Raw genomic sequence first — 55,082 nt, 5'->3', positions numbered from 1 at the left:
GGGGCATCGCGAAGCGCAGGAGATTGTCTCCGAAGCAGAGCAGCGGGTGTTCTCGGTGGGGCAGGATGCTCGCGACGTCGACCGTGAAGCAACGACGGCTTCCTCGACCCTGAAGAAGGTATTCGAGACGCTGCGTGTCCAGTCGGAGCGTGGCGGCGGTATCACCGGCCTGCCGACCGGCTACGTCGATTTGGACGAGCTCACTGCCGGCCTTCACCCTACGGATCTCATCATCCTGGCAGCGCGCCCTGCCATGGGTAAGACAACCCTGGCCGTCAACATCGCCGAGTACACCGCCATCACGTCCAAGAAGGCGGTGGCAGTGTTCAGCATGGAAATGTCCTCGGAGCAGTTGACCCAGCGCATGGTGTCCTCGCAAGGCCGTGTCCATGCCACCCGGCTGCGACGGGCCCAGCTGGAAGATCAGGACTGGGCACATGTCACCGCGGCAATTCGCATCATTCAGAACGCCTCGCCCATTCTGATCGACGATACGCCGGGCCTCTCACCTGAGCGCTTGCGCTCCAAGGCCCGCCGGCTGAAGCGTGAGCATCCAGATCTTTCACTGATCGTGATCGACTACCTGCAGCTGATGGCTGTACCCGGCAACAGCGAGAACCGTGCAACCGAGGTCTCCGCAATCACACGCGCCCTGAAGGGTCTGGCGAAAGAGCTCAATGTGCCGATCATCGCACTCTCGCAGCTCAATCGCAGCCTGGAGACGCGTTCGGACAAGCGCCCCGTGATGGCGGATCTGCGCGAGTCTGGCGCCATCGAGCAGGATGCAGACATGATCGTCTTCATCTACCGCGATGACTACTACAACAAGGAAAACTCGCCAGACAAAGGCCTGGCGGAGATCATCATCGGCAAGCAACGACACGGTCCTACGGACACGTGCAAACTGCGCTTCCTTGGCGAGTACAACCGGTTCGAGAATTTGAAGCCGGCGGCCTTGGACGATGACTTCATGCCTCAGGGGCGCTGATCATGGCGCTCCATACTGACGCCGCACTGCCCCATTCGGGACGACACGTACGCCGCACAGGCGTACGATGCGGCGGTGGCCACGCTCCCTCCCGACTTTGAGTTCCGTCACTTCATAGACGGCCCCGCACTCTACTTTGGGGACGAAGCGGTCGCGTACGCGAGTCCTGCTCGCGATGAACCCGGCGCACCTTGGCGCCTCTGCAAGACAGCCAGGCGGCCGCCCCGCTACGCATTCCTGCCTGATGAGCAGGCCTGTAGGGAGTATCTGACCCTCTGGGCCATCCAGTGGGAGGCGCAGATCCGCGAAGCCTGCGCGCCTGCGCACCAGCCATTCCAGCACCTGGCCAGCACTGGCCAGCCACACGAACCCTCCAGGCACCCTCGTCCGCGCTCCAGGCGCCGCACACGGCTGCTCTAACGCACGGGCTTGGCACCGGCGACCGCTGCGGAGGCCAACGCCGCCAGGGCGCGCACAGCGGCGTCCTGAGCTCGCCGGCCTCCGATGTATGCACGCGCAGCTGCAGGGTCACAGAGGATGCCTGCGGCGCCGTCGTGGGCCACGGCATCGAGTCCTCGCGCTTCGGCAGGACTGAGGATCAGGATCACATCCCCCTTGGGGGTCTTCACGTACTGGGCCATGGGCACCTCCTACGTGAATAGACGCGCCCGGTAGCCGGTCTGATAAGCGCCCCAGAATGTGGGGCGCATCGATCGCTAGAACAGGCGGGCCTGTGGCGAGAGATCTTCCTCGCATTCGTCCGCCGGCGGCGCCGGCAGCTCGATGCCCAGCTCCCTCTCAAGCTGGGCACGATGCTCCGGCAAGTCGAGGTTGTAAGCGGGGATGCCGAACTTGTGCGCCACACGCACAGCCTGTCCTGTTCCCCCGGCAACGTTACTCAATCGGCCGTCGTCGCCGAACTCCGACTTCAGCGCCCAGAGCACCACGCGTTCGGAAGGATCGTCCAGACCCTCTCCTTTGACCTGGTTGCTATTGCGGGCGTGGAGTTGTTTAACGAACGGCTTGAGCCATTTCGCTGGATGCAGCTCATCCACCAGATCGAAGGCTTGACGCTGGATCTGATGGGGCAGGCTGGTGAAGCAAACCGTGTCTGGACACGCTTGCTTCGAGACTGCGAATACTCGAAGTGGAGCTCCCGCGGCTTTCGCCGCCTCACGCGTTGCCTGGTCGGCGGCGGCGGCGTCGCCGGTGCGAATGCCGTAGCCGCGGGCGGCGTAGGCAGCAATCACAAGCCGAAGGCCCTCGGCTGCCCACTCCGGGGTCTCACGACTGCCTACGCCGGTAATCCATCCACAGACTGGGCCGTATCTCAAGGTCATAAAGCTACGCGGAGTGACGTGCGATCTTCTCTTTGCACGCTTCGATGAATATCGTATTGACGCTAACACGCTTACCCCCGCGCCTAACTGACTCAAGCGCTGCCAAGCGGTCCATCTCATCTTTCAAGCTCGCCGGCAGTCGAGCACAAACCGGCTTCGTTCCCTCACGTGCGTCCTTTGACTCAGACATCTGCGCGTTCTCCCCACATGGATTCCAAGCTGCCCTAGATTGTTTCCGGATCAATACTCACGCCTGCTTCCGGGCCGCAAGTCGCGCCCTGATGGCCTGACAGATGATGTCGTTGATGCTCACGCGCGTACCGCCGTGACGCTCGGTCTCTTCCTCCGCCAACTGCTTGAGGCCTTCCTTGAACGCCTTCGGCATCCGCAGCGAATAGGCGGTGATTTCGTTCTCGATGGCGGGGTTGGCGACGTTCACGACAGTTCTCCGGTTTGACGTCAGTTGCTGAGCTTGTCCGACCGGCTCCACTTGAGCCGGCCACGGTTGGTGCTGAAGCTGTTGGACTCCAGCCAGGCGATCGCATCCTCATCCAGGAGAGACGCCTGCGCCTTGGGTACGGCGATCTCCCATCCCATGACCAGGGGCGATTCGTCCGTGCCCTTCCCCTCGAAGGGCTTACGCTGCGCGATCGTCCGCAATGCCTGCGGAAGCGCTTCGCGCATCAACGTCTGATCGGGACGGAAGACGACGCGGCCGTACATCAGGCCGCCTTCGCCAACGCACGACGGCCATTTTCGGTAGCGGGATTGGGCACCACCACGTTCACGAACGGCGGATCGGGTTGACCTTCCTTGTGGAGCTTCACGGCCATCACTTCCTTGGGCTTGATCCACTTCAGCCCATCTTCGGTGATGCGCATCTTCTGCTGAGCCGACTTCCAGTACGAAGCATCGATACCGAGAAGGAACTTCGCCCCACAGTTGGTGATGAATGACTCTGGGAAGTTCGGCTGCTGCGCTGCACACCACAGGCCAATACCGAACTTGCGCGCCTCGCGTGCGATGACGTTGATGATGTCGTCGGACTCGTCCGAGAAATACTTCGGCGCTTCGTCCAGCATGAAGATCATGCGCAGCTCGGTGCCCGATGCTGTCGGCCCAAGTTGCTTTGCTCGCTCGAACATGGCACGCAGGCGCAGCTTGACGAACAGCACTTGCTGCTCGTCGGTCAGCGATTTGATCTGGTGCACACGCACTTTGGCGTCGCCGAACGGCGGGGCGGTCGCATTGAAGATGCCTGACGCGCTCAACAACTGCAGACGCTGCACGACCCCCGTCAAGACCTCGCGCGAGTCGTAGCGCAAAATTTCCCTCGCTTCGCGCGTGGGTTTCGCCATGATCGCCTCCGAGTACGCGTCGATTGCGCGCTTCTGCGCAGCCTCGACCTGCGCCTCCAGCTTGGCCTTTTCCTCGGCCGAAATACCGGCCTTGTTGAACTTGGATGCGACCTGCTGGAGCTTCGTATTGGCCTTGCAGGCCGCGTCCAGGGCGTTCATCGCTTTGTTGTCGCCGCCGAACACGATCGAAAGGACCTTCTTCTCAGCGAAGTCGAGCAGGTCCGTGAGCGTGGGGTAATACTCCCGCAACTGGTCCCACTGCCGGTCTTTGATCAGCTGAGCTCGCTGGCTCTCCGTGATCTGTTTGCGGACCCAGCTGCGCGGATTGTCGGCCCAGATGCCGCGGGAGGCGTAGCAGTCGATGATGAGGTTTCGCAGCGCGGCCTCTTGCTTGGAGCCGAACTGCGTCGTCACCTGCTTGATCAGGCCCACGATGAAGTCGGCCTGGCGATTGACGCCGCCGCTGTGTGGATCGAGATCCAGCACAAGCGGGTTATAGCCATATCCCGTAGCCTGGCTATACTTGGCTGCGACTGCACCCGGGATGCCGGCCAGGAGCTCTTCGTGGACGTCGGCAACCTCGATGTCGATGCCGGCCAACGCCGCTGATCGAAGCAGTTGCCTGATTTGATGCGTCTTCCCCGAACCACTCATGCCACAGAGGGCCAGGTGGCCATTGAGGCAGGTCGAAGGGTCGTAGACCACCGGCACTTCCTTGCTGTCTTTGCGCAGCAGGTAGTCGTTCAAGCCCATCACGTGGCGCATAGCTTTTCCTCTTACTGGTTCGATGAGGCCGCCTTGGACGCAGCAGCACGCTGACGGTCCATGCGGACTTCCATTTCGCGGTTGACGTTGCGCGCCAGGTGCTGCGCCATCAGCAGCTCCACACGCGCTTTCTGGTCGTTGCGGCGCTGGTCGATGTAGATCTTCAGCGCACGCATGTGCAGCGCTTCCACGCGCAGCGGCGCAGCGCTGCGCTCGGCCTCTTCGGCCAACCATGCGGTGTTCTGGTAGCGCTTGCCGACTTCGGCTTCGATGATCTCGCGCACGGACATGTCGTCCCACGCTTCCATGTTCGGCACTTCCGGCATCTTGCCGGCGTAGGCCTCCATGGGCTCGCCATCGGGCTGATCGCCGTAGCCCGCCTCGCCGGCGTAGCCGCCAGGCGTCGGAGATCCACCGCAGTACAGGCCCTTGGGGTCCTTGCTGAATTCCTTGCCCTTCCAGATCTCGAAGTGCAGGTGAGGGCCGGTGCCGACACCGGTGTTGCCCACCAGCGCGATCGGCTGGCCGACCCGCACGGTGTCGCCGTTCTTGACCAGGTACTTGGACAGGTGGAAGTAGACGGTGGTGTAGCCCCCGGCGCCGCCGGTCAGTCGGATGCTCTGCCCGCCACCACCGCTGGCCCACTTGGCGGTGATTACGCCGTCGTTGGCCGCATAGACGGGCGTTCCGATGCCGATGGCCAGATCCACGCCCTTGTGCCAGCGCACCACGCCGGTGACCGGGTTCCGGCGCGCCGGATTGACCGAGCTGGTGACCCGCGCACGACCGGAGTTCTCGCGCAGCGGGTCCTGCACGCACGCACTGAAGCCAGGTTGGATGTTCGCCCGCGCCTGCGGCGCCAGCGCACAGCCGGCCGCACAGGCCGCCAGCAGCGTCAGGGAGCGCAGCAGCGACATCTCAGCGCCCCTCCGCCTCGTGGAAGGCTGCAATGCGCGCCAGCGCGTTGTCGCGGGCCTTCAGATCCTCCACCGTGGCCGGCTTCAGGCCCGGCCTCGAACCGGCACGCATGGCCAGCTCATCGCGGTAGAGCTCGCCCTTCAGGCGCAGCAGCGTCAACGACTTGTTCTCCGGGGTGATCCCCGCAACGTCCTTCTGCACCAGCTCCCAGACCTGCCAGTAACGCTGCAGGTCCGCATCGAAGGCGGCATCAGCACCATCGGTGGCCTCGCCCTTGGCCGGGGCGTACATGTCGATGAAGGCGCTGGTCAGCGCCCGGGCAGGAATGCTGGCGTCATCGCCGGCCTTGGCCACGGCCTGGACGGCCAGCGCCTCAGAAGCAACGGCGTAGCCGGCTTCCTGCAGGCGCGCCGCATCCAGGAGCAGCGCACGCACCTCTTCGTCCTTCTCGCGATCGCACCAGCCCGCCTCGTGCGGGATCGGCAGCCACTTGTCGCACAGCTCGATGGCGTCACCGCGCTGGCGCACCTGACCGGACACACCGCTGATGGACTCGATGATGCGCGTCACCACGATCTTGTCGAACGCGCCGGGCTTCACTGCCGCGGCGCTTGCGGGAACAGCCTTATCCGCCTGGCCTGCGGCCTCTTCTTTTCCGCCACAGGCGGCCAGGGCGACGGCGAGGAACATGACGGTTGCGATGCGACGCATGGGTTGATCCTTTTGGCTATTCGGTTTCAAGCCGGCGCGTGCGCTCGGCCATGATGCTGTTGAGGGAATACGCGGCTGCCGACAGCGCCGCCTGATCGGCGATCGTCAGTGCGTCAGCGGCGCGAGCCTGGGGCGTATCGGTTCCCGCCTGGGCACGCAGGTGCTCGTTGCCGACCACGTTCTGCACGTAGTCCAGGGCGGCCTGTCGGCCTTCATCGGAGTAGGTCTTGCCCGCGATCGGGTTCAGCACGCTGGCAACGTTGACGTCGGCGTACTCCATGCCCGGTGCTGCGGCCTGGGCACAGACGCCAGCGTCGACCTGGCGCTGCGAGCACCACTTCTGGTGGCGCGCCACCGTGGCAGCGCTGGTGGACTCGAAGCGGTCGGACACCAGGGAGTCGGCGTGGATGCGCCCGTACTCGCGCACGGCCTTGCGCACCGTGACATCCTGGTCACCCAGCATCAGCGCGCTGGTGATCGTCTCGTCGAACGAGGCGGCCTCCACGGTGGCCATCACCGCATCGCCGGTCTTCTCCTGGATGTAGAGCTGGCTCTCAGCCGCGATCTTGCCTTCGGTGAGCACCCGCGTGCTCGCGGTCTGCTTGCCCAGCTCCTGGAGCCACTGCCCCATGCCCTGGTCCCAGTTGTACATCGGACCGGTCTGCAGATCCGTCACAATCGTGGTGACAGAAGAGGTGATCGCTCCGACGACAGCATTGCCGGCCGCTACGAAGGCGTTGTAGCCCACCTGCGCCCACGGATCACAACAGGTGAAGGCAGCATCAGCATCCAGCGCAGCGGTCAGGCCTGCGCTGAGAATGACGCCACCACCGGCACCTACGAGGATCGCGCGAATCCGGCTCATTACTGCGACTTCGCTGCCGCAGCGCGAGCCTTGGCCAGGCGCTGTTCGGAATCACGCTTGATGTCGGTGGCGATCTGGGCGGCCAGCATGGTCTCCATGCGCTCTCCCTGCTCGTACATCATCATCTGCAGGTACAGGTCGAAGGCCATCATCTTGTTGGCCTCGCGCAGCTGGTTCACTTCGCCAAAGCCCGGCCCGACGATCATCTTGTACCAGTTCGGGTCCATGAAGCGCCCATTGGTCTGCGCCTTCATGAGCTGCATCTGGGACACGTCGGCCACGTTGAGGTTGGCCTGAGATCCCAGTCCCGGCACCTTGCGGCGCATCGCAATCGAGTTGGACAGCGACAGCGAGGCGGCCGAGAGCTTGCTCTGCTCCATCAGCTGGCCGGCGACGAAGGCACGGCCCTGCGGCGTCTTCTCCCAGCCCTTGGGCACGTTCTGCGTCGGCACCGCATTGACGACGTTGTTGAGGTACGCCACGGCGCCTTCGTACTGGTCATTGGACAGCACGTCGCGACCGAGGATGTTGTCGGCGCGAACGTCGGCATTCTGCAGATCCGCCGTCGCTGCGGTCTTGCAGCGGCCCAGCGCGACATCGCGCTCGGAGCAGAACTTGTCGGCGTGCGTGCGGAACACCTTGTCCACGGCGCCGGCCGTGTTGCTCGTATAGAGCGTGCGCTCCTGCAGGCCCTGCATCAGGCCACGGGTGGTCTGCACGGTGCTCTGGGCACCGTCACCCACCGCCGATGCGGCATTGGCCTCGAAACAGGCGCGGGGCGACAGTGCGAAGTCCATGGCGGCCTGCCCGCGCTTGTCCTCCATGTACAGCGCAGCACTGGCTTGGACAGCCCCCTGCTCGAAAGTCTTCTGCGAAGCCGTCTGCTTGCCGAGCTCCTGCACCACCTGGCCCAGGCCGCTACTGATGTTCTGGTTGATCTGGTTCAGGATCAGGGTGATCGATGAGGTCGACGAGGCGATGGCCGACACCACGGAGGCACCGGCTGCCTGTGCGCCGGTGGCTGCGGCAATACCGTCACCGCAGCACGCGGTCGACGGCGAGGTGGCGAAGTAGGTGCCGACGCCCAGCATCGTCACCAGCCCGAGAGCGATCGAGGTGCGCTTCATTTGCAATCCTTCCCCGTGCAGGTGCCGCCATTGCCGCCCCAGTTGACCAGGCCGCCGGTGTTGCTGGAGCCGACGCTGCCGGTGCCGTTGCCATTGACGTTCCCGGTGACGTTGCCCAGGTAGCCGTTGTTGCCGTTGACGTTCACCGACCCGCCGCCGGCGGTGCTGGCGCCGATCTGGACGCCGTCAATGGTGCCGCTGTAGCTCAGATTGCCGCCGCTGTAGGACAGGCCGCGCTCTGCCAGCGCTTCGTTGAGCGTGCGGTTGAAGCGATCGGCGGCTGCCGAGCATTCCCGCATCAGCAGGTCTTCGCCCAGCTTCTGCAGGATGGGCTGCAGGGCGCCCATGTTCAGCATGCCCATCGGGATCTTGTTGTACTGCACGATCAGCTGCAGACACGCCTTGGTCGCATCGTCGAAGGTGCGCGACGGGTTGCGCTTGGGCACGTACACCTTGATCGCCGTTTCCAGTGCGCCAGCGGCGCTCTGCTGGATCTCGTTGCACACGGCCTGCTTGGTGGCCGGGTCCAGCGCCAGGGCGGGGGCTGCGCTGAATACGCAGATCAGGAAGGCCGCAAGGCCGGGGAGCATCCTACGCATGCTGGGTTTCCTCACGATGTTGTCTGATGACGGCGGCGAGCTTGCTCATCGCCTGGGGGTCGAAAACGTTCTTCAGGAACGGCTGGTTCTGGAGCATCCGCAAGCGCTGGAGCAGCGTGGCCACAAGTGCCTTTTCGGAGATGCCGGCGCGTACGGCGCGGCCGTCGCGCTGCAGCAGCGCCTCCACCAGGTGGGTGCCGGCGCCCGGCTGGACGTTGTCCATCCACTGCAGCAGGCGCACGGCCTTGGACGAGCTGATGTAGACCAACAGGAACAACAAGCGCCCCTGGTCCATGCGCTCCAGCGCGTGCGCGCCGCCGGGCTGGCTGAGCGCCCGCCCCAGCTTGACCAGACCCATGGCAACGGCAGGAGACCCATCAAGGGTCCAGTCCTCCGTTGCCTGCATGTCGTCGAACAGCTGGGCCAGGCCGGGATCGGCCTTCTGCCAGTGCTCCCGGACCTGCTGGTGATCCAGATCAAGAATCATTGCTTAACTTTGATTGGAGTATGTTTGTAAAGTATCATCCGGGTAACCGGACGGGTCAATACCCAATCACACACATGCTCAAGATGATCCGCAGCTTCCAGCCTGCAGTTCCACCCGCCAACGCGGGTGCGACGGTCGCTGTCCGGACGCCTGCTGTGACCCCCGCCCCGGCCCCCGCTCAAGCGCCCGAGCCGGCGCGCCGGCCGGGCAGCTGGAACGACATGACGACCAAGCTGCTCAACCGCCTGTCCGAAGTTGAACAGGCTCCCACCCTGAACAGCCTGCCTCCGCCCTCGCAGGCGCCCGACGCGCCAAGGAATTGACCATGCGGCCCACCCGCCTGATGACCCTGTTTACCCTGGTCGCGGCCAGCGCCACGGCCAGCGCCCAGCAGCAACAGCAGGACCCGCGCTTCTGGAGCCCGCCGGCGGACGATTCCTCGCTCAGCATCCTGCGAGAGGTCTTCGGCAACGTCGTGGACTTCGTGGTGGGCAACGGAGCGGCAGACCTCGGCTCCAACGGTACCGTCATCGGCGCAGGCTTCGAGGTGTTCAACACCGCGGTGCTGTTCCTGGGCATGATCTTCGTGGCCTACAGCACGATCATGGCCGTGGTGAACACCGCCCACGATGGCGAGTTTCTGGGCAGGAAGATGAGCTCGATCTGGGTGCCGCTGCGCACCGTGGGCGGTAGTGCCCTGCTGCTGCCCCTTGCCGGTGGCTTCAGTCTGATCCAGATCCTGGTGATGTGGCTTGCTGTGCAAGGCGTGGGCATCGGTGACCGCGCGTGGACAGCCATGCTGGACCGCGTCGACCAGACCGGCATGATCAATCACGCCAACATCCCGAACGCGCGGCCGCTGGTGGCCAACATCCTGCGGTTCGAGGTCTGCCGCCAGGCGATGAACAAGCAGTATGCCGAGGCTGAACGCAGCGATCGCATCGTCGTCAAGGAAACCCGCGGCGCCATCACCTCCATGGTCCCCACCGATCGCATCGACTCGGGCATGGGCAGCACGACGCCGGCGGCGTTCGGTATCAACTACGCCCCGATGTCGATCCCCACGGTGACCTACTCCTGGTCGGCCACCGATGGCAGTTACATGCGACCGGACGTCTGCGGCAGCATTACCTGGGAAGAGAGCCCGGAGTCGCAGAAGGGCAATGCGCGCTACCTGGACGTCAAGAGCATCCATAGCGCACACAGCGCCGCGGTGAAGGAAGTCATCGCCGCCATGTCGCCGATCGCCAAGCAGATCGTGGACGGCAACAAGCCCAATAGCGACGCCATCATGCAGGCGGCCTACCAGTACGAGAATCGCATCCGTGCCGCCTCGCGCACGGCGGTGACCAATGCCAATACCGCCAGCAAGAACGCGTTCGTCGAGTACGCCAAGACCGGCGGCTGGGTGAACGCCGGCGCGTACTACAACCACATCATCTCGCTCAATGACGCCGTGCAGCTGTCGGTCAACTCGCTGCCTACCTCCAAGGCCTCCGACATCAGCGAGAAGGAATCGGCCGACACGCTGGTGGGCTACGCCGATGCCATGGCGGTGACCGAAGAGTTCCTGAAGGAACGCTCGCACGCCACGCATGCGGCCTACAAGGATGAACTGCGTTTGGACGTCAACGCATGCTCCGACCCGCTGCCGTCGACGTGGGAGGACATCCGCAAGTGCCTGTCCCAGCCCTCGCTGATCGGCATCGAGATGATCACCCAGAACATGGCGGGCAGTAACACCTCGCACGTCAGCCAGGTCAAGGCGATTGGCGATGTCATCATGGCCGTGGCCTGGACCAACGTTGGCGCGTTGGCCGTCGCTGGCGGCCTGGCCGACGCGAAGGGCATCGACTGGACCGTGGGTGTGGTCTTCAGCCTGAAGGGCGCCCTGAGCCAGGTCGGCTTCATGATCAACGCCGCTTCGCTGGCGCTGCTCGCCGCTGGTGCCATGATGGCCTTCTACATCCCGATGATCCCGTTCATCGCGTGGATCTCCGGCATCATCAAGTGGGTCGTCTCCGTCGCCGAGGCAATGGTTGCCGCGCCCATCTTCGCTGCGGCGCACATCCATCCCGATGGTGATGACGCAGTCGGCCGTGCGGGTCCGGGCTACATGCTCATTCTGTCGGTGGTGACCCGACCGATCCTGATGCTGTTCGGTCTGATCCTCTCGATCGGCGTGGCCCAGCCGATCTCCCACCTGGTCAACGGCGGCTTCATGCTGGCGACCAAGGGCGCCATGCACGACAGTGCAAATGGCATTGGCGCGCTGGTCGCTTTCGCCATCATCTACGGCATCATCCAGACCACCGTGCTGCACGCGGTCTTCTCGCTGATCAACTACATCCCGGATGCCACCTTCCGCTGGATGGGCAGCGCGGTCGGCATGCACGGCATCGCCGATGGCGAAGCTCGCGAGTCCCAGAGCGTGTTCGCCGGCGCCGCAAGCCACAGCCGTACCGTCATGCCGCACGGCGGCGGTGGCGGCGGCAAGGGCGGCCCCTCACCTGGCGGCGGCGGCGGTGGAAGCGGCGGTGGCGGCCAAGACGGCGGACCGACCACCAGCCACAACGACCATGCACAAACGGCGCCGGCCAACGCTCCTACACGGGACGGCAGCAACTGAAGAAGCCTGCCTGCAAAGGATGACCCCCGACCGCCCCCAGAAATGGGGGCGAGTCGTTTGCGGGGTTCATTCCACCGGCTGCCTGGAATCATCCTCCTGACCCGCATGCTCCAGGGACTCCATCCATTCGGCGAGCACACGCGCTGATGCGAACCGGCCTCGACGAAGAGGATGCAGGTAGGTGCGGACTGGAATCTTCCCCCGCTGCACGGCCTTCCTGAAGGATTCGGCCGTCTTGTAGCCCAACAAGGTTCGGAGATCCGCACCACCGATCTCGGCACCGAACCTGCTGGTCAGCTTGTCTTCCAGCTGCTCGATCCGGGATTGTCTGGCATTGGCCATCGCAGTCACCCTCTTGTGGGGACCGAATCCTACTGCCCGCACGCTGGCACGTAACAGCCAACCGATTTTTCAAAACCGGTACCAGGGACTGAGCGTGACAACAACGGACTGATCGACCACCTCAGGGCGGCTCACTGCGCACCCGTGCGCAGCACAACGCCCTCATGCGCGGATGCCAGAAACGACTCGCCCCCATTTCTGGGGGCGGTCAGCAAGTCTTGGGATCGCAGATCAGCCGCGATGGATGAGATCTTCGGTCTCGGTATGCTCGATCCACAACCCGGTACCGCGCAGCCGGCGATCGACCTCGTCTCTGTTCGCTTCACGTACGACTTCAACGTCGCCAAGTTTGGTCTTGGCGTCGTGCTTCCTCAGCTCAGCCTGCAGCGTCTGCAGCGCTTCACGATTGACATCGTTCTGGAGGGTGCGCACCGTCAACCGATCCTTGGTGCGCTGCAGCTGGTCCTCTGCCTGCGCCAGGCGGCGCTCCAGGTTCTGCGCGTGCACCATCCACTGGTCCGCCCGCACATTGGCATCGTTCGCATTGCGCGTAGCGCGCCGTGCAGCGATGTCGTTGCTGAAGCGCTCCTGCTGCTGACCTTGCTGGAACTCGTAGTAGCTCATAAAGACCCCTGTCCTTGACAACCACACTACGGCATGCTTGCCGCCGGCGTCAAATCAGCCTTCAGGCTGCCGCCGCAGCGGGACGCAGGTCACTGAAATGAACGCCTCGGGTCGGCTCCGGCCGCGGGAGCTTGCACCCCGTGCGCGTCATGTCGGCGACCGCCGCGGCACGGGTGGCCAGCGGCAGGCCCTTGAACAGCTGGCCGCTCAGGCCCGCGTCGATCTGCTCCTGCGAGCGTTTGGTATGCCTGAACTCGATCGCATCGAGCTTCAGGCCGAACAGCACGTCGAACAGGTCCCGATCGCACTTGTAATCGTAGGACCGGCCATCGGTCATCATGCGCAGCTTGTTCGGCTTCAGCTGGCCATCGTGCACGTTCACCGCGGTGTCCAGGCTGACGTACACGTAATCGTTGGGCCGCATGCAGCGCACCAGCGCGTCCAGGCGCAGCTTGCGACGTCGATGGGCCTTGGCATGCATGTAGATACCCGGCATGACCCGGTGAACGATGCCGGCGCTGACGTGCCGATGCATCATGACCTTCATGCCCGCCGAGTAGTCGTCGAAATAGTCGCGAAGCTCACCGATGCTGACCATCCAGGCGTCTCTCTCTGCGAACAGGTCCATTGCCTGGGCGAGCTGCTGCTGATCCATTCCGTGAGGTCTCCTGGTACGTGGTCACACTTTGGGGTCTTCCCGTTAACCACTTACGTACTAGTGTAGAGGTTAACTTTCGTTAGTGTATAAATCCGCGATGCTTGCCGCAACCCACACCAGGATGCGGCGCAATGCGCAACACCTCCCTGCTCACTGCAGCACTGCTTGCCTGGGGCATCAGCCCCGCCCCGACACACGCTGTTGAACACGCCAGCGAGCTCACCGCCGCCAACGCCTTCCAGGTGCGCGTGCCGACACCGCGTGGCCCGTCCGGCCCGATCGACTCCTGGGTCGTGGAGACCATGCTCTCCCAGCCGGGCCAGACCAAAGCCGAGTTCATCCACGATGTCTCGCGCTTCCTGGATGGCTGGACGATGCGAACCAACGTCGAGGCCTGCGCCCAGATCTCCGTCTCGCCGCAAGGCGATCAGTTCGGCGTCCGCATCCTGACCCAGAAGTCGCAGGTCAACTGCATGACCGGCAAGGACATGGTGCCGTTCGACTTCATCAGCACCGGCGAGAGCATCCACTCGCACCCCAACGTCGAAGGCGGCCGTGTCGTGCTCAACGAGTATTCGGCCAAGCTGCTCTCGCTGCTGACCGGCGAGCGCTACCGCAAGGGCGCATCGCTGACGATCCCCTCGCCTGAGAACTTCAGCTCCACCGACTACGAAGGTGGCCGCGGCTTCCTGGTGGCCGAGGGCCGGCTCAAGCATCAGCACGGCGTGGGAACCGAAGAGGACCTGGGCGAGATCCGCGCCAGCTTCGCTGGCCCCTGATCACAGCAGACAACCCAACAAGAAAGGGCGCCCCAGGGCGCCCTTTTCTATTGCCTCGATCGGACGAAGAGAAAGGGCGCCGCGAGGCGCCCTTTCCTGGTCAGCTGCAGGTGACGTGCACGTAGCTGCGATAGTTGTTTGCCTGGCACCAGTTCACGTCGCCATAGCGCGCAGGATTGCCTGAGCAGAATGACCCTATAGCCGCGTCTCTGGCCACGTTACCCTTCGGATTCGCGTTGGCACACGTCGCGTCGTAATTCGTGCGAATGGCATTGGGATCGTAGTAGGGCTGTCCCGTTGGCGAGCAGATGGCCTCGCAGCTGGCGAAGGCTTCGTACGCGTTCTCGAAGTAGTAGTCACAGGCATGGCTACCCTGCCCCATCACGCAGTCCATGTTGAAACTGGAATTGATCATGACCCGTCCGATGTCGGACGCGGTCTGGCAGCTGTTGGGATCACCATAGCCGGTCGTGTAGCCATACGACTGGTTCTGGTTGACCTGGCCGCCGTACTGCGGGTCGTAGTTGCTGTAGCTGGTGTAGACCTGGTGATCCAGCGCGTACTGGAACGCGGAGATCTGCGAGGCGGACATGCCGCCGGACCACGGCGTGGTGTCCGACGAGCTGGAAAAGCCGTTGTTGGTCCACATCGTCCGCCACGCGACACCGCGCATGGTGTTCCCCGCGCTGCAATGCTGCACCACTGCCTGGCAGGTGTTGCTTTCGCCCTGCTTTGCGCCGGTGTCGCTCCATCCGCTCCACCCGGTGTCGGAAATCGCCGGCGCCGTCTGCGTGCCTGCCGGACAGTTCTGCGAGGTGGTGCGGGACTGCACTTGCTGCTTCTGCCACGTCCAGCTGCCGGTCTGGCCAGACGGGCACGATTGCGAGGCGCCCACCCACTGGTAGTTCTGCTGGGTAGACGTGGCCTGGCACGCCGTGCAGCTGCCAGCCTGGTTGCGGGTGGTGCCGGTGTCCGACCAGCCCGTCCAGGCCCCATAGATGGGGGCCGGCGGCGAGGTGCCTCCAGCCGGGCAGCTGTAGCTCACGCTGCGGGACCGCACCTGCTGGCGCTCCCAGGTGCGCAGCCCATACTGGCCTGCCGAGCAGGACTGCTGCGTGCCCACCCACTGGTACTCGTACTGCGTGGTGGGCGCAGGACACGTCGTACAGGCAGCAGTGCTCAGATTGCGCGTAGCGCCTGTGTCAGCCCAGCCGCTGAACGCCCCATACGTGGGGGCGGGCAGCGTCGCTGTACCCGCCGGACAGCTGTAGGAGACGGTGCGGTTGCGCGTCTGCTGCTTCTCCCACGAGGTGGTGCCGTAGGTGCCGGCCGGGCAGCCCGCCCCGCTGGCGCCAACCCACTGCGTCTGCGCCTCATTCGTAGGCGAGGGGCAGCTTGTGCACGAACCGGTGTTGTTGCGTGTCGAGCCGTTGTCTGTCCAACCACTCCACGCGCCATAGGTCGGCGGCGGCACGGTGGCCGTGCCTGCCGGGCAGTTGTAGCTCACCGATCGCGTGCGCGACTGCTGCTTTTCCCAGCTCAGGCCGCCGTACTGGCCGGCGGCGCAGGTCGCCGAGGCTCCCACCCATTGCGTGCCGGTCTCCGTGGAGCCGGCCGGACAGTTCACGCAGGTGCTGCTGGCCACTGTCCAGGCAGGTGCGGACCAGCCGGAGTAAGACCACTGCAACGCGCCATTCGGCGTAGGGCACGAAGCCACTGCGGTTCGCTCGCGCGTGCGCGTCAACGTCTGCGAGCCCGCCTGCCCGGCGGGGCAGTTGCCCGTGGTGGTCTCCGGCGAGGTCTCGATCGTGGACTCGCGATCGGGGACCACACAGTTCGGATCGCCCGCATCCAGGCGCATCACGAACGAGCCCACCGGCGCGGCGGCAGGCGCCGGCAAAGCGTCATCGCCTGTCCCAGGCTGGACGATGCGGTTGGAGGCGTTCTTCACGCCGCAGACGATCGAGTCCCCGCACTTGCGGGCAATCTCGTTGCCATCGGCCAGGCTCTTGGGGGTGAAGTAGACGTAAGCCACGCCGCCGGTGACGTAGTTCGTCACGGTCGGCTCCAGCTGCAGGAACGCCGGCACGTTGGCCTGCGCTCGCGTCAGCGTGCCGGTGAGGCTTGGATCGTTCCGGGCGGCCGTGCTGACGTAGTTGGCGTAGGTTTTGACGTGGTCGGACAGGAACACGACCTCATCGTTGTGCGCCTTGCGCTCAGTCGCGACGTAGGCCGCGGTGCTGCCGCCGGCCAGCGCCACCATCAGGATGACGATCAGGAGATTGCCGTTCATTGTTGCTCCCGCAACAGGGGAATCATGTGGACGAAGTGACTTGGGATCGCACCCCCACCCCGGGGGCTATGCAACTTCCGTCAACCTTTTGACGCCGAGTGTTAACCCACTGCTCACCTGAGTATGGGTATCGACTTTCATTATGGTATCTGTCCAGTAGGGGGCGCGCAACGGAAACGGGCCCCTTTCGGGGCCCTCCGTCCAACCAGGTTTAGCCGCCCGCCAGCTCAGCTGCAGGTGACGTGCACGTAACTGCGATAGTTGTTGACGTGGCACCAGTTCACATCGCCATAGCGCGCCGGGTTACCGGCACAGAACGCGCCAATGGCGGAGTCTCGGGCGGCACTGCCCTTGGGCGATGCCGCCGTGCACGTCGCGTCGTGCAGTGTCCTGATCGCATTCGGGTCGTAATAGGGCTGTCCCGTAGGCGAGCAGATGGCTTCGCAGCTGGAGAAGGCCTCGTAGGCCTGCTCGAAGTAGTAGTCACAGGCGTGGCTACCCTGCCCCATGACGCAGTCCATGTTGAAGCTCTGGCTGATCATGACGCGCCCGATGTCGGACGCGGTCTGGCAGGCGTTGGGGTCACCGTAGCCGGTGGAGTAGCCGTAGCTCTGGTTCTGGTTGATCTGGCCGCCGTACTGCGGATCGTAGTTGTTGTAGCTCGTGTAGGTCTGGTGATCCAGCGCGTACTGGAACGCGGAGATCTGCGAGGCGGACATGCCACCGGACCACGGCGTGGTGTCCGACGAGCTGGAGAAGCCGTTGTTGGTCCACATCGTCCGCCACGCGACACCGCGCATGGTGTTGCCTGCCGTGCAGTGCTGAGGCGCCGAGGTGCAGGTGTTGCTCTCGCTCTGGCGTGCACCTGTGTTGCTCCACCCGCTCCAGCCCGTGTCGTTCACCGGCGGAGCCGTAAGCGTTCCGGCCGGACAGTTCTGCGAGGTGGTGCGACTCTGGACCTGCTGCGCCTGCCAAGTCCAGCTACCCGTCTGGCCCGCAGGGCACGACTGCGAAGCGTTCACCCACTGGAAGTTCTGACTGGTTTGCGTGGCCTGGCACGCCGTGCAGGCCCCCGCCTGGTTGCGCGTAGCGCCCGTATCGGTCCAGTCGCCCCAGTCCTCGACAGGGCGCGGCTGACCGTTGCCGCCGGTCGGGCGACCTTCGCTGCTCGTGGCACTGGCCATCGCCTTGGCGCCCGCGGACGACTTCACTTGGGCGGCGGCGGCCGCCGGGCACGTGTTGTACCCCAGGCTGCGCGATCGCACCTGCTGGCGCTCCCACGTCCGCTGGCCGTACTGACCCGCGCTGCAGGTCTGGGAAGACGCCACCCAGCGGTACTCGTACTCCATGGCAGGCGGCCCATTACATGGGGCGCACGTGCTTTCGTTGTTGCGCATTGCGCCGGATTCGGCCCAAGGACCAGACGGACCGTAGGTCGCCTCCGGCATCGCAGATCCACCGGAACACGTGAACGACACCGGCCGCGTGGCGATCATCTCCTTTTCGTACGAGATGGTGCCGGTCTGGCCGATCGGGCACGAACCGGTCACCTTCACCCACTCGCGCTGCGTGTCCACGCCTGGCGGCGGACACGTCGTGCAGTTTCCTGCCTCGTTACGCCGCGTTCCCGTTTTGGCCCATGCCGACCAACCCGTCGTCGTGGGCGAAGGCATCGTCGTGGTGCCTGCAGGGCAGCTGAAGGCCGTCGTCCGGGTCTGAGTCTCTTCGGCCTCGTAGAACAGAGCGCCGAACTGGCCTGCAGGGCAACCTTCCTCCACGCCCACCCACTGCGTGTTCGTCTCAGTCGACGGCGACGGGCACGTGGTGCAGGAACCGCTGTCAACGTTCCAATCCGATACCGACCAGCCGGTGTAGGACCACTGCAGCGGCCCGTTGGGATCTGGGCAGCTGGCCAGCGCGTTGCGCTCGCGTGTCCGCGACAGCGATAGCTGGCCGACCTGGCCCGCAGGACAGTTCTGCGTGTCCGTTTCGGTGGTGCTCTCCACCGTGGACTCACGGTCGGGCACCACGCAGTTCGGGTCGCCCGATTCGAGCTTCATGACGAACGCACCGACCGGCACGGCCGCCGGCGCCGTCTGCGAGGCATCGCCCGAACCTGGCTGCACGATTCTGCGGCTGCCATCGGCCACGCCGCACAGGATCGAATCGCCGCACTTGCGCGCAATCTCGTTGCCATCGGCAAGCGAGGAAGGGGTGAAGAAGACGTAGGCCACGCCTCGATCCACATAGTTGCCGATCGAGGGATCGAGCTCCAGGAACGCCGGTACGTTGGCCTGCTCACGCGTCAGCGAACCCACCAGGCTGCGGTTGTTCCGCGCCGCGGTGGACACGTAGTTGGCGTAGGTCTTGACGTGATCCGACAGGAACAGGATCTCGTCATGGTGCGCCTTGCGCTCTGTCACCACGTAGGTGGTCGTGCCGGCGCCAAAGAGGATCGTAAGCAGCAGCACGATGAGGATATTACCGTTCATTCACGACCCCCGGACGCTCAATAACTTTCGTTATTGTATGTTGTCGGAGATTATGTTTAAACATGCAAAAAAGGAGCGGATGTCCGCTCCTTTTTATTCTCCCTAGCGCGCTTGGGAGGGGTCAGGTACCAGCCAGGCGCCACACACCGCTCACGCACGAGAGCAGGTTGCCCGCCGAGTTGCGCGCCAGCAGCCCATTGGGCGAGCACGCCGCCCCCGCCGTGGCGAAGGCCTGCAGCTCGATGTACTCGCCGGCGGAAATGCGGCCGGTGCTGTACACGCGGGCTGCGTTGCGCAGCTCGTTGCCACCCATGTCCAGGTTCACGCCCATGCGGTTGAGCTCCGGACGTCCCGCCACGCTGGTGCGGTGGACGTAGCTGCCGCTGGCCGCCTGGTCGGCCGTTTCCTTCAGGAACAGCGCCAGCACCGGGTGCCCGGCGCCCGGCACGGTCGCAGAACCGCCGCAGGCGCTCATCGTCTTGGTCCAGCTGCCGAATGCGCCCTGCGCCACGCCCGTTGCGTCATTGACGTAACCACCGGCGATGCCGAGGCTGTTGGCGATCGCCAGCAGGCTCTTGCCAGCGATGACCTGACCGTTGCGGTAGTACAGCGTGCCATCGAGCACACCGGCCGTGGGCTCGCAGACGACGATGACTGGCGTCTGGCCGTAAGGATTGAGCACCGGCACGTTCGCATCGATATAGCCGCCCGCCAGCAGCGTAGCGTGCGTGATGGTCACCGGCGATGTCGGGCCGGCACTGGCGATGATCGAAGCGCGATTGTCCGCCACGTAGTTCAGCGCGCCGTCCATCAGGCGGCTGGCATGGCCGATCGTGGCGTTCTGCAGAATGCTCTCTGCGTACTCCACATAGCCGCGGATGGCGCCCACCGTGAGCACGGCGGCTACGAGCAGCGTCACCGCCATCTCGATGATGGTGAAGCCGCCTTGCTGGCTGCGGGATGCGCGCTGTTGCTTCGAGCTGCGATTCATCAGGGGTTCCTCGCTCCGTGGATCTGGGCGTGCTTCTGGTTGTGGATATCTTGGGTCAGGCTGCCAACCCGATCAGGGTCGGAGATCTTCTGCCTGATACTCGCCTCTTCATTGCCTCCGACCACCAGGCACTCGAAGGTCATGAGCATCTTCCTGTTGTCGGCACCCATGCGCGTCACGCGCTGATGGATCACTGCCGCCAAGCCTTGCGAGATGAGCTGCTGTGGGTTGCGCATGCCGCCCAGCGCGGCGAAGGTGGACAGCTGGGTGATCGCGTCCACCGGGGTCTTGGCATGAATCGTCGATATGACCGTCGTTCCGACGTTCGTCTGATTCACCGCAACCGCGCCCGTTTCACCGCAGCGGATTTCGCCGATCAGAAGCTCGCTGGTGGAGGTTCGCTTGGCCAACTGCAGCTGCTCCCGGAACCCGCCATTTCGGCGCGTAACAGGCACCTGGATGCAGCGTCCGTGGCCATGCACGCCATTGAGGTCGTACTCCGGAGGCTGCTCCAGCGCCAGGCCGAAGCTGCCATGCACCTTCAGGCGCTCAATGAGCAGCGCCGTCGCCGTGGTGGTCTTGCCGCTTCCCATGTCACCGCTAATCAGGATCAGCCCTTTGGTGGTGGCCGCCAGCACGTGCTCAAGCACATGCTTAGGCAGCGCCACCTTCTCCAGCGGCCACACCGCCGGCTCCACCTTTCGCAGGAACAACACGGGATCGTCCTGCAGGTCATGCATACGAGTGACGCGGTAGATCACGCTGTCATGCGTGTGCGCACATTCGTCGTCGCCGGCAGCGTTGAGCTTGTCCTGCACGGCGACACGAAGCGCGTTCACCTCTTCGTGATACTCATCGGGCACGGGTACCCGGGGCGCATGCGCCCCGGCACCGGCCTTCACATCTGCGAAGTCGCGACCGATGTACAGGTCCACGAACTTCAGCTCACGAAGCAATGCCATGATCTTGGATCAGCTCAGGCTGGAGAAGACCAGGACGTTGGTGGCGGCGTTGCAGCCCGCGGTCGCAACCGTGGCGGTGACTTCGCCCGTCACCACGGCGCCGCCGCCCGGCTTGGTCGTCATGGCACCACCCTTGGAGACCTTCTGCGCCAGCTCGATGCACGCGGACTGCGGCACGTTGTTGTAGGTCAGCGAGTAGCCGGCGCCGGTGCTGGCGATGGTCACCGTGCCGCCCCAGCTGTTGGTCAGCACGCCGCCGCTGTAGGCCATGTTCTTCGGCAGCGCATCCATCGCGGCCAGCGTCGGCAGCAGGCTGGTGCCCGTGGTGCCGTAGCCGGCCGTGCCCTTCAGGTTCTTGGTCTGGTTGTACAGCGAGGTGATGTTCTGCATCTCGGTGGTGTTCTGGCTGTCGCCCCAGAGCTTGGAGCCCTGGGTGGCGGCCAGGGCGATCACCACGGCTGCCACCAGCAGCACGATCGCCAGTTCCAGGGCGGTGAAGCCGAACTGCTTCTTCTTCAGGTTCGGGTTGGTGCGGGAGATGTTGGTACGGGTCGACATTGCTCTGCTCCTAGCAGTTGTTGCGTTTCGGTTGACTATCGGTAGCTGGCTTCGACGGCATCTTTGATGCCCTGGGTACCGCCTACGATGCAGAGCATCGTCCCTCCCACGGCAATGAGGGCCACCGTCAAGAACACCCTCATGGTTTTCTGCACTTTGCTCACGGACTTCTCGATCCATTCGTTGGCGTAAGTCGCAAGCGATTCCTCGAACCCCTGGCGGTTGCCAAGCGCCTTGACCAGGCGAATGGCTTCCTTGTCCGGGAAGTCGTATCCGGCGTACTCCAGCGCGGCGCCCAGGTTCTTGCCGTCGTTGGTACCGGCAATGGCGCCACTGATGCGCTCGTACATGTAGGGCGTGGCCACCTCTGCCATACCCGTCAGAGCATCGTGCAACTTGATCTTGTGCCGGATCTGGCCGGCGATCGTCAGCAGGAAGATGGCCCCGCTCATCGCGCGGTACGTATCGAATCCCGGCAGCTTGTCCAGGTAGTACCGCAGCGTGCCGGTCAGGCGCGGCAGCGCATACACGAAGGCGAACAGACCGACCACGGTCAGGATGACGACTGGAATGCCGAACAGGCTGACGAACTTGGCCATGTAGTACAGGACCGTCGCCGGGCCGGACCAGTGCTGGGGATCGGCAGCGCTCACCAGCGCCGGCACCAGCTTGGCCTGTACCACCCACAGCAGGAAGCCCAGGTTGAGGAACAGCACGATCGGGTACGAAGCACCCATCAGCACGGCCGAGAGCATCTTGCCCTTGGCTTCGGCCACCTTCGTGGCTTCGGCGAAGGCCTTGAGCAGATCGCCCGACTGTTCACCCGCGTTGAGGATCGCGTACTCATCGAAACTGACGTACATGCGAATGGCGTCGCTGAAGCGCGAGCCGTTGGAAACCTGGCCGCTCACGTGCGACAGGATCGCGGCGATGGCGCGCTTTGGCTTCTTGCCGGCGTCGCTGTGGACGTTGTAGAGCTCGTCCAGCGCCTCGCGAAGCAGCTGGCCCGACTTGAGCAGGATGCCGAGCGTACGGTAGAGCTCTTTGCGCTTGTCGGTGCTGAAATCGAACTTGCGCAGCGCAATGTCCACGCGCTCGACGAACGACGCGCTGGAAGCGTCCATGACAGCGGCCATCAGGCAGCCCTCGCGTTGAGTTGAGGCTCATCATCGAGAAGACCGATCATCTTCTCGCCGATATCCGGGTCAACCAGGCCAGCCTCGATCTTCATCGCCAGGTGGTCCAGCTTGGTGATGCCATGCATTTCCTTGCGCCAGTAGTCACGCGCGAAGGCGGCACCCTGCTCGTTGTAGATCCGCATGAACTCCAGCGTCGGTGCGATGACTTCCGCCACCACCGTGCGACCCTTGCAGCCGGTGCCATGGCAGTTCTCGCAGCCCTGGCCCCGCACGAACACGCCCTTGACGTCGCAGCGCGCTTCCACGCGCTCCACAAGCGCCTTCGGCAGGTTCGGCCTGGCGCTGGCCCAAGGCACTTTGCAGTCCTTGCAGAGCAGGCGCACCAGCCCCTGGTTGATCAGTCCGGTCAGCACGCGCGGATCGGTGAAGATGTCTCGCTCCAGATCCCACGTGCCCAGGCGCTGCAGGATCGCCACCGCATCGTTGGCGTGCAGCGTCGTCCAAACGCCGTGGCCGGTCAGTGCTGCCTGCAGCACTACCTGGGCGGAGGACTGGTCGCGCATTTCGCCGACCATGACGACGTCGGGGTCGACGCGGAGAATGCCCTTCAGGCGCTTTTCCCAGCCATCGCTGTGCACCGGCACTTGGCTCACGCCACGCATGCGCTGTTCCGGCGGGTTCTCCAACGAGAACACCTTCAGCTCGCCGGCGAAGTTCTTGACGATGCTCTCCATCATCACGGCCAGACCCGTGGTCTTACCGCTACCGGTCGGACCACTGAAGATGTTCACGCCCGTCTTCTTCTGGGTCAGGCGCTCGAAGACCTGGATCTGCTCCGGATGGAAGCCCAGGTCCTCCAGCGTCACCGTGCCAGTCGTGCGCGGCATCAGGCGCAACACCATGTCGAAGCCGCGATCGGTAGGGATGGTGCCGACACGGCAGCCGTTGAGCTCGGCACGGCTCAGGAATTCGGTCTTGATACGAGCATCCTGGACCTGCGTGGGCTCGAACACGGGCTCGGCGACGTCGGTCATCGACTGATAGACCGTACGGGCGAGCGTGTAAGCGTCTTCCCGCTTGGAAATGCGACGGATAAACGTCAGCGCGCCGTCGATGCGGTAGCGCACGTCGGCGCCATCGCCCACGACTTCGATGTGGATGTCGCTCACGCGCCGGCGAACGCCTTCAGCGAGCATGGACAGCACTTCGTCCTGACGGACGCTGGTTTCCTCGACCGTGATCGCCGAGGACACCTGCTCGCCTTCCAGGCGCACGATGACCTGCTGCAGGAAGCCACCATCGACGGACCTGACCTTCAGGTGCACGCCCTTGCGCTGCACCGAGTCCATGTACTCCAGGACTACCGTATCGATGCGCTTGGAGCTCTCCACCAGCAGTTCGCCGTCCTCGAACAGGATCAGCTGCCCCTGCAACGCGGCAGGAGCGGGGTGAGTCCCGCCCTGGCGGCTGAGCACGGACAGATCGCGCCAGCGCTCCTGCCAACCGGGCATGCTTTGCGCCGCGGCAGGCGCCGCATGCTTGGCGGGCAGTTCGATCACATTGCTGTCAGCGTTCACGTGCTCTCCGATGCGCTTCAGCGCAGGGCTGCAGGTGCGGCGGCGGGTGCCGGCGGCGGCAGAGGCGACGGCAGCGGAGCAGCCGGCAACACGGCCGGAGCTGCTACAGGCGCGGAGTCCTGGCCGCCCGGCATGCGGATCTGCCAGCGGCGACCGTGCTTGGTCAGCACGATGTCGTTGGCCGTCAGCTTGGCCACACGGTATCCACCGATGATCGGGTCGCCCTCGCGTACTTCGACGACAGCGCCGCCATCCAGAGCAAAACGGGCATAGAGCGTGCGCTCACCGCCGAAGATGCCCAGGAACACGGGCTCTGCGTCTGCAGAGGCCGATGCGGAGGGAGCTCCCTTGGCTTCGAGCAGCGAGGCTCGCGCCTTCTCCTGCTCGGCCTTGGCCTTGATCATGATCGTCTCGGATTGCAGGTCCGAGAGCGCGCCCACGGTCTGCGCGGACACCAGCGGCGACGCACAGAGCAGCGCCAGCATCAGCAGGGTCTTACTTGCCATAGATCTCTCCGGTAATGGTCCAGGTCAGCTCGGCTTGCTCGGCCAGCCGGGTTTCGATGCTGGTGACGTACAGGCCCGTGGTATCCAAGTCCGCAAGCAACGTGCGCGGCGGCAGCTTGGTCGTGATGGTGTATTGGCTGGTGCGCCAATCAGGCGATGCTGTGGGCGCATCGGAATTCGGGTCGGGGGTGAACAGCTTCTCGGTGTAGGTGAAGGCCACGTCCCCAGCACTGCCCAGGCCCTGCATGCGCGCCGTCAGCGCGACCAGCAATGCGTTGGCCTCGTTCAACTGCGCCGGCACGTTGACAGGAGCCTCGACCGGGAAACTGACTGTGCCAGCCTCACCCGCGTCGATGATCGTGGCGGCACTGCCCATGCGCGCATTCACCGCCTCGGCGAACTGGGCCACCGTCGTGGGCGCCACCGCGGATCGACGGTAGGTCGCCACCAGGCCAGCGTTACTGCACGTGGACTGGGTGAAGATCCAGCCTCCCAAAGACAGGGGCACGAGCTGTTCCGCGGACGCGCAGCCGCGTACGACCTCGATACCGGTCGGCGCCGTCAGCCATGGCTTGGTCAGCTGCTGCGCGTTGGCCTTGCGAACGCGCTCTTGCTCCGCCGCTTCCTTGGCCTTGAGCGCCAGCTCTTCCTGCTTGGCCAGCTCGGCCGCCGCCGCAAGGGCCAGCTGCACTTCTTCGCGATGCTTCATGTACGCGTACGCACCACCGCCGCCAGCGATCACCAGCAGCAGCGCAGCCACGCCGAGCGCGCCCTTGAGGCCGAAGCCGAAGTTGATCGGACGCAGGCGGTGTTCGGCCTTCATCCCCTTCGGCTTGACCAGATCCGTCAGCTTGATTTCCTTCTCGGCGTCGAAGCTGTCAGGCCCGTAGACCTTCTTCGCCTTGGAAAACTGGACGTCGTCGCCCAACAGCGCGAACGTCTCGCGCAGCTTGTTCTGCGCTTCCTCGCGGCCGAACACGTTGTCCAGGCCCGGCATGATGCTGCCATCGGGCAGAACGCAGACGACCGCGAACGAGTCCTCATCGATCTCGAACGCACCTAGCCAGGCGTTGCCCAGGTGGCCCGCCAGGAAGGCAGCGAGCGAGTAGCTGCCCTTCAGGTGATTCAGCCCCTTGGGTGCATAGCCGGCCTGCGAGACATTGCCGCGCCGGCGGATGGCGACCATGTCGAAGTTGTGCTTGCGGCCGTACTCGAAGGCTTCCTTCTTGTAGTTGCGCGCACGCTCCAGCTTTCGCCACACAAGACCGCTGGCGAACTTCACGCCATGGATGGTGAAGGTCTTGATGTTGGAGTTGGACATGGGGCCAGACATGACGGGATCAGACCTCCTGCACGATCGGCGTGATCATCACGACCAGCACTTCACGTGCCTTGCGGCCTGTAGCGCCACCGCCGAACAGCCAGAACTTCGAGTTGCCCACCCCGGAACGGCTGGCACTGTCCGTGCTCTGCTCGAAGCCGGAAAGCACCAGGGTTTCGCCCGAACGGATGCGAACCTTCTGGCTGAAGATGCGGCCGTCCACGTCCGGCATTTCGATCGCAGAGTTGCCCGACTCATAGCGGCGGATGTCGTTGAGCGAACTCAGGTTGAGCGCGAACTGCATCAGGATCGTGCGCTTGTCGGGCAGGATGTACGGCAACACGTTCATGTTGAAGCCCGTGGTGACCGTGCCGGGCGAGAGCGAGGTCGTCGAGCCGACGTCGTTGGTCAACGTCGTCTCCGAGCGCTCGATGAAGCCGCGCTGGTTGCCGATCTGGACCGGCACCGGCTCCATGTTCAGCGTGGTCACGCTCGGCTGCGTCAGCACTGACACGTTCCCCTGCTTCTCCAGGGCGCGCATGATGAGCTGGCTGCCCGCGAACGGGCTTCCCTGCAGGATGTTGACGGTGCCGGAAATGGCCTCGCTGTTGCTGGAATAGCCACTGGCAAGCTCGACACCAAACTGGTTGGAGATCGACTCCCACACCAGCTTCCAGTTGACGCCAAACTCACTGTCGTTGTTCAGCGTGACCGAAACAACTTTGAAGTTCAGCAACACCTGCAGGGTCGAGAACTCATTGTGAGTGCCGATGATCTCGGCGATGTTGTCCAGCACCTCGGGGCGGTCGGTGACGACGTAACCACCCATGCCTGGCGCCATGCGACCCACGTTTGGGGTCAGCATCGAGGTGATGACCTTGGCCATGTCGCCACCGGCGTCGGTCTTCAGAGAGACCGTCGTGGACTGGTTGCTGGTGGAGTTGCCAGATACGCCACCACTACCGCCACCCATGCCGCCGCCGCTACCAGCGCCGCCGCTCGACGCGCCAAAGGACGTGGAGCTTCCCGAGGAAACGGTCGAATCCATGCCCGTGACGGTGGGGATGGAGTAGGCCTGCATGAAGCGCGTTTCAACGAAGAAGATCGAAACGACCCCCTCCCTATAGCGCCACGAAAGGCCCAGCTTGGATGTGACGATATCCAGCAACGAGGTGACGTCACCCTTGAACTGTTCCTGGATCATCGTCGGCGACGCATTGCCGAACGATGCCGCACGCATCGAACCACCGGCGGACGGCAGGCCCGGCAGTGCGGGCAGTGCGGGAATCCCACCGGTCGCAGGCTGCGCAGCCGCTTGGGCCTGCGGCGGATTGATGTTGTATCCGTCCTTCAGCGCGACCAGGGCATCCTGGGTAACGCGCACCTGCAGCTTGCAATCCGGATTGCGCGAAAGCACCTGGGCGAAGCCCAGTACGTCCAGCGGGACGGTCGGGTTGAAGACGATGTTGCATGTCATCGGCAAGGTGCGGTCGCGGTTGAGGACCTTCGGCGCACCCACGCCGAAATAGCCGTCCTCGACGACACGCACGACGGCGCCGTTGTCGACGTTCGCGGTGCCCTGCCGCACATGGTTCAGCGTGGCACTTGCCGCTTCCAGATCACGCCGGACGAGCTGATCCGAATCCTTGATGTTCTGTGTGGTCTGGCAGCCAGCCAGCAATGTGGCCATCAGGCCGACGAAGAAGATGGAACGCATGGACTTACTCCGTGACGTGAATGACTTGCTGGCGGACGTACAGCACTGCCTTGGCAGGCCGCTTGGAATTTGCGTAGACCTGGAACACCTTCGTGATGGCGTTGGTCAGATCGCCATCGAAACTCATCAGGGCCGGGATCTCGTAGTCGACGCCGGCATCCCACACCACGGTCCACTGCTCGGTCGCGGCCCATTCCTCGACCACCGAACGCAGCGATCGGCCGCCGCGGGCGACCCACTTCTTGACCGGCGCTGCCGGTGCAGCAACCACCGTGGCCTGTGCAGTAGCAACGCCCGGAACGCTGGCCGTAGCCGGCGTGACGGTCACTGTCGCCAAAGTGGCTTTGGGAGCCGCAGCCGGGGCGGTGACGCTCACCTTCCGGCGCTCCCAGTCCACATCCGCGTACACGCGGGCATCGGTGGCCACTTCGACAAGCACATCGGTCCAGGGCTTGCCGCCCTGCCAGGAAATCAGGCGCGAAGCCTGAGCACCCTCGGCAACGTCCACCGACCACCCTTGCGGGGCTACCTGCTGGAAGACCAGCGAGAGCGGCAGGTCCTTGCCGAAGCCATGGCGCAGCTCCCGTCCCGGGCTGGCGCCGTATTCGCGTACCGCCGGACGGCCGCGCTGGAATCCGAAGTCATCGGTCGGCGTGTTGGTGGCCTGGGCGCCAACCTGGCCGGCCGGCTTCTTGGCTTCCTCCACGACACGGAAGCCCGCGTGTGCCGCCATGGGCGCCGCGGCGATAAGCGCCGTCAGACTGAACTTGAGAATGCGATTGATCATTGCGCCATTGGCCCTGTCGCTGTGCCCCGTACCCCGAGAAGTCCGCTCATTACCCTCTGACCCTGGGCCTTTGCGTCTCCTGCCGTGTTTGTGCCGTCCGCCTCGACGATCGCTGAACTGGATTCGTCTAAACTTTCGTTAGCGGATAATACTTCACTTCCGTTTGTTTGTGTATTGTCGGCGATGGTCTCTTCTGCATCCGTCGCCGGCACGGGCTGTGCAGCGACTGGGCGATCCTGAGGATCGATGTTGCCCCCTCCGTCCGCGCCCAGCTGTTGCAGCAGCGCTTTGATCTCCGGATCAGCGCCGGTCATGACGGCCGATCCGACCAGCAGACACCGCCTCAGGTACTCTCCTGCAACGCGACTGCCTGCCAGGCCCATCACTTCGTCGTAGGCATGCAGGAAGCGGCTCTCATCCGGGCCATTGGAATTCATCGTGAACTGCAACCGACGCGCGACCTTGGCGCGATTGCGCTCTGCAAAGGTCTGCACCGGCCTCGCCTGCACGTCCTCGGCTGCCACCGCGTGGTCATCTGTCATAGATCACCCGCCATGGCCAACAGCCCGAACTTGTGCATGCCCCGCGCATTGCTGTGCTCGGGCTCTTGCGGCACGGTTACCGCATCACCCCAGCTGCTCCGCAGCAGCTGCCCGAGCGGCGTGGCGCCGGGGCCGCACACCAACAGCATCGGCTTCTGCAGTACGTGCGCCTGGATCATCTGCTCGATGGCTTCGCCAGAGCTGCGTGCCAGGGCGGCGAATGCCGCTTCCAGTGATCCCACGCATGACCACACCGATCCTCGACGGTGGTACTGACCTTTCAGCAGCGCGTTGATCGCCCCGCGTACCGGCAGGTCATCGAGTGCATGCTTCTGCAGCAATGACTGGCCAAGCGCCATCAACGCCTCGCTCCAGCCGTGAGGCAGCTCGATGCGGCTGCCCGGCACCATCTCCTGCGTGGCGGCGTCGAAGGCAGCGAGCGTGGTGCCCCGGTGTGCGATGTCGACCACGACCACAGAGCTCACGTCCTGCGGTGGATCAAGCAGCTGGCCGGTGGGACTGAACGCCCAGTCCATGAAAGCCGCAACGGTTCGGGGTAGTACACGAACCTTCAGCGAAGGCAGAAGCGTCGTGTCGTCTGCCGACGTGGTCGGCTTCTCGAACGAACGCTGCACCTGGTCGACCAACGTGCTCGCCGCGTTGGCGTCGGTGAAGTAGTCCTTCATGGGCAGGGATGCCATCAGATGAACCGATTCACCTGCCCGAGCGCCAAGACTGCGGGCCGCAGCTGCGTGGACGCGGACCCGACGCGCCGGCGAGGTGATTTCCTCGCTGGGCACGACCCGCCTGGCGGCGCGCACGTGGTAGAGACCACCATCGGCAGTGAATACACCTGCGGTGAAACTGCCCTGCCCGTCTCCGTCGATCACTTCGTCGATGCCGGTTGCGCCGGACTGACCACTCAACATGGTCAGCGTCAGCGCCGCATCCACGTCGACGGCGATGCAGTGTGCGCCAGCGTCCATTACTGGCGCTCCTGCTTGTCGCTCCACCAGGGCTGCCCGACGCGAACGCGGCCGGCGGCCCAGCTGCGAAGGCGCCGGAGTCCGACCTTCAGGCTGTAGCCCTTGCGCTCCAGGAAGGCGAGCAGGAAGAACACGAAGATCGCCAGGATGAAGGTCCACATGCGCAGGTGGAACAGCATGAAGATCAGCGGCACGCCCGCCACGGCATCGAAGAACCACAGGCGTGTCGTTTCGGCGCTCATCCGCCAGTGATTAGGCCGCGACATGAAGTTCCCTCTCGACAGCTTGCAGGCGCACGCGTTCGCCCTCCGAATCTTTCCGCATGAATTCCGCTTGCATCTCATCGATCCTGCCGGCCTCGGCCAGCCTGATCGCATGCCTCCACATCGGAACGCCGTGGGTGTCGACGATGTCGTTGGCCACGGCAGGAAGGGTGCTGACATCGCGCGAAGCGGCATCAAGCAACTTGCGCCGAATGGTTTTGTCCAGGATCAAGGTCTCCCGGACCGCCACACGCTTACCGTCCAGAGATGGAAGTAGCTTCTGGCAAACGATCAGGCGACACGCCTCGATCAGGCTGCCCAGCTCGGAGGCCATTTCGTTGGACGGTAGCGACTGCATCATTCGCAGGAACGTGCCGCCTACCGTGTTGGCGTGCACGGTGGTGTACAGCGCATGGCCCGTCTGCGCGGCCAGGTTCGAGGCCTTGATCGTCGCCGCATCGCGCGACTCACCGATGATGATGCGGTCGGGGTCGCAGCGCAGGAAGTTGGTGACCGCCACGGCGAAGGACGGAAGGTTCTGCGGCACGTTCGACTGCGTGATCGTTGAGGTGCAGTTCGGGTTTGCCAGCACCTTGTTGTAGATGAACTCCACCGGCGCAGACGCTTCCATGATGTTCTCGTGCGCGTCAGGGTCTTCCAGCTTGTTGCGGATGACACCTGCCATCAGCGTGCTCTTGCCGGAGCCGGTGGCACCGCACACCAGCACCATGCCCTCATCCGGGTATAGCGCATCGACGATGTCCGACCCGAGCTCTTCGGCCGGCAGTTGCGGCGGCATGTCGGGCAACTCGCGAAGCGTGATCTTGATGCCTTGGGCCCCACGCACTTCGCAGCCGGTTGCGTTCCAGCGGAAGCGCAGGTTGCTGTCGCGATCTATCTTCAGGGTGTAGGCGTTGTCCAGCGGCTTGCCGGAGCGGATCTCCATCTCACCGTTGTCGCCACCGTAGAGCACGCGGACCATGTCGGCGAGCTCAGCGTCATCGAGCTTGCGGCGGCTGCCGTACTGGACAGACCCATGGATGCGGAATTGCACCCGCGCATGGGACTGTAGATGGATGTCCGACGCGCCTACCGTCTTGGCATGGACGAGAAGCGCATTGAACTCATCCCGCCCGAACCGCACGGGCTCGTAAGCCAGCAGGAATGGGTTCTCGCTCACGGCAGCGCCTCGGGACTCGACGCTTCTTCCGCCGGCGGCGGGATTGGACGATCGCTCTGCCCCGTGGGCAGGATCGGCGCCGTCCACCGCTCGTAGCGGGTCTCCAGCTGCGGCTTGGCCGTGATGCGCAAGACGCGATCGTTGATCGCGATCTTGTTCCCATCGCCCGTCACGCCCAGGCGCGACTCGGCGACGAAGGGCTTGCTGACCATGTTGCGGTAGAGCAGGTGCCGGTACAGCACCATGCCCTTGTAGTCCCGGTCCAGCCGGGAGAGCTCGGCGGCGAACACCATGTCCGCCTGCTGCTGGCCAACTCCCCAACCGACTTTGACCTGGGCATCCCAGAACTTGCGCTCGGCGTCGTTGCGCGGCTGCATGACCGGGTCCGGCTTGAAGGTCACCGTCGCCTTGGCCGTGCCTCGCATCAGGTATTCACGCCAGCTCGGCGCGGTGGTGCTGAAGCGTGCTTGCGTGATGATCTCGTAGGTCGTGTCGGCCAGGCGGAGCGTGTCCCCACCCTCGGCATAGACCGTATCGCGTGCCTCGACCAGGACCGGCGGGACGACGTTCCGGTCCAACAGCAGGCCAGTGAAGTTGTAGACCTGGTCCAGGCGGCCGGCCTGGTTCTTCAAGGTGGCTTCGATCTCGAAGGTCCGACGCTGGTAGCCAGCCTGGGTCCCCACCTGCAGGGCGACGGTCTTCAGTGCGCTGAGGCGGATGTCGGTCACCTGCCCCTCCACCCGCTGCTCGATGACCACGCTGTCCCGACCGGAGAGCACCTGCTCCAGGGTCGGGGGAACGTCAGAGGCCCACATCGTTGTAGCTCAGCTCGACGACCTTCTTGGCCGGGTAGACCACCACGTCCGCTCGGCTTCCTGCCTGGTAGCCGACGTTGCGCAGATGGTCCGAAACGCTGGCCGGCTCGGTGCCGATCCGGACCAGCACCGGAATGACCGGTGCGCGACCAAGGATCTTCGGGGTGTACCCCGCCTCCTTGGCCAGCTTCCGGACCGCGGCCTCGATCGGGCCATCCCACGGGATGGACACCATCTGCAGCATGTCGGGCACCTGGGTGTACGCCTTCGGCTGGTCGGGCATCTGGCGCAGTCGGTCGTACTGCTCCACTTCGGCCAGCCTTACCAGCGACTGGCTGATGTCGGTGGCCGAGCGTTCGATCGCCTGGGTCGTGCTGTCCACCGGTGCAGGGCCGGTCGGCTTGGTCGTGGCGCAGCCGGCCATCAGGCCGATCAGTCCGCAGAGTAGGAGTGCTTTCATCGCCGTCTCGTTCAGGATGCAGGTTAACGACACGATCCGCTGACCGTGGCCTGTGCATATCCTATAACGAAAGTTGGTAAAGATTCTATGACTAGCTATTGTCAGCCAACCAGACCAAACCCGCTCTCAGGCGTGGACATCGCTTGCGCGACCTGGGCACAGGCTGATGGACAACGCCGTGGACTGGCACGCAGCCCACCGGTTGCCCACGAACCTGCACCCGCTTGCCCACCCCACGCGGGTTCGCCGCACTCGCCCTATATATATAAGGTGTCTCCAAATCCGGAGCTCAGGGTCACCGAAGGGCGGAATCCACGCCCTGCCCTACTTCGCACAGCGTGCTGATTCACGCTCCCCACAACCGCAACACATCAGGGCCGCGGCCCCACGCGGCTGCGCTCACCCACCACCCCATGCGGCAACTATGCAGAACGCACTGCTGCGACTTTGCTGATCGGGCCACCCGAGGCCTGGCATCCACACGCGATCGCTCGCAGTCGCTTCGCCCTCACGTCCCAATTTTTGGGGCATTACGATTCGCCAGGGCAGCCGCGTCCGTTGCAGCGCATCCGCTCCCCTCGCACTTCGATCCCAAATACTGGGGCGCTACTTCACAGTAAGTAACAGCATCCAACAGCATTTCATTTGGTGTCACCTGCTGTTGGCGACCTCGCCGCGTTTTCCAAACACCCCCGTTCGGTGGCCAAACACTGTTAACCGCCAGAGCACCCCCGACGATTGTGATATCCAACCACTCCAAAAAGCATTAGTGATGCAGATAAGATCTGTATCACTAATGTACAGATGGCCAAACACCCAGCATGTCTGCCACCCAGCGCACCCGAACTGCGAAAACCGAACACTTCTACGCCATCACGTACACGGCACTTCGTGCACAAGCAGCAGCAGACCTCGGCGCACAATCACCCGAATTCGTTGCCCCAACACGACTTGTTGAGCACCTGATAGGGCGTAAGAGCCAACTAGCCAAGAAAACCTGGCAAACATACAAAGCAGCCATCCGCGCCCAGTTCGAGCGCTTACTGGCCGAGGGAGGTACGACCGAGGCGCCGATCACCCTGCAGGACAGCCAGGAGATCCACTATGCGCTCCAGCTACTCGCTGATGAGGGCCAGAAAGAGGCCCTGCGTCGAACAAACAACACCTCTGCCCTCAAGGCCAAGCACATCGCTGTCGACGACTTCCAGGCGATCTGCGCTCACCTGGAGGACCTGATCGAGGGCAAGACGGTCCGCCGCGGCCCGAAGTCCAACCTGGCCCGTGCCCTGCTCGTGTGGTGCAAGGCATCGGATCTGACCGGCGTGCGCCCCTCAGAGTGGATCAGCGCCGATCTGGTGGAGGTCAACGGCATCCAGGCGCTGAAGGTGCGCAACGCCAAGAACAGCCAAGGACGCGCCAACGGCGAGTTCCGCCACCTGGACCTGTCCAAGCTCAAGGCGGACGAGATGGAAGCCATCGAGCAGCAGCTGGAGCTCATCGACGGCCACCGGGACCCCGAGTCCTTCACGGCGCTGCAGCTGAACATGCGGCTGTTCTTCCACCGGGTGACCCGGCGCGTACTGGGCAAGCGCGATCGGTACCCCTCCCTGTACACGTTCCGGCACCAGTTCAGCGCCGATGCCAAGAGCTCGGGCAAGGGCCGGCGCGAGGTCGCGGCCTTGATGGGGCACGGCTCGGACGCCACTGCCGGCAGGAGCTACGCAAAGTCCAAGTACGGCCGCGGCAAGGTACGTGTAGAGCCCGTAGCCGCTGAAGTTGCCACGGTACGGCTCAAGGCCAAGCAAGCGCCGCTTCGCAATCCAGATTGAAGCAACAGCACATGCTGTTACCTAACAGCATCTAACACCAGCCGCCAAGCGCAGCGCCCCAGAAATTGGGACCGAAGGGCTGGCCGACCCACACGCCCCGATCCGGACGGATGGGGGTTGCTGGATACGATGGCCATGGGTTCAACGGCCACTGGTCGTAGCGCCAGGCCCGCGACACTGCGCCGACCCTTCCCTTCGTGAACCCCGCTGTCGCGTAGGTCCTGGCGCTCTCCAGGTCGGCTAGAACCAGTTCAACAGCACATAACAGCATGTAACAGCAGCCTGCGGGGATAATGCCCCCGTTTATGGGATCGAAGGGCGCCGCCGCAGGCATTTCATGGCGGGACGGTCTCTGCCCGTGGCAGAGCGGTTCAACGGCCTTCCGATTCCTGGTGATCGCCGATCGCTGCTTGCAACCGACCAGCCATCGTTCTCGACCGGCCGCGCGATGCCATATCGGCATCTCTCTGCAGGCGCGGAATGCTGTAACAGCATGTAACAGCATTTCTTGATGGTAACGCCCCAACTTATGGGACCGGAGGGCCATTCTGCATCGTCGCGTTCCGGGGGGGCCTTGGACACGTGCACGTCCCTACGGGGCAGGAGGTTGGCGCCGAGTGCTCGCGGTCTATGACCCCTAGCTCAGGTCGCTGGCAGCCGGTGAGTGGGCTGCAGATCGGACTTGAGCAACAGCATGTAACAGCATGTGCTGTTGTTAGACCACCCTTGGTGCCCCACTTTATGGGACGTAAGGGCCTACAAGCAACGATTTCACGAGCGAAACGCCCCCTCGGGACTCTCTTTTCTTGCCACGTGGCAAGAGGTTGTAGCGCCACGGTCGGCCTGGTGGTACTCTCCTTGCCACGTGGCAAGGAATGGACATGGCAAAAATCCGCAAACCCAGCCCCCTACCCGTCGAGCTCATCCAGCTCCCGGCCGGCGCTTCGGACGCGCCCGGTTATCCTGGCAACAGCGCCCAGGTAGTGGTCCGGCAGGTTGGCGAGGATGCCTGGGAGCTCGTATGGGGCCGTGCGGGCCTCCTGCGCCCCTCGGGCGGCAAGGTGAGCGCCTGGGTCGTCCAGTGCGCGCCAGAGGCCGCCAGCGAGCTCCTGAGCAGCGACGTCGCCCTTCCCCACCCCTGGCATGCCCTGGTAGGCCTGTGCGCGGCTCTGAGAGCCCTGCAGCTGCCCAACCATGCCGTCGCTGCCCTGCTCGATGTGACGCCCGCGGAGGTCAGCCGTCTCACCAAGATGCGAGACGCCTGCTCTACCCTGCAGGACGCGGTGGCGGCCGGCTCGATCTCTCCTGGCCATGCCCGCCTGCTGGCGATGCTCCCGATCGCCGATCAACCGCATTGGACGCGCAAGGCTGTCGCTCACGGCTGGTCAGTGCGGCAGCTGGAGGGCGCACTGAGCGACGAACGGGCCGGCGTGGTCCGGCGGGAGGCGCCCGACACAGCGAGCTTCCTGACGCGACTGGGCGAGGTCCTGGGGACCCGGGCGGTGCTGGAGGGTGGTCAGCTGAGGCTGGCGTGCTTCAGCGTTGAGGAAGCCAAGGGCCTGATGGAGCGCCTGGCGCAGGGTCCCGAAGTGCAGGAGACAGCGGCGAAGGCGCCCATGTGGCTATGCGTGCCGGCGACCAACAACGACCAGCTCTACGCGCTCACCGGCCATCTGATTTCCGAGTAACAGCATGTAACAGCATTTGATGCTGAATGCTGTTACGCGTGGCACCCCAAGCCCATGGCTACGCTTAGCTCCGGGGTCTCTTCCACGCGGATGCTTCGCGACTTCTGGATCAGCTCAGCGATCGAGGCACCCAGCAGCACCTCAACCAGCTCAGCCGGCACGGCCTTCTGCTGGACCACACGTCCGTCCCTGACCTTCTTGGCTACGAAGGCCGACGTCCCTGCCCCGACCCCGCTAAGGGCCTCGAACTCGACGTCCATCCGGACCAGGTCCTGGAAGCCCCGCATTCCCAGGCCGAGCTCACGACGTCCCACCTGGTCGTCAAAGGCCAGGGAGATGAAGCCGGGGAAGGAAAGCGTCTCGTGGTTCATTGATACGCGCGTCGGGCTGGATCGTTCGTCGTTCATTCTACCCTACCTGCATTTACCATCAAGCAACAGCATGTAACAGCATTTGATGTGACGTAACAGCAGTTGATTGTAGGGAAATGCCCCACCGTATGGGATACCCAAGCGGTTAACACCGGCATTCAGGGTTCAACTTCCGGCTTTTCCGGCCGTTACTGGACCCACGAGATGCCTGGATGGCTGATCGCCCCCAATTTTGGGGGCAATTCACGCCACGAGCTAGTGTTATCTGCTGTGACATGCTGTTACATGCTGTTACATGCTGTTAGGCAAGGACCCTTCGCATCCTGCTCTCTCCGAGCCTCGCCCGCCAGGGGCACTCTACAGTCCCAAATTTTGGGGCATTACAGCGCATCACCAACAGCACATGCTGTTACATGCTGTTAGCTTGCGACGCGGCGTGCGGGAATTCGCCGGAACGACGGCGCCGGTGATCGCGGGCATGCCTCTGCCCCTCGCTCCAGATCCCACCCACTGGGGCGCTGCGCCGTTGGCTTAACACTAAATGCTGTTAGATGCTGTTGCATGCTGTTAGTGGCCTCCAGGTCCGCGGCGGCAACGGCTCCACGGAGGCCCTACGGCTGGACCAACAGCAAATGCTGTCACTTGCTGTGACTCGACAGCATTTGAAATGCAATGCTGTTACATGCTGTTAACCGCGCCAGTTGTCGCCAACGCGGATCGCTCACGATCACACCCGCAGCCAGCGGCGTGCCTGACCTGGCCAGAACCTCAACACGGCCCAACCACCAACAGCATCTACTGTTACATGCTGTTGCACCCAACGGTGGCCATCTGATCACCAGGCGCAGGCATACTACGAGGGAAGCGAAAGCAACTAACAGCATTCGATATTAAATGCTGTCACATGCTGTCACATGCTGTTAGTTGCTGTTGCTTGGAGCGGTCTGGCATGAAAAAGGGCGCCCGGATGAACTGACCCCCGGAAGTTGGAAATCCCGTAAGGGCAATTGCCTGGACAACGCCGCCATGGAGAGCTTCTTCGCAACCCTCAAGACCGAGCTGTTCCACTTGAAGCAGTTCACCAGCGTGGAGCAACTGCGCAAGGAGGTGGCTGAATACATTCACTACTACAACAACGACCGTATCATGCTGAAACTCAACGGCTTGAGCCCTGTGCAGTATCGGCTCCGCCCATTGGCGGCCTAAAGATCGGAGGTAACAATGTGGCCTAAAGATGTTCGGGCTGAACGTCGCATGCTCACGGGTGGCGGAGTGGCTTACACCCTGTATCACGCGACCGTTGGCGAACTGGGCCAGATCCTACTGCAGCCGCTCTCGACAGGGGGCTGTCAGATGACCTGCGAGGTCCTTAACCTGCCCGATGGCCTAAACGAAGAAAGGACGAAGCTGCTGAAGCCACTGGAAGAACAGCTGCTGTCGGCTTTGTCTCCGCCATTGTCGGCAAAACGTTCAAAATAAGAAAGCCGAGCCCAGCTAGTACCGGGCCCGGCCTAGGTGACGCAAGCGGTAAACCGAGCCGTCCAATATTTGGGGGTCAGTTCACGGAGGCGCCCTCTATCAACCGCACTCAAAAAACCTTTATATATAGGTCACGCTTGGGACTGCGATCGCGGGACGGCGTGGGGCAGGGTGAAGACAGGCTTCTCACCCAGCATCGGAGTGAGGTCGCGCTCCAGCTTCTCGTGCAGTGCCTGCAGGATGTACTGGTGGATCGAGCGAGCGCCCGGCACGTTGTCGACAGCCCAACGCGTGGTGACCTGCTCCATTTCCGTGAGGCGGAGCTGGTGCTGCGAACTGCGGATCTTGTTGTCCTTGCCCTCCCAAGGGAGGCGCACGTCATCGACGCTTGCTTCTTCCACGGGCGGGGCAGGGGAGGCAGATGGCGCGTCGGAGATCGTGCTGCGAGCAGCGCCCTTGATGAAGGACTCCGCGCCAGGCGGCAGATCGTCGGGCGCACCGCGCAGGGCAGGTGAGGGCTTAGCCATTGGGGAATACCTCCGCGTACAGTTGGAACATTTCTTCCTTGGCCTTCGGGTCGTCCCATTCGATAATCCCCTTGCCGGCAGTGGCAGCGGACTTGAACGAACGACGCTCCTTGAGTTCGGTGTTCATGATGTTGGACAGGTTCGGATAGCTCCTGGCCAGCTCGACCGCTTCTTCGCTATCTCGCGAGCGGTGGTTCGTTGGGGCTCGATTGATCAAGGTCCGCACATCCAACGGTCGCTTGCCCCCCCCCACCCGGATGTCGTTCACATCTTTGATCAGCTTGTCGACTTTCTTCAGCGTCCACATGTCGAAGGATGAGGGCTGGACAGGCACGATCATGATGTCAGCCACGATCATTGCCGACCGCAGCTCGCCCGAGTCGCGGCCACCCGCATCGACTACCAGGTAGTCGTATCGCTTTCGCAAGCTCTGCAGCTCGCCCGCCACTCCATCGCCTTGCTTTTGCATCGAGTCGATACGCGGCTCGACCTGGCTCACTTCGCGGAAGTATAGAAACGTGGTTGAGGTGGGCTGGATATCCGTATCGACCAGCAGCACGTCCTTCCCAGCACGCTTGAGGCAGATCGCGAGGTTCACTGCCAACGTGGTCTTACCGGTGCCACCTTTTTCGCCGCCCACCAGAATGATGCGTGGCTCCACGTATTCCGTGGCCTCGATAGGCGAGGGCTCCTGGTGCTCCATAGATTGCTCCTTTAAGTAACAGCACATGGTGTTGGGTAACATCACATCATTCGATGTCACATGCTGTCAAGTGCTGTTACTTGCTGTTACTTCGTAGCCGTAATGCCCCAGCTTATGGGAGCGCATCGGCCTAAGCCCCTGTTTCGGTGGCGAAATAAGGGCGCATACTCGGTTGGTAGAGGCTAGAACCCCTTCATGTAGTGGTCGGAACTGGGCTTGGCCCCAATTTTTGGGGCAGTTAGCGGATTCTCATCCCAAATTTGGGGGCATTACGCCCCATTTATGGGGGCATTAGAGGCCGATCCCGTCCCACAAATTGGGGCAGGTCATCCCAAATTCTGGGGCAAGTGATGCGTGTTTCCCCTTTTGTAACAAGGACTTGCGGGGCCCGTAACGCTTTTAAACTCTTGTATCTATAACTAAACAGCAAACAGGCTCCCTCGACGCGAAAGGTCTACCGAGTTGCCAAGCCCTCTGTTTGTCTGTTTTCATTTCTTTCACTTTCGTTAGAGCAAAACCCCGAGACCGACATGACTCAGCAGATGCGGCGAGGACTCGCAAAGCTCAGGGATCACGATCGGTACTCGCGTCGCCAGGCCGTGGCCAACGACGCGCAGCAGGGTGAATTGCTCGGCTTCGGCGGCTCTGAGCTATCGCCGATGTCCTCGCGCTTGCCGAGCGTTACGCTCAAGAAGCCAGGGCAGGGCGTCAGCATCAGCAACGTCCTGAGCGCCCAGCAACGCAAGGTCTGGAATGTCCTGCTGCTCAACGCATACGAGGAACTTCCCGACAAAGACGTGAAGATCCATCGCATGCCGCTGGCGGATCTGCAGCTGCTGATCGGCTTCAACTCCAACAACAGCAAGCAGCTGAAGGACGCCATTCGCGCCCTGATGATGATCACGCTCGAATGGAACATCATCGAAGAGCGTGGGTTGGAGGCGTGGGAAGCGACAACGGCACTGTCGAGCGTCCAGTTCCGCGATGGCATCTGCTTTTACGAGTTCTCGCACCTGTTGCGCGATCGGCTCTACCATCCCGAGCGATTCGCCAACCTGGACCTGATGGAGATGCGCGAGCTCTCCCTCACCTCCGCGGTGGCCCTGTACGAGAACGCTGCCCGGTATCGCACTCTGGGTGCTACGCCCTGGTTCTCCGTAGAGACGTGGCGAAACCTACTTGGCGCGCACTCCCCGACGTACTCAGACTTCCGCCGCTTCCGCGAGAAGTTCATCGAACCAGCCACCGCGCAGCTGGCAGAGCTGACGAGCTTGAATCCCAAGCTGGAAGTTCGCACGCAGCAACGCAAGACAGTGGCAATGCGGTTCCTGATGGATGAGTCGGCGACCGCCGGCAACTCCACCGAAAAGGCCGATGGCCAGATCGGTGTCGAGGCAGGGCAGGGCGAGCGCCAGCCGGCAGACCTTTCCGCGGTCGAGCAGCGAATGATCGACGAGATGCTGCTCACACCGGAGCAGGCCTCGGCATGCCTGGCCAAGCACGGTTTCAATCATGTCGAAGCTGTCCTGGACTACGTCGCCAAGCGGTTCAAGGCTGGCCAAGTGGACCCCAACCGCGTAGCAGGCTATTTCCTGAAGACAGTGCGCACGTACACCGCGCCCAAGACCTCGACGCTGGTCAACCAGTCGGCGCAGCCGGCAGGCAAAGCGAAGGCCGACCCAGACCAGGTACTTGCCGATCGAATCGCGGCATTCAGCCCGGTGGTGCGCAACATTTCCCAGCGCTACTTCGATGCGCTGGACGCAGACGAGCAGGCTCGCGTCAAAGCGGCTTTCTCCGAACACCTGAAGCGCGAATCCAACCCGATGCTCCGTACCTGGCAGGTCACCCCTCAGCACGTTGCTTGCCAAGCGCTGTTCAGGAACTTCATCGTCGATTTCCAGCTACCGGTCTCCCGGGCTGACCTTCAGGATCAGTACCTGATGGCGACGGTCTCCGACGAGCAGTTCATCGAGGCGATCCTGGCAGAGCTTCAGGAAGCCGCAGCACCGGCGCCAACGCCGTAAGGTTTTCCCCTACCGTTCGGGTATCTCGCCGAACTTTCGTTTGCGTATCCTGACAGAGCTGCGGCATACTGCCCTCCAACCCTCTGGAGGTTCAGGTCATGCAAGCCCAGTCGCTGCCGCTGTTTCCCGTCAAGCAGACCCGAGCCGGCGTGCAAATCGGCGCCATGGCCGTGGCTGCAGCTGCCGGTGCCAAGGCCCCCCGCCTGGAGCTGGCGGATCTTCCCTCGCCCCCGGCCTCGGCGCCGCGTCCGCGCTAACCCATTCGATAGGGCAGGGTGACCGCCATGGACATGCAGGTCGGCAGCGAATTCCAGGTGTTCTCGTTCACCGGCGTGGTGGACGGGCAAGACGCTTTCAGTGTGAAGGCCGGTTACGCGCGTGCGCAAACGCATGAGCAGGTTATCGATGCGATGGCCTCTTACGGCTTTTCCGTCCAGGCCATCAGTGGTCTGGACGAGATCCAGGAGACGTTGGAAGTCCTGGAGCTGATCGCGGTGCGTAGCAGTGAAGTGCCCGAGACGGACTTCATCAATCTGCTGCCAGGTCGCGATCGCCACTTCGTTGGGGAAGAGGTATACGCCATCAGCGGTGTATACGCCGACCAGCAGGGTGGGCCTGTCTCGGGCTTTGCCGTCGCCGGCACGGAAAAAGAGCTGTATGCCTCGCTGGAGGCGCTTGGCCTTCGCATTACCTCCCATCTCTCGCTCGCTCAGGCGCGATCGAAGGTGGCCGAGATGGTCGCCCTGAACTGTGGCGATGAAGATCTGATCGATCTGGAAGGCGAGCTGGCGCACTGACGCCAGAGCTCCGCCTCAACCCGCTGTAACCCTTTCACTACCGCTTCTCGGGCGCCGTTGCGTCCGAGTATGTGGTCGTGTATTGTTCGCCTAGCAACTTACTACAACGAAAGTTAGCGGGGAAACTCAAATGTCAGTTAGCACCAGCAACACCCAAGGTGAGATCGATCCGAGGGTGCTGGAGAAGATGCGCATGGCGGGCATCGCCTTGAGCGCGGCGGAGATCGCCAAAGCCGCCTTCTACAAGAAGAACTTCGGCCGATTGATCACTGTCGTGTTGGTGCTGCTGCTGATCATGGCTGCCTTGGCTGGCGTGATCGCGTACCAAGGTGTGCTGCTGGCGCAGGGCAAGCGCGAATATTTCACCATCGACACTAACGGCCGAATCGCTCCGATTCTCGCCGTGTCCGATCCGGTGGTAACGCAAGGCCAGCTGCTTGAGCGCTTCAAGGTCTGCGTCAGCCAAGCCAACGACTACAACTTCGTCGACTACCAGAAGCGCCTTGCCGAGGCGCAGGAGTGCTTCACCGACGCAGGCTGGGAGCAGTTCGCAGAAGCGCTGACCCGATCTGGTGCTCTGACGCAGGTCCGTGAGCGCCGCCTGATCGTGAGCTCAGTTGCCACGGGCCCTGCCATCGTCATTCGCCAGGGCAAGCGCAACGGCGTGTACACGTGGGAAGTGCAGATGCCCATCCAGCTCACCTATCAGGGTGGTCCGGACGGCAAGAGCAATACCGCCCAGCGTCACCTCGTGACCGCCCTGTTGCAGCGAACCAACGAGAACAGGTTCTCCGTGGGCATCGCGCAGTACGTGGTCAAGGAGGAATAAGTCATGCGTCCGAGCCTGCTCGCGATCGTTTCCCTCGCACTCGCCCTGCCTTCGGTGGCTGCGGCGCAGGCGATCCCCACCCCTGGCAGTGCAGCGCCCGCGCCACAGGCGGCCGTTGCTGCACAAGCCTCAGTCCCCCCGGCCCCGGTACCGGCTGCAGAAATTCCCCCTCTGCCGCCGTTGCCGGAGGTCGGTCAAGAATCCTTCAAGCGTCTGTCCAACGAGTCCGCACCGCTCACGCCGCAGCAGATTCGTGAAATGGCGCGGATGATGGAGCAGGCCGAGCGTGCAGCGGCGGAACAACCGCGATACACGCCCAAGGCCGTGTCGTCCTCCGTGGTCGCCAACCTGGCGCCGGGTGCGACGCCGCCGGTTGTGCGCTTGTTCGCCAACCATGTGACCACCGTGGTGTTCATGGACCAGCTCGGCAACCCGCTGAGCATCCGAGCGGTTGATCTGGGCGCGCCGGAAGGATTCAGCCTCACGCACTCGGCACAGGAAGACGGGACCACCAGTTTCGTTTCGCTATCGCCCAAGTCGCTTTATGCCAGCGGGAACATCGTGGTGGCGCTCGAAGGCGTCAGCGCTCCCGTCGCCCTGACTCTCATCTCGGGTCAGCGAGAAGTGGACTACCGCGTCGATGTCCGCGTTCGCGGTGTGACTGCCAAGGGCGTGGTGCAGGCGTCAGGCCTGCCGGGCAACGTCGGCAACGAAACAATGTCGATGCTCGGCGGCTTCACGCCCGAAGGTTCCAAGGCGCTTCGCACCAGCAGTGATGCGGTGCAGGCCTGGTCCATGGGCGATCGGTTTTACGTCCGCACGCCGGCATCTTCCACGCTGCTCTCCCCGGCGCACCTGGAAATGGTCAAGGCGCCCGATGGATCTGCCGTCTACGTCATCCCACCCACGCCCGTACTGATGCTGCTTGCCGGCAATGACACGGCCAGCGTCACGATCACCGGCTACTGAGGCATCTGCATGAGCACGTCGAAAGCCTCCAATGTGAAGTCTGCGATGTCCAATCCGCGGACTCGCACGATATTCCTGGGCACCATCATCGGCGTCATCGTGATGGTGGTCGTCCTGGGCATGATTCTTTCAGGCTCCGGTGAAAGTAAGGACCCCGCACTGGCAAGCGAGGTGTCGGCTGCGCCCGAAGTGCAGGGTTCGTTCGAGACTGCTGGCGAGTCGACGGCCGAGTACGACGCGCTGCTCGCTGCTAGCAACAAAGAGAGCGCCGAGAACGCGCTGGCTGATGGAACCAGCTCGATCCCCGTGCCGCGAGGCACTGTTGAGCAGTCGCTGATCGATCCGGCAGTAGAGCCGACCACCCCCGGTATGGCAGCAGCGCCGGCTGCGGCCGTACAGCCGGTCGTCGTGCCCCCGCCGATGAATCCCGCCGATGACCCGGCCTACCAAGCGAGCCTGGCGGCGAACGAACAGGCGATTCTGGCCCGCCAAACCGCAATGAAGGCGCAAGCCACGAGGCTGGAGAGCTATTGGAGGTTCCAGTCGCATCAGCAGACGCTCATTGCGCGTGAGCGCGTTGCTACGCAGGGCGATGGTAGTTCGGCTGCCAATGATCCTGCCCAGTACCAGGCCGCCCTGGCAGCCGCTGACACGAGTGCTGCTGACGTCCGGGCAGGGGATCAGCTGTACGCCACCCTGGACACAGCCATCAATTCTGACGAGGCAGGCCCGGTCATCGCGACCGTCCGCCAGCCTGGTCCGTTCCAAGGTGCTCGCCTGATCGGGCAGATGAGCATGGGGCAGGACGCAAAAGCAGTCGGCGTCCAGTTCACGGCGATGGCGGTGCCTGGCGAGAAGGCCACACGCTCCATCAACGCGTGGGCCGTCGATCCGAACAAGGACAATCGGGCGGCGCTGGCCACCGACGTGGACAACCACTATCTGTCCAACGGCGCGAAGATCTTCATCGGTTCGTTCCTCGCTGGCTACTCCGATGGTCTTCTCCGCGGCGGCCAGAATGAGAGCGTCGTCTCCAACGGCACTACCACGGTCGTCCAAAAGGACGCCTACACCGACCGCCAACTGATCGAGATCGGTGTGGGCAACGTAGGCCGCACCGTAAGCCAGAACCTATCCCAAGGCAGCACGCGCCGACGCACGGTCAAGGTCGCGGCTGGCATCGACATTGGTGTTCTTTTCCTTCAAGACGCGGCCCCGCAGCGCTGAGGCCCAGGAGATCTATTGCATGTCCACGCTCGACCAAGACGATGTCTTCGCTGATGGCCCCGGTGACGAAACCGACACCGCGTCTGCCTTCAACCATGTGAACACTGCGTCTGCCGCCCCAAGCAAGCCCAAGGGCAAGACCATCGCCGGCATGAGCATCGGCATGTGGGCAATGATGCTGGGCGTGACGCTGTTCATGGGCTACTTCGTGATGCGCACGTTCACCGGTGGTGGCGGCGGCGATGAAGCGCAGATGGAAGGCATGGCCGATTCTTCGATGTCGCTCGAAGCGGTGGAACCCACGCCTGAGCAGGCCGCCGAGACCGAGGCACCGGAGCAAGCTGGCGCCGAAACGGCCCCGCCGGCATTCGTTGCCCCGCCTGCTATCGATCCGACCATGCAAGCGGTCACCAACCCCGACGCCGCGCAGCTTGCGGTACAGCCCGCGGCAGTCCCCGCCATCGCTGCACCTGTGGCCACGCCGGCCCAAGATCCCCTGGCTGCCGCTCGCCAGGCGCGTTTGCCTCAAGAGGCTGTCACGCCGCAGCCTGCGGTGCAGATGAGCGCTCCCGTAGCGCCGGCGATCGCCGTGCCCGCGCAAGCAGCATCGCCCACGGTTGCACCTGTCGCGGCCGCGAACGCGGCGTCACAGGCGGAGCTGGCCCAGCTGCGCGCCCAGGTCCAGTCGCTGCAGGCCGAGGTGGCCAGCTTGAAGTCGCAGAAGCCGGCGACTGTGGCAAGTGCGCCGCGTGCAGCGCGTGCCGCCTCAGCGAAGCCGCGCACCAGCACTGCCGCATCGTCGAAGCCAACGCGTCAGACGCCGCCTTCGACGGCATCTGCGAAGCCTGCTGCGCCGGTCGCCGGCGTCAGCCTGCGTGCGGTGGTGGGTGATACCGCGTGGGTGCAGACGACCGCCGGCGAGAGCATCCAGGTGCGCAACGGCGACGTGATCCCGGGTGTTGGCACGGTGAAAGGCATCAATGCCGAGAGCGCGCAAGTGCAGCTCGATGACGGCCGCGTCTTGAAGTAACGGAGCAGATCATGTCCGCAGCGACCACCATGACGCAGAACCTTGTCGAGTTGGTGCCGATCGGCATCGACGCGCTCAATGTCTTCGCCTCCGTCGTAGCCGTCGCACTGGTGATCCACTCCGGCTCTCGACTGGTGTTCAACGCCAAGTATGGTGAGAAAGACGGTAGTAGTGAGCTCCGTAAGCCGCTCATGTACTTCGTCGCCGGAATTCTCCTTTGGAACCTGGGCGCATCAGCGACAACGCTTCTACAGACAATCTACGGTGATTCGACCACAACGCAGAACCTGATTGGCTACACGCCCTCAAGCAACATGACATCTGAGGGCACAGCCATGATCAAAGCCATGGTCATGGGCCTTCGACTGATCGGCTACTTCTTCCTGGTATCGGGCTTGGCGGCGCTCCGGCACGCCGGCTCCCCTTCGCAAGGTGGCAACAGCCCCTTCCAGACCTCTCTCTGGCGAATCCTCGGTGGAGTCGCCGCCATCAACATCGTCGCAACGGTGAACCTCATTTCGAGCTTCATCGGCTTCGGCAATGTGCTGTAACCCTCGCAATCCAACCACCCTTTAGGGAGCTAAGAGCAGTATGAGCAGCATCAAAAAAGTCGCCCGGAAGGGCAGCAAGCGTGTTTCGGCCCTGATGACGGGCCTGATCCTGATCGCCATCAGCGCCAGTGCAAGCGCCGAAGGCTTGCCCGCCATCCTCAAGCGCCTTACCGGCCTGGGCCAGGACAGTGTGAACCTAATCCAGATGGGCGGTGTCGTGCTCGGCATGGCGTTGGTTGTCGGTGGCCTGTTCGGCTTCTACAGCGACGCGAAGAAGGAAGGCAACGGCCCGATCAATAAGAAGGTCGCGACCATCATGGTCCTGGTCGGCTGCACCCTCACCGCGCTGTCCTCGGTCCTGACCACCGGTTCGGATACCGTCTGGGGCGACGGCAAGGCTGACCGCGGCAAGATCACGGTCCCGCAGTAATCGGGGTAGCTCGTGACCATCTCGCTTCCCCTGTCCGTTACCCGCAACGTTCGTCGCGCTCCCCGACTCGGTCACACCCGAGCCGGGGAGGGTGATGATGCGTTGAGGAAGAGCGTTCTCGGTCAGGGGCGCTTCAACAATCGCTGCTTCGCCTGCGCGTTTCAGTTTGGAAGTTGGGATGGCTTCGAGCTCCACCATCTGGATGGCGATCATGGCAACAGCACCAGCGAGAATCTGGTGCCGATCTGCTTCATGTGCCATTGGCCGCTTCATCTGGATCTGACGCTGCGCGAGCTCTCGCCAAATCCGGGCAGGATCATCTATCTGCCCGAACTACAGCAGGCAGAGCTCAACCAGCTGCTCTACGCCATTGGCGCGCATGGCTATACCAACAGCCAGCACGCTGAGCCGAAGGCCGGGGAGACTGACAAGAGCGATCGCTCGGCATGGTCGGTCTACTCCAGGTTGGAGGCGCGAGCGGAAGCGGTTGAGAAAGCCAACGGCAAGACGGTGCGACCTGGCCTTTCCCAGCTGCACGCGATGGTGCGCCTGCTGCAGGACGTGGGTGACGATCGATACGCCAGCCGTGATGTGTGGCTGGCCGGCTGCCGGTACCTGCCTCCGCTCTCGGAGGTCATCAAGCGCGCTGCTGACTGGAGCACCAAAGGAGCAGCGTTCTCGAACCTGCCCGTTGCATCCTGGAAGTCGATCGCCGGGGTGGCCGCGTAATGGGCTTGAAGCGATGCGGTGTCGTCCGATTCGATAATCAGGACCCTCACCAGGGTGGTTGGATGTCGATCGACGGCGGGCCCGCACGTCGCATCAACGGCGTGGCCGCGCTGGACAACGAAACGCTGTGGTGGACCAATCTGGAGTTCACCGCGCTCTACAACACAAACCTGCATCGCACCTCTTACATCAAGCGCACGACCTACCTGACGTCCTGGAACACGACTGGCAGCTTCATCGGTCAGGACGAGATCGGACTGGGGTGGGGTCTGCTTTCGCGTGTATTCCCGGAGCAGCAGATCACCGAGGCTTTGTCGCAGGTTTTCAGCAGGGTCATGGAGTTCTGCCGACAGACGTACGGCCTGGACATCACCCAAGCCGTTCCTCAGCTGGATAACCTTGCCGACGAGCTGCGTGCCCGCATGCTGCCGCACATGGATGCCCACCTGACGCCCGAGGTGGACGCCGCTCTGGGCGCAGCCCATCAGGCCTACGCATACTGCTGGACGCCGCGGATCGCGGAAGAAGACGTCGTGCATGTGCAGTTCGTTGCGCCGCCAGTGGCGTATGCCCGCTTCATGCTGGACATGCCTGTGCCGGCCGAGCAGTTCGACTTCTATTCCAGCGCCCAACTCCCCACGCACGACCGGCTCGACTGGGTGCTGAACCAACAGCGGCCGGTACTGGCGAGCGTGAGGGTGTCCAACGTCAACCCTGACTACGCCAGCATCATCGCCTACGGCAACGGAGCCCGAGGCGGCGGCAATCGCCGCTGGGCGACGCATCCGGAGCTGTTGCTACTGGCCCGATACGCAGAGGTAGAGATCGACTCTCTCTTCCTGTTCGGTGCCTACGAATACCTGCCTGCAGGTCTGCAAGTGCCGCGCTTCACCACGCTGCAGGCGATGACCCCAACGGCAGAGATCGTGGCGAGCAACCATTGGATCGGGCTGAGTCGCGAAAATCCCTTCAACCTGGAAAAGCTGCGCGACCCGAGCCAGCGGGCGCTCTCGCCGCGTGCGGTGTGGCTCAACGCCACCGACCGATTCCAGATGTACACCTACGCGATTCAGCTCTATCGCAGCGGCATCAGCGTACGCCGCTACGGCGCCGGCCGCGTGACGGCGATCGTACCCAAGTTCAACTACCGGCCGACCTACGAGATTGCGTCCTCGATCGGTCTGCTCGCCCCGCCAACGGTCTCCACCGACGTGGCCATCCAGGACGAGATCCAGCGCTATGCATGACTCTCAGATCCACATGGTGGAAGTCACGTTGCGTGATTGCCGGAACATCGGCGTGATCATGGCAATGGATCGCCTGGTCGCGCTCCCGCAGAACGTGGACCAGATGCAGGAGGCCATGGCCGACATGCAGATCGTGCGCGAATTCGCGACCGAGCGCGTGCCCCCGGCGCTACGGGGAGTCGCAAAGAACGTGTTCATGGAACACGCCAATTTCCTGATCAACCATTTGAAGCCGTAAAGGAATCCACGCCGTGAACATGATCCTCATCCTGGTGATTGCCCTGGTAGGTCTGGTGGCCTTCCTTGCCTATATGGGGCCCAATCGCATCATCGACGGCATCGAAGGGCTCTGGAAGCAGATCGACCGTGGCCTGAAGAAGTCGCTTGGCGACTACATCGAGATCGAGAACGTGGATCTGGGTGACGACTACACCTTCGTAATGAAGGATGGCTCGCTCATGACCCTGATCATGCACGACGGCTGCATGACGATCGTGGGCAGCGAGGAATTCGAGCGTGCCAACAACGCACTCAACCAATCTCTGGGCGCATTCCTGGGTAGTGGCGGGCACGCGGCGCAGTTCGTCTTCACGGTGGACCCGGACCTGACCGAGCGCCTGGTGCGGGAGGCACAGAAGCCCTCGCGTGATACGGCGAACCGGTTGGAGCTCAACCTGGAGGACATGTTCGAGGAAGACCTGCAGAGCTTCAAGGCGAGTTCGAGCAGCGAGAACTGCATGCTGGCCCTGTTCACCCGCGTTTCTGCCCTCAGCGTCGCCGAGCGCAAGCAGGAGAGCGAAACCCGCAAGGAGATCTTCGACGCGCAGCCCATGCCGCGGTCATCCGACTCCCCGGCCATGTTCAAGGCGCTGCGGGCCCTGCGACCGCGTCACGAGTCCTATGTGAAAGCCGTGCTGGCGGTGCTGCAGGAGCAGAAGATGGCCTGTCGTCGACTGCCGGTCCACGAAGCGAGCCGGGAGATCCGTCGCGCGATCGACCCTTCCTTCACCGCTGAAGACTGGCGGCCGTGCCTGCTCGGTGACAAGTTGCCGCGCCGTGACTACCGCCGCGACCCTGAAGACATGGCCGGTGGCTTGTGGCCAGCGCTGGGCCCGCAATTGGCGCCGCGTGATGCCGAAGAGGTTGGACTGCGGTACGTGAAGATCGGGGATCGCATCTACGCCCCGATGCACATCCGCCTGGCGCCGCAGGACATCCAGGTATTTCAGCGCCTGTTTGCCAAGACGGTGGGGGAGCAGTTGCCGTGGCGCTTCTCTCTGGTGGTGGAGTCCTCTGGCTCGCCTGTATGGGACTACAAGAACCTGGTGACCCTGCTCGCAGGCTGGACCAACAGCACGAACCTGCAGATCCGCCAAGCCATCGAGTACGTGCGTCAACGCAAGCGCGACAGTCATGGCATTGAAGTCCGCCTTCGCATTGACCTGGCGACCTGGGCCCCGGCCGATGACATGAAGCTGCTGGAGCGCCGCGCCTCGCTGCTGGCGCGCCACGTCCAGTCCTGGGGTAACCCAGAGCTGCAGATGGTCTCCGGCGATCCTGTGCAGAGCCTGATCGCGGGCGGTATCGGCGCGAGCCTCAGCAGCCCCGCCACGCCCTCACTGGCACTGCTGGAAGACGTAAGCCACTTCTTCCCCATCTACCGTCCCAGTTCCCCGTGGAAGCAGGGTGCGCTGATGCTGCGCAGCCCTGATGGCAAGCCATGGCCATATCAGCCGCACTCGCCGCTGCAGACCAGCAGTATCACGGTCGGCTATGCGGAGCCGCGAAGCGGCAAGTCGGTTCTGGCCAATGCAGTGAACCTGGCGCTATGCCTGTCCCCGGGTATCACCCGTCTGCCGCTGCTGGCCATCATCGACGTCGGGCGCTCCAGTGCTGGCCTTATCTCGCTGCTGGAGCACGCGCTGCCTCCCTCTAAGAAGCACCTGGTCGCCTCGATCCGGATGAAGATGAGCCAGGAGCACGCCATCAACCCGTTCGACACGCAGCTCGGCATGCGATCTCCACTGGAGACCGAGCGTGCTGCGATGCTCAACTTCATGCTGACGCTGGTGACGCCGCCAGGCCAGGCAGTTACCGACCCCGCAATGGCGGGTCTGTGCCGAATGGCGATCGACACCGCGTTCGCCAAGTACGGTGATGGTGCCCAAGGTACGGCAGCCAAGCACTACTCCAGCCACATGGACGGAGCGGCTGCGGTCGACGCCGCGATTGCCCAGTACGGCCTGCATACCGATGACAACACCACCTGGTGGGAGATCACAGACGAGCTGTTCCGGAATGGCGCCATTCACGAAGCACACCTTGCCCAGCGCTTCGCCGTCCCGCTGCTCCAGGACGTGGCAGTTGTCACGCGCGAGCCGCAGTTCCAGGACATGTACGGCGAGAAGCGCTCGGGTGATGGGGATGAGCCCTTGCTCGCCGCCTTCAGCCGACTGATCAGCGACGCGTTGCGCGCGTACCCGATTCTGTCTCGCCCGACCAAGTTCGACTTGGGCCAGGCACGCGTTGTCTCGCTCGATCTGGCTGATGTGGCCAAGTCCGGTAGCGCGGCGGCAGACCACCAGACCGCGGTGTGCTACATGCTGGCGCGCCACGCCACAGCCCGAAACTTCTACCTGCACGAAGATGACGTCGTGCAGTTCCCGCAGATGTACCGTGCGTACCACGACCGTCGAATCCGCGAGATTCGCGAGGACAAGAAGCTGATCCAGTACGACGAGTTCCATCGCACCAAGAAGGTACGCAGCGTGCAGGAACAGGTGATCGCCGACATGCGCGAAGGTGGCAAGTACGGTGTGGCCATCACGTTGCTCAGCCAGGCCATCGGCGACTTCAGCGAAGACATGCTCAGCTTCGCGACCACGAAGTTCATTCTCTCCAAGGCCAACGAAGCGACGGTCAAGGAAATGGATGCCATCTTCGGCCTGTCCGACACCGTGCGTTGGAATGTGCGCAACGCGATCCGCCCGCCGGGTCCGCGCGGCTCCACCTTCGTCGGTATCTTCGACGTCAAGGAAGGCCAGTGTGCGCAGGCGCTGAACAACTCCATGGGCGGTATCCGACTGTGGGCGTTCTCGACAACGAATGAGGATGCTTACGTACGCGACACGCTCTATGCCCGGATCGGCCCCGAGAATGCGCGCCGCTTGCTTGCCCAGCGGTACCCGAAGGGTTCGGTGCTCGATGAGGTCGAGCGCCGGAAGAACGCGCTCGATGCCGATGATGGCGAAAGCATCCTGCAGGGCCTGATCGATGACCTCATTCGCGCCCATGAATCCACGTACCTGGCCCATGCCGCGAAGGAGGCGGCGTAACACCATGAAGAATTCGCTTCGAGTTGTGCCCCTGTCGTTGGGAGTCGTACTGGTCGCTGGCCTGCTGACGGGAACTGCAATCGCGCGGCCGCCCCTGACCGGCTTCGGTGCGACCCAGCCTGCCACCGAGGCCGTGACCACGAAGCCGGCGCCGGCGCAGCCGGCACGGTATGCACCGGCGCTACCGCCGGCGGCATCGGTCCCCGGGACCCTGTACGTACCGCCCGAGGCTGCGTACCGCCTGAATGAGAGTGACGCGCAGTTCGTCGCTCGCCAGACGGTGAGGCAGGAAGAGCTGAAGCGTGAGCAGGCCAAGCTGCTCCAGGACCACGCAGCGGCCATGCGAGCGCTCTCGCAGGTCACGGCGGGGCGCCCGCGCACCGCGGAGGATGACCAGGCGGCGGCTCAGTACCAGCAATTCACGCGGGATGCGGCGCAGGAGGCGGAGCTGATGCGGACGCGTGCGCCAGGCTATCGTCATCCGGGGACCGGCACAGCACCGGTATCCGGTGGTGGCGGCGCCCGTGACAACGGAGTGCCGCAGCAGCAGCGATAGCTAGATCTCCTGGTGGTTGGCGTCCAGACGGACGCCATACCGCCGGGTGAGCAGGGAGAGGTCCAGCTGCCATTCGTGGGTGGACCGCCGCTTGTGCACCTGCATGGCAGCAGCGACGTGCCTCAGACCTTGATCGGGAGTCCAGTTGTTGAACTGGCAGAGCCATGCCAGGGCGTCCCGGGTCCGGTTCTGGGCCATCGCCAGCCCGAAATGCTTGACCCGATGGCAGTCCGGGCACAGGGGAACGAGGCCGGTCAGGGTCTGCACCAGGCGGCGGTCGTCGTACTCCCAGACCTCGTGGCACTCCACGGGGTGATTGGCGCCAGCACGCCGACAGATCTGGCAACGCCAGTCAGCCGGCAGGGCGACCTCGCGCTTGATGCGATCCCAAGTCTTGGGGCGGACGTTGGAGCGCACGTTGAAACGCCACATCGACTGCGGGACCAGCTCGACTGTCAGGATTTCCACTACGGGCGCTCGCTTGTGTATTTCCGCATATTAAAGCAAACTGTGATGAATACTCTAACGAAAGTCAGCCGGAAAACTAAGACGATGCGCGCCAGGAAGTCAGATCCAGCACCAGCCGATCCGCGCCTTGCGCGGCTGGCTGATTGGCTGGGCGTGGCGATTGACGGGCAGAGCCGCCGAGGGGTGACGAAGCAGCAGATAGCTGGCGACCATGGGACCCATGGAAGCAACTTGAGCGCCTTCGTGACGAGCAAGGGCAGGGTTCGCAACGTCAAAGTGGTAACGGTGGAGGCAATCCTTCTTGACCTTGGGTTGCACCGCAACGGCGTGCTGACCCACGGCATCCATCGGTGGGATCTGCTCGATAGCAAAGACATCGCTTCCGGATTGGGCGATCTTCTGAAAACCAACTCCGACCCCGGCGCCGACGAGCATCAGCAGCCGCATCTGCTGCAGCTGCCGGTGGAAGTACCTTCGATCGCATTCGTTCTGCTGCGCCCCTCGCCGGACACGATCTTGCTCGCCCGCGTGAACGGATCGGACGCTCCGGCGATCGAGGAATCGCTCGGCCGCTCACTGATCCGTCGCTCGCTCGATGTCTCAGACACGTCGGAAGTGCAATCGTGCTTTCTGCTGCAGGAACACGAGTGGCTGATCCCGCGTTCCATCACCCGAATCATGAATTGGCCCCTGCAGGGCTGACCGTCACACCGCCAAGGACCCGAGATGAGCAACCGTCCCATGAAGGCTAACGAGATCGTGAAGCTCTTCGCTTCCCTACAGAGCATCGATCTGGCCACGATCGCAAACGTCGTGCTCAATCTGCCCCGAGCCAATGTACTGGCATGGCTAAGCGGGAAGAAGGACAACCTGCGCAAGGACTCGGTGATTCGACTGTTGGACCTGATTGGCCTGAAGGTCGGCAATGGTGTCTACCTGGACCCGAATCGTGTGCACATGTGGCAGATCAGCGACGGCCTGTTTCGCAGCACCAAGGCGGCGTACAGGCCGCTCGTGGTGATGGCGCGCCTGCTCAAGGAGTGTGCGATCACGCGCGTGGAACCGCCGGCGCGTAGCTGGCTGGCCAAGCAGACCTGCCAGGTCTTCCTGGTGTCCGGGCGCGGCGTCCGCGTGGTGATCAAAGTCGAGAAGGGATTCCACAAGCAATCCCTGATCAGCCCGGAATACGTGGTGGGAACCCTGTGGCGGGACGCTGTCGAGCTGGGAAGCGAAGGCCTGCCGCACACCATCAGCACCACGGCCGAGAAGTGGAAGATGCTGATGGATCGTGACCTGGCACCTTTCGAGTTCGATCACATCTTCGAGCAGCAGGAACCGAAGATGACGTGGAAGGATGTAGCGATGGCGGCGCGCGAGTACGCCGTCACCCCTGACATGATCTACGACCAGATTGTCCAGCGGCATGGCCCGGAGCAGGCTCCGCCGCGCGAAGACGAAGACAACAGCATGCCGCTTGCCGATGGCGTGATCTTGCTCAGCCACGAGGCTGA

At 63.4% G+C, this 55,082-nt stretch carries 57 protein-coding genes and 1 pseudogene (2 of these 58 running past the window's edge); 23 read left to right on the top strand and 35 right to left on the bottom strand.

All coding sequences use genetic code 11. The features are described 5' to 3' along the window. Positions 1 to 988, top strand: the 3' portion of a protein-coding gene (locus ACSQ19_RS19660; RefSeq protein WP_436001424.1) for a replicative DNA helicase. 443 nt of this gene lie to the left of the window's left edge; 988 of the gene's 1,431 nt are visible here — the last part of the coding sequence; the start codon falls outside the window, past its left edge; it ends in the stop codon at positions 986 to 988. A gap of 416 nt (positions 989 to 1,404) precedes the next feature. Here the strand turns inward: ACSQ19_RS19660 and ACSQ19_RS19655 are convergent, their stop codons facing one another. From ACSQ19_RS19655 to ACSQ19_RS19605, 11 genes are all read right to left on the bottom strand, one after another. Continuing rightward, on the bottom strand, positions 1,405 to 1,629 hold the full coding sequence (locus ACSQ19_RS19655; RefSeq protein WP_436001422.1) for a hypothetical protein: 225 nt from the start codon (positions 1,627 to 1,629) through the stop codon (positions 1,405 to 1,407). A 75-nt stretch (positions 1,630 to 1,704) separates the two neighbouring features. Further along, complete coding sequence (locus ACSQ19_RS19650) at positions 1,705 to 2,238, bottom strand: hypothetical protein (RefSeq protein ID WP_436001420.1); 534 nt, start codon at positions 2,236 to 2,238, stop codon at positions 1,705 to 1,707. Between the two features lie 337 nt (positions 2,239 to 2,575). Continuing rightward, complete coding sequence (locus ACSQ19_RS19645) at positions 2,576 to 2,767, bottom strand: hypothetical protein (protein ID WP_436001418.1); 192 nt, start codon at positions 2,765 to 2,767, stop codon at positions 2,576 to 2,578. A gap of 20 nt (positions 2,768 to 2,787) precedes the next feature. Beyond that, complete coding sequence (locus tag ACSQ19_RS19640) at positions 2,788 to 3,051, bottom strand: hypothetical protein (protein ID WP_436001416.1); 264 nt, start codon at positions 3,049 to 3,051, stop codon at positions 2,788 to 2,790. Beyond that, positions 3,051 to 4,451, bottom strand: coding sequence for a helicase HerA domain-containing protein (locus tag ACSQ19_RS19635; RefSeq protein WP_436001414.1), 1,401 nt, complete (start codon positions 4,449 to 4,451; stop codon positions 3,051 to 3,053). Before ACSQ19_RS19635 ends, ACSQ19_RS19640 begins: the two co-directional genes overlap by 1 nt. 11 nt (positions 4,452 to 4,462) lie before the next feature. After that, a complete protein-coding gene (locus tag ACSQ19_RS19630) occupies positions 4,463 to 5,368 on the bottom strand; it encodes a M23 family metallopeptidase (protein ID WP_436001412.1) in 906 nt (301 codons plus the stop codon). Between the two features lies 1 nt (position 5,369). Beyond that, a complete protein-coding gene (locus ACSQ19_RS19625) occupies positions 5,370 to 6,080 on the bottom strand; it encodes a hypothetical protein (RefSeq protein WP_436001410.1) in 711 nt (236 codons plus the stop codon). Between the two features lie 16 nt (positions 6,081 to 6,096). Beyond that, positions 6,097 to 6,945 carry a hypothetical protein gene (locus ACSQ19_RS19620; RefSeq protein WP_436001408.1) on the bottom strand — a complete coding sequence of 283 codons (849 nt, stop codon included), beginning with the start codon at positions 6,943 to 6,945 and terminating at the stop codon, positions 6,097 to 6,099. Then, positions 6,945 to 8,072, bottom strand: a complete 1,128-nt coding sequence (locus ACSQ19_RS19615; RefSeq protein WP_436001406.1) for a hypothetical protein — start codon at positions 8,070 to 8,072, stop codon at positions 6,945 to 6,947. Before ACSQ19_RS19615 ends, ACSQ19_RS19620 begins: the two co-directional genes overlap by 1 nt. Next, positions 8,069 to 8,671 carry a hypothetical protein gene (locus tag ACSQ19_RS19610; protein WP_436001404.1) on the bottom strand — a complete coding sequence of 201 codons (603 nt, stop codon included), beginning with the start codon at positions 8,669 to 8,671 and terminating at the stop codon, positions 8,069 to 8,071. The genes ACSQ19_RS19615 and ACSQ19_RS19610 overlap by 4 nt, the downstream gene beginning before the upstream one ends. Next, positions 8,664 to 9,158, bottom strand: coding sequence for a type IVB secretion system protein IcmW (locus ACSQ19_RS19605; protein WP_436001402.1), 495 nt, complete (start codon positions 9,156 to 9,158; stop codon positions 8,664 to 8,666). The genes ACSQ19_RS19610 and ACSQ19_RS19605 overlap by 8 nt, the downstream gene beginning before the upstream one ends. Positions 9,159 to 9,232: 74 nt before the next feature. Between ACSQ19_RS19605 and ACSQ19_RS19600 the strand changes: the two genes are divergently transcribed. Both ACSQ19_RS19600 and ACSQ19_RS19595 read left to right on the top strand, forming a co-directional pair. Then, positions 9,233 to 9,481: a hypothetical protein gene (locus ACSQ19_RS19600; RefSeq protein WP_436001400.1), complete on the top strand. Its 249-nt coding sequence runs from the start codon at positions 9,233 to 9,235 to the stop codon at positions 9,479 to 9,481. 2 nt (positions 9,482 to 9,483) lie between these two features. After that, positions 9,484 to 11,787: a DotA/TraY family protein gene (locus ACSQ19_RS19595; protein ID WP_436001398.1), complete on the top strand. Its 2,304-nt coding sequence runs from the start codon at positions 9,484 to 9,486 to the stop codon at positions 11,785 to 11,787. A gap of 66 nt (positions 11,788 to 11,853) precedes the next feature. Here the strand turns inward: ACSQ19_RS19595 and ACSQ19_RS19590 are convergent, their stop codons facing one another. From ACSQ19_RS19590 to ACSQ19_RS19580, 3 genes are all read right to left on the bottom strand, one after another. Continuing rightward, positions 11,854 to 12,129: a hypothetical protein gene (locus tag ACSQ19_RS19590; RefSeq protein ID WP_436001396.1), complete on the bottom strand. Its 276-nt coding sequence runs from the start codon at positions 12,127 to 12,129 to the stop codon at positions 11,854 to 11,856. Between the two features lie 231 nt (positions 12,130 to 12,360). Then, on the bottom strand, positions 12,361 to 12,753 hold the full coding sequence (locus tag ACSQ19_RS19585) for a hypothetical protein (protein WP_436001394.1): 393 nt from the start codon (positions 12,751 to 12,753) through the stop codon (positions 12,361 to 12,363). Positions 12,754 to 12,814: 61 nt separating this feature from the next. Continuing rightward, complete coding sequence (locus ACSQ19_RS19580) at positions 12,815 to 13,408, bottom strand: hypothetical protein (RefSeq protein ID WP_436001392.1); 594 nt, start codon at positions 13,406 to 13,408, stop codon at positions 12,815 to 12,817. Between the two features lie 134 nt (positions 13,409 to 13,542). Here ACSQ19_RS19580 and ACSQ19_RS19575 point away from each other — a divergent pair, with 134 nt between their 5' ends. Further along, entirely contained in the window at positions 13,543 to 14,190 is a 648-nt protein-coding gene (locus ACSQ19_RS19575; RefSeq protein ID WP_436001390.1) for a hypothetical protein, read from the top strand. Between the two features lie 100 nt (positions 14,191 to 14,290). Here ACSQ19_RS19575 and pilM (ACSQ19_RS19570) read toward each other — a convergent pair whose 3' ends face one another. From pilM (ACSQ19_RS19570) to ACSQ19_RS19490, 17 genes are all read right to left on the bottom strand, one after another. Then, positions 14,291 to 16,483, bottom strand: a complete 2,193-nt coding sequence (pilM, locus tag ACSQ19_RS19570) for a type IV pilus biogenesis protein PilM (RefSeq protein WP_436001388.1) — start codon at positions 16,481 to 16,483, stop codon at positions 14,291 to 14,293. Between the two features lie 227 nt (positions 16,484 to 16,710). Beyond that, positions 16,711 to 18,975, bottom strand: coding sequence for a type IV pilus biogenesis protein PilM (gene pilM, locus ACSQ19_RS19565; RefSeq protein WP_436001386.1), 2,265 nt, complete (start codon positions 18,973 to 18,975; stop codon positions 16,711 to 16,713). Positions 18,976 to 19,096: 121 nt separating this feature from the next. After that, positions 19,097 to 19,966, bottom strand: a complete 870-nt coding sequence (gene pilV / locus ACSQ19_RS19560; RefSeq protein ID WP_436001384.1) for a shufflon system plasmid conjugative transfer pilus tip adhesin PilV — start codon at positions 19,964 to 19,966, stop codon at positions 19,097 to 19,099. Then, positions 19,966 to 20,928, bottom strand: coding sequence for an ATPase, T2SS/T4P/T4SS family (locus ACSQ19_RS19555; RefSeq protein WP_436001382.1), 963 nt, complete (start codon positions 20,926 to 20,928; stop codon positions 19,966 to 19,968). The genes pilV and ACSQ19_RS19555 overlap by 1 nt, the downstream gene beginning before the upstream one ends. A gap of 9 nt (positions 20,929 to 20,937) precedes the next feature. After that, the gene (locus tag ACSQ19_RS19550; RefSeq protein WP_436001380.1) at positions 20,938 to 21,486 is read right to left on the bottom strand and encodes a type 4 pilus major pilin; all 549 of its coding nucleotides are present in this window, start codon (positions 21,484 to 21,486) and stop codon (positions 20,938 to 20,940) included. Between the two features lie 35 nt (positions 21,487 to 21,521). Then, entirely contained in the window at positions 21,522 to 22,610 is a 1,089-nt protein-coding gene (locus ACSQ19_RS19545) for a type II secretion system F family protein (protein WP_436001378.1), read from the bottom strand. 11 nt (positions 22,611 to 22,621) lie between these two features. Continuing rightward, positions 22,622 to 24,202, bottom strand: a complete 1,581-nt coding sequence (locus ACSQ19_RS19540) for a GspE/PulE family protein (protein WP_436001376.1) — start codon at positions 24,200 to 24,202, stop codon at positions 22,622 to 22,624. Positions 24,203 to 24,219: 17 nt separating this feature from the next. Then, complete coding sequence (gene pilP, locus ACSQ19_RS19535) at positions 24,220 to 24,708, bottom strand: type IV pilus biogenesis protein PilP (protein ID WP_436001374.1); 489 nt, start codon at positions 24,706 to 24,708, stop codon at positions 24,220 to 24,222. Then, the gene (gene pilO2 / locus ACSQ19_RS19530) at positions 24,698 to 26,041 is read right to left on the bottom strand and encodes a type 4b pilus protein PilO2 (RefSeq protein ID WP_436001372.1); all 1,344 of its coding nucleotides are present in this window, start codon (positions 26,039 to 26,041) and stop codon (positions 24,698 to 24,700) included. Before pilO2 ends, pilP begins: the two co-directional genes overlap by 11 nt. Before the next feature lie 7 nt (positions 26,042 to 26,048). After that, on the bottom strand, positions 26,049 to 27,746 hold the full coding sequence (locus ACSQ19_RS19525; RefSeq protein ID WP_436001370.1) for a PilN family type IVB pilus formation outer membrane protein: 1,698 nt from the start codon (positions 27,744 to 27,746) through the stop codon (positions 26,049 to 26,051). Positions 27,747 to 27,750: 4 nt separating this feature from the next. Then, positions 27,751 to 28,533: a toxin co-regulated pilus biosynthesis Q family protein gene (locus ACSQ19_RS19520; RefSeq protein ID WP_436001368.1), complete on the bottom strand. Its 783-nt coding sequence runs from the start codon at positions 28,531 to 28,533 to the stop codon at positions 27,751 to 27,753. Beyond that, positions 28,530 to 29,075: a hypothetical protein gene (locus ACSQ19_RS19515; RefSeq protein WP_436001366.1), complete on the bottom strand. Its 546-nt coding sequence runs from the start codon at positions 29,073 to 29,075 to the stop codon at positions 28,530 to 28,532. Before ACSQ19_RS19515 ends, ACSQ19_RS19520 begins: the two co-directional genes overlap by 4 nt. After that, entirely contained in the window at positions 29,072 to 30,061 is a 990-nt protein-coding gene (locus tag ACSQ19_RS19510) for a hypothetical protein (protein WP_436001364.1), read from the bottom strand. The genes ACSQ19_RS19515 and ACSQ19_RS19510 overlap by 4 nt, the downstream gene beginning before the upstream one ends. Beyond that, complete coding sequence (icmT, locus tag ACSQ19_RS19505; RefSeq protein WP_436001362.1) at positions 30,061 to 30,303, bottom strand: IcmT/TraK family protein; 243 nt, start codon at positions 30,301 to 30,303, stop codon at positions 30,061 to 30,063. Before icmT ends, ACSQ19_RS19510 begins: the two co-directional genes overlap by 1 nt. 10 nt (positions 30,304 to 30,313) lie before the next feature. Then, positions 30,314 to 31,591: a type IV pilus twitching motility protein PilT gene (locus tag ACSQ19_RS19500; protein WP_436001360.1), complete on the bottom strand. Its 1,278-nt coding sequence runs from the start codon at positions 31,589 to 31,591 to the stop codon at positions 30,314 to 30,316. Then, on the bottom strand, positions 31,501 to 32,319 hold the full coding sequence (locus ACSQ19_RS19495) for a type IV secretory system conjugative DNA transfer family protein (RefSeq protein ID WP_436001358.1): 819 nt from the start codon (positions 32,317 to 32,319) through the stop codon (positions 31,501 to 31,503). The genes ACSQ19_RS19500 and ACSQ19_RS19495 overlap by 91 nt, the downstream gene beginning before the upstream one ends. Further along, positions 32,306 to 32,779 (bottom strand): DotD/TraH family lipoprotein, encoded by a 474-nt coding sequence (locus ACSQ19_RS19490; RefSeq protein ID WP_436001356.1) that lies wholly within the window; start codon positions 32,777 to 32,779, stop codon positions 32,306 to 32,308. The genes ACSQ19_RS19495 and ACSQ19_RS19490 overlap by 14 nt, the downstream gene beginning before the upstream one ends. An 821-nt stretch (positions 32,780 to 33,600) precedes the next feature. On the opposite strand from ACSQ19_RS19490, the gene ACSQ19_RS19485 reads away from it, so the two are divergent. Beyond that, positions 33,601 to 34,608: a hypothetical protein gene (locus ACSQ19_RS19485; protein WP_436001354.1), complete on the top strand. Its 1,008-nt coding sequence runs from the start codon at positions 33,601 to 33,603 to the stop codon at positions 34,606 to 34,608. A gap of 881 nt (positions 34,609 to 35,489) precedes the next feature. Then, complete coding sequence (locus ACSQ19_RS19480) at positions 35,490 to 36,296, top strand: ParB/RepB/Spo0J family partition protein (protein ID WP_436001352.1); 807 nt, start codon at positions 35,490 to 35,492, stop codon at positions 36,294 to 36,296. Between the two features lie 32 nt (positions 36,297 to 36,328). Here ACSQ19_RS19480 and ACSQ19_RS19475 read toward each other — a convergent pair whose 3' ends face one another. Further along, positions 36,329 to 36,703: a hypothetical protein gene (locus ACSQ19_RS19475; protein ID WP_436001350.1), complete on the bottom strand. Its 375-nt coding sequence runs from the start codon at positions 36,701 to 36,703 to the stop codon at positions 36,329 to 36,331. A 957-nt stretch (positions 36,704 to 37,660) separates the two neighbouring features. On the opposite strand from ACSQ19_RS19475, the pseudogene ACSQ19_RS19470 reads away from it, so the two are divergent. Beyond that, positions 37,661 to 37,873: pseudogene (locus ACSQ19_RS19470) on the top strand (transposase); the annotation flags it as partial. Positions 37,874 to 37,939: 66 nt separating this feature from the next. Then, positions 37,940 to 38,146: a hypothetical protein gene (locus tag ACSQ19_RS19465; RefSeq protein ID WP_436001348.1), complete on the top strand. Its 207-nt coding sequence runs from the start codon at positions 37,940 to 37,942 to the stop codon at positions 38,144 to 38,146. 131 nt (positions 38,147 to 38,277) lie between these two features. Here ACSQ19_RS19465 and ACSQ19_RS19460 read toward each other — a convergent pair whose 3' ends face one another. Continuing rightward, positions 38,278 to 38,673, bottom strand: a complete 396-nt coding sequence (locus ACSQ19_RS19460) for a hypothetical protein (protein WP_436001346.1) — start codon at positions 38,671 to 38,673, stop codon at positions 38,278 to 38,280. After that, entirely contained in the window at positions 38,666 to 39,376 is a 711-nt protein-coding gene (locus ACSQ19_RS19455) for an AAA family ATPase (RefSeq protein ID WP_436001344.1), read from the bottom strand. The genes ACSQ19_RS19460 and ACSQ19_RS19455 overlap by 8 nt, the downstream gene beginning before the upstream one ends. A gap of 530 nt (positions 39,377 to 39,906) precedes the next feature. Between ACSQ19_RS19455 and ACSQ19_RS19450 the strand changes: the two genes are divergently transcribed. From ACSQ19_RS19450 to ACSQ19_RS19390, 13 genes are all read left to right on the top strand, one after another. Then, the gene (locus ACSQ19_RS19450) at positions 39,907 to 41,403 is read left to right on the top strand and encodes a replication initiation protein (protein ID WP_436001342.1); all 1,497 of its coding nucleotides are present in this window, start codon (positions 39,907 to 39,909) and stop codon (positions 41,401 to 41,403) included. A 284-nt stretch (positions 41,404 to 41,687) separates the two neighbouring features. Continuing rightward, the gene (locus ACSQ19_RS19445) at positions 41,688 to 42,200 is read left to right on the top strand and encodes a hypothetical protein (RefSeq protein ID WP_436001340.1); all 513 of its coding nucleotides are present in this window, start codon (positions 41,688 to 41,690) and stop codon (positions 42,198 to 42,200) included. A gap of 130 nt (positions 42,201 to 42,330) precedes the next feature. Further along, on the top strand, positions 42,331 to 43,029 hold the full coding sequence (locus ACSQ19_RS19440) for a DotI/IcmL/TraM family protein (protein ID WP_436001338.1): 699 nt from the start codon (positions 42,331 to 42,333) through the stop codon (positions 43,027 to 43,029). 3 nt (positions 43,030 to 43,032) lie between these two features. Continuing rightward, the gene (locus ACSQ19_RS19435) at positions 43,033 to 43,998 is read left to right on the top strand and encodes a DotH/IcmK family type IV secretion protein (protein ID WP_436001336.1); all 966 of its coding nucleotides are present in this window, start codon (positions 43,033 to 43,035) and stop codon (positions 43,996 to 43,998) included. Between the two features lie 9 nt (positions 43,999 to 44,007). Continuing rightward, entirely contained in the window at positions 44,008 to 45,225 is a 1,218-nt protein-coding gene (locus ACSQ19_RS19430) for a DotG/IcmE/VirB10 family protein (protein ID WP_436001334.1), read from the top strand. A gap of 19 nt (positions 45,226 to 45,244) precedes the next feature. Further along, positions 45,245 to 46,255, top strand: a complete 1,011-nt coding sequence (locus ACSQ19_RS19425) for a hypothetical protein (RefSeq protein ID WP_436001332.1) — start codon at positions 45,245 to 45,247, stop codon at positions 46,253 to 46,255. A gap of 11 nt (positions 46,256 to 46,266) precedes the next feature. Next, positions 46,267 to 46,806 carry a hypothetical protein gene (locus tag ACSQ19_RS19420; RefSeq protein ID WP_436001330.1) on the top strand — a complete coding sequence of 180 codons (540 nt, stop codon included), beginning with the start codon at positions 46,267 to 46,269 and terminating at the stop codon, positions 46,804 to 46,806. A 40-nt stretch (positions 46,807 to 46,846) separates the two neighbouring features. Beyond that, positions 46,847 to 47,236 carry a hypothetical protein gene (locus ACSQ19_RS19415; RefSeq protein ID WP_436001328.1) on the top strand — a complete coding sequence of 130 codons (390 nt, stop codon included), beginning with the start codon at positions 46,847 to 46,849 and terminating at the stop codon, positions 47,234 to 47,236. A 12-nt stretch (positions 47,237 to 47,248) separates the two neighbouring features. Beyond that, positions 47,249 to 47,965, top strand: coding sequence for an HNH endonuclease (locus ACSQ19_RS19410; RefSeq protein ID WP_436001326.1), 717 nt, complete (start codon positions 47,249 to 47,251; stop codon positions 47,963 to 47,965). 62 nt (positions 47,966 to 48,027) lie between these two features. Then, on the top strand, positions 48,028 to 49,212 hold the full coding sequence (locus ACSQ19_RS19405; RefSeq protein ID WP_436001324.1) for a hypothetical protein: 1,185 nt from the start codon (positions 48,028 to 48,030) through the stop codon (positions 49,210 to 49,212). Further along, a complete protein-coding gene (locus ACSQ19_RS19400) occupies positions 49,205 to 49,450 on the top strand; it encodes a hypothetical protein (protein ID WP_436001322.1) in 246 nt (81 codons plus the stop codon). Before ACSQ19_RS19405 ends, ACSQ19_RS19400 begins: the two co-directional genes overlap by 8 nt. A 19-nt stretch (positions 49,451 to 49,469) precedes the next feature. Continuing rightward, a complete protein-coding gene (locus ACSQ19_RS19395) occupies positions 49,470 to 52,547 on the top strand; it encodes a type IV secretion protein IcmB (RefSeq protein ID WP_436001320.1) in 3,078 nt (1,025 codons plus the stop codon). A gap of 4 nt (positions 52,548 to 52,551) precedes the next feature. Next, positions 52,552 to 53,103, top strand: a complete 552-nt coding sequence (locus ACSQ19_RS19390) for a hypothetical protein (protein ID WP_436001318.1) — start codon at positions 52,552 to 52,554, stop codon at positions 53,101 to 53,103. On the opposite strand, the gene ACSQ19_RS19385 is transcribed toward ACSQ19_RS19390, so the two are convergent. Continuing rightward, a complete protein-coding gene (locus tag ACSQ19_RS19385) occupies positions 53,104 to 53,571 on the bottom strand; it encodes an HNH endonuclease signature motif containing protein (RefSeq protein WP_436001316.1) in 468 nt (155 codons plus the stop codon). Between the two features lie 45 nt (positions 53,572 to 53,616). Between ACSQ19_RS19385 and ACSQ19_RS19380 the strand changes: the two genes are divergently transcribed. Both ACSQ19_RS19380 and ACSQ19_RS19375 read left to right on the top strand, forming a co-directional pair. Further along, complete coding sequence (locus tag ACSQ19_RS19380; protein WP_436001314.1) at positions 53,617 to 54,273, top strand: hypothetical protein; 657 nt, start codon at positions 53,617 to 53,619, stop codon at positions 54,271 to 54,273. A gap of 24 nt (positions 54,274 to 54,297) precedes the next feature. Further along, positions 54,298 to 55,082 carry the 5' portion of a hypothetical protein gene (locus ACSQ19_RS19375; RefSeq protein WP_436001312.1) on the top strand. The gene runs 28 nt beyond the window's last position, so 785 of the gene's 813 nt are visible here — the first part of the coding sequence; the start codon lies at positions 54,298 to 54,300; its stop codon lies off the right edge, out of view.

This window comes from Pseudoxanthomonas sp. LjRoot127, assembly GCF_964253495.1.
GTDB lineage: Bacteria > Pseudomonadota > Gammaproteobacteria > Xanthomonadales > Xanthomonadaceae > Pseudoxanthomonas_A.
This window is presented reverse-complemented; position numbering and strand designations above follow the sequence as displayed.

Bases quoted from the DNA above. Each gene is read 5' to 3' on its own strand.
- ACSQ19_RS19525 (WP_436001370.1), bottom strand. From the start codon at position 27,746: ATGCGTTCCATCTTCTTCGTCGGCCTGATGGCCACATTGCTGGCTGGC.
- ACSQ19_RS19390 (WP_436001318.1), top strand. From the start codon at position 52,552: ATGAAGAATTCGCTTCGAGTTGTGCCCCTGTCGTTGGGAGTCGTACTG.
- ACSQ19_RS19395 (WP_436001320.1), top strand. From the start codon at position 49,470: ATGATCCTCATCCTGGTGATTGCCCTGGTAGGTCTGGTGGCCTTCCTT.
- pilP (WP_436001374.1), bottom strand. From the start codon at position 24,708: ATGGCAAGTAAGACCCTGCTGATGCTGGCGCTGCTCTGTGCGTCGCCG.
- pilM (WP_436001388.1), bottom strand. From the start codon at position 16,483: ATGAACGGCAATCTCCTGATCGTCATCCTGATGGTGGCGCTGGCCGGC.
- ACSQ19_RS19630 (WP_436001412.1), bottom strand. From the start codon at position 5,368: ATGTCGCTGCTGCGCTCCCTGACGCTGCTGGCGGCCTGTGCGGCCGGC.
- ACSQ19_RS19620 (WP_436001408.1), bottom strand. From the start codon at position 6,945: ATGAGCCGGATTCGCGCGATCCTCGTAGGTGCCGGTGGTGGCGTCATT.
- ACSQ19_RS19640 (WP_436001416.1), bottom strand. From the start codon at position 3,051: ATGTACGGCCGCGTCGTCTTCCGTCCCGATCAGACGTTGATGCGCGAA.
- ACSQ19_RS19405 (WP_436001324.1), top strand. From the start codon at position 48,028: ATGTCGATCGACGGCGGGCCCGCACGTCGCATCAACGGCGTGGCCGCG.
- ACSQ19_RS19425 (WP_436001332.1), top strand. From the start codon at position 45,245: ATGTCCACGCTCGACCAAGACGATGTCTTCGCTGATGGCCCCGGTGAC.
- ACSQ19_RS19420 (WP_436001330.1), top strand. From the start codon at position 46,267: ATGTCCGCAGCGACCACCATGACGCAGAACCTTGTCGAGTTGGTGCCG.
- pilO2 (WP_436001372.1), bottom strand. From the start codon at position 26,041: ATGTCTGGCCCCATGTCCAACTCCAACATCAAGACCTTCACCATCCAT.
- ACSQ19_RS19610 (WP_436001404.1), bottom strand. From the start codon at position 8,671: ATGCGTAGGATGCTCCCCGGCCTTGCGGCCTTCCTGATCTGCGTATTC.
- ACSQ19_RS19380 (WP_436001314.1), top strand. From the start codon at position 53,617: ATGAATACTCTAACGAAAGTCAGCCGGAAAACTAAGACGATGCGCGCC.
- ACSQ19_RS19605 (WP_436001402.1), bottom strand. From the start codon at position 9,158: ATGATTCTTGATCTGGATCACCAGCAGGTCCGGGAGCACTGGCAGAAG.
- ACSQ19_RS19485 (WP_436001354.1), top strand. From the start codon at position 33,601: ATGTCTGCCACCCAGCGCACCCGAACTGCGAAAACCGAACACTTCTAC.
- ACSQ19_RS19460 (WP_436001346.1), bottom strand. From the start codon at position 38,673: ATGGCTAAGCCCTCACCTGCCCTGCGCGGTGCGCCCGACGATCTGCCG.
- ACSQ19_RS19580 (WP_436001392.1), bottom strand. From the start codon at position 13,408: ATGGATCAGCAGCAGCTCGCCCAGGCAATGGACCTGTTCGCAGAGAGA.
- ACSQ19_RS19635 (WP_436001414.1), bottom strand. From the start codon at position 4,451: ATGCGCCACGTGATGGGCTTGAACGACTACCTGCTGCGCAAAGACAGC.
- icmT (WP_436001362.1), bottom strand. From the start codon at position 30,303: ATGAGCGCCGAAACGACACGCCTGTGGTTCTTCGATGCCGTGGCGGGC.
- ACSQ19_RS19615 (WP_436001406.1), bottom strand. From the start codon at position 8,072: ATGAAGCGCACCTCGATCGCTCTCGGGCTGGTGACGATGCTGGGCGTC.
- pilM (WP_436001386.1), bottom strand. From the start codon at position 18,975: ATGAACGGTAATATCCTCATCGTGCTGCTGCTTACGATCCTCTTTGGC.
- ACSQ19_RS19495 (WP_436001358.1), bottom strand. From the start codon at position 32,319: ATGTGGGCCTCTGACGTTCCCCCGACCCTGGAGCAGGTGCTCTCCGGT.
- ACSQ19_RS19455 (WP_436001344.1), bottom strand. From the start codon at position 39,376: ATGGAGCACCAGGAGCCCTCGCCTATCGAGGCCACGGAATACGTGGAG.
- ACSQ19_RS19440 (WP_436001338.1), top strand. From the start codon at position 42,331: ATGTCAGTTAGCACCAGCAACACCCAAGGTGAGATCGATCCGAGGGTG.
- ACSQ19_RS19590 (WP_436001396.1), bottom strand. From the start codon at position 12,129: ATGGCCAATGCCAGACAATCCCGGATCGAGCAGCTGGAAGACAAGCTG.
- ACSQ19_RS19445 (WP_436001340.1), top strand. From the start codon at position 41,688: ATGGACATGCAGGTCGGCAGCGAATTCCAGGTGTTCTCGTTCACCGGC.
- ACSQ19_RS19510 (WP_436001364.1), bottom strand. From the start codon at position 30,061: ATGGACGCTGGCGCACACTGCATCGCCGTCGACGTGGATGCGGCGCTG.
- ACSQ19_RS19600 (WP_436001400.1), top strand. From the start codon at position 9,233: ATGCTCAAGATGATCCGCAGCTTCCAGCCTGCAGTTCCACCCGCCAAC.
- ACSQ19_RS19555 (WP_436001382.1), bottom strand. From the start codon at position 20,928: ATGGCATTGCTTCGTGAGCTGAAGTTCGTGGACCTGTACATCGGTCGC.
- ACSQ19_RS19480 (WP_436001352.1), top strand. From the start codon at position 35,490: ATGGCAAAAATCCGCAAACCCAGCCCCCTACCCGTCGAGCTCATCCAG.
- ACSQ19_RS19625 (WP_436001410.1), bottom strand. From the start codon at position 6,080: ATGCGTCGCATCGCAACCGTCATGTTCCTCGCCGTCGCCCTGGCCGCC.
- ACSQ19_RS19575 (WP_436001390.1), top strand. From the start codon at position 13,543: ATGCGCAACACCTCCCTGCTCACTGCAGCACTGCTTGCCTGGGGCATC.
- ACSQ19_RS19655 (WP_436001422.1), bottom strand. From the start codon at position 1,629: ATGGCCCAGTACGTGAAGACCCCCAAGGGGGATGTGATCCTGATCCTC.
- ACSQ19_RS19515 (WP_436001366.1), bottom strand. From the start codon at position 29,075: ATGACAGATGACCACGCGGTGGCAGCCGAGGACGTGCAGGCGAGGCCG.
- ACSQ19_RS19595 (WP_436001398.1), top strand. From the start codon at position 9,484: ATGCGGCCCACCCGCCTGATGACCCTGTTTACCCTGGTCGCGGCCAGC.
- ACSQ19_RS19585 (WP_436001394.1), bottom strand. From the start codon at position 12,753: ATGAGCTACTACGAGTTCCAGCAAGGTCAGCAGCAGGAGCGCTTCAGC.
- ACSQ19_RS19415 (WP_436001328.1), top strand. From the start codon at position 46,847: ATGAGCAGCATCAAAAAAGTCGCCCGGAAGGGCAGCAAGCGTGTTTCG.
- ACSQ19_RS19435 (WP_436001336.1), top strand. From the start codon at position 43,033: ATGCGTCCGAGCCTGCTCGCGATCGTTTCCCTCGCACTCGCCCTGCCT.
- ACSQ19_RS19450 (WP_436001342.1), top strand. From the start codon at position 39,907: ATGACTCAGCAGATGCGGCGAGGACTCGCAAAGCTCAGGGATCACGAT.
- ACSQ19_RS19550 (WP_436001380.1), bottom strand. From the start codon at position 21,486: ATGTCGACCCGTACCAACATCTCCCGCACCAACCCGAACCTGAAGAAG.
- ACSQ19_RS19430 (WP_436001334.1), top strand. From the start codon at position 44,008: ATGAGCACGTCGAAAGCCTCCAATGTGAAGTCTGCGATGTCCAATCCG.
- ACSQ19_RS19400 (WP_436001322.1), top strand. From the start codon at position 49,205: ATGCATGACTCTCAGATCCACATGGTGGAAGTCACGTTGCGTGATTGC.
- ACSQ19_RS19520 (WP_436001368.1), bottom strand. From the start codon at position 28,533: ATGATCAATCGCATTCTCAAGTTCAGTCTGACGGCGCTTATCGCCGCG.
- ACSQ19_RS19475 (WP_436001350.1), bottom strand. From the start codon at position 36,703: ATGAACGACGAACGATCCAGCCCGACGCGCGTATCAATGAACCACGAG.
- pilV (WP_436001384.1), bottom strand. From the start codon at position 19,966: ATGAATCGCAGCTCGAAGCAACAGCGCGCATCCCGCAGCCAGCAAGGC.
- ACSQ19_RS19490 (WP_436001356.1), bottom strand. From the start codon at position 32,779: ATGAAAGCACTCCTACTCTGCGGACTGATCGGCCTGATGGCCGGCTGC.
- ACSQ19_RS19545 (WP_436001378.1), bottom strand. From the start codon at position 22,610: ATGGACGCTTCCAGCGCGTCGTTCGTCGAGCGCGTGGACATTGCGCTG.